The sequence below is a fragment of the Bacillus sp. ISO11 genome (genome assembly GCF_003458115.1).
GTDB lineage: Bacteria > Bacillota > Bacilli > Bacillales > Bacillaceae_G > Bacillus_A > Bacillus_A cereus.
Window position 1 is genome coordinate 1 of record NZ_QXCO01000037.1, and the last position, 48,474, is coordinate 48,474.

Below are 48,474 nucleotides of genomic sequence, written 5' to 3' on the forward strand. Positions count from 1 at the left end.
CCTTCATAGTTTGGTGATGATGGCAGAGAGGTCACACCCGTTCCCATACCGAACACGGAAGTTAAGCTCTCTAGCGCCGATGGTAGTTGGGACCTTGTCCCTGTGAGAGTAGGACGTCGCCAAGCAACTAAAAACACAAGTCATTTGACTTGTGTTTTTTTTGTATTGTTAAAAAGAATGGGAAAGAAGTAAGGGTGATACAAACACGTTGCCTAAGAGTTAATCATATTATATAAAAGATGGGTGTATATTTTTCTGTAAATTGTTAAGGATTAGAAGTATAAAATAGGTTCACTGAAATAGGGAGGGAAGGCTATGAAATTACAAAGTGAAGTTTGTATTGTTTGTGAGACAAAAAGAAAAGAAGGTATATATGTTTATAATAATTTAATATGCTATGAATGTGAAAAGGATATGGTGAATACAGAGACAGATGATCCGAAATATATACATTATTTAAAGCAGCTTCGAAAACTAGAAGTATCATATTTTTAAATAGGCATATGCCTATTATTTTTTTTGTTCTGTATAATAGATAGAGAATGAATAATAAGGAAGAGATGTAGATGAATCAAAATCGTATGCCTTTATATGAGGCGTTAATAGAGTTTAAAGAAAGAGGGCCGTTATCCTTTCATGTTCCAGGTCATAAGAATGGTTTAAACTTCCCTCAGGAGGCAATAAGAGAGTTTAAAGATATTCTATCTATTGATGTAACTGAGTTAGCAGGACTAGATGATTTGCATAGTCCGTTTGAATGTATAGATGAGGCACAACAATTATTGGCTGAAGTTTATAATACAAAGAGGAGCTATTTTTTAATTAATGGTTCAACAGTCGGGAACTTAGCAATGATTTTGTCTTGTTGCGGGGAACATGATATTGTTCTTGTACAAAGAAATTGCCATAAATCAATTATTAATGCTTTAAAACTTGCGGGAGCAAATCCCATTTTTTTAGATCCATGGATTGATGAAGCTTATAACGTACCGGTGGGAGTTCGTAACGAAATTATTAAGAAAGCAATTGAAAAGTATCCAAATGCGAAAGCACTCATTTTAACGCATCCTAATTATTATGGTATGGGTATGGATCTAGAGGCAAGCATCGCTTTTGCACATGCACATAAAATCCCTGTTTTGGTAGATGAGGCACATGGGGCACATCTGTGCTTGGGAGAACCATTCCCGAAGTCAGCATTAACATATGGTGCAGATATTGTAGTTCATTCTGCACATAAAACATTACCCGCAATGACAATGGGTTCCTATTTACATATAAATAGTCACTTAGTAGACGAAGAGAAGGTTACTACTTATTTAAGTATGCTACAATCTAGTAGTCCATCGTATCCAATTATGGCTTCCTTGGATATAGCACGCTTTACAATGGCGCGTATAAAAGAAGAAGGTCACAGTGAAATTGTTGAGTTTTTACGAAGATTTAAGGAACAATTACGTTCTATTCCCCAAATCGCCATTTTAGAATATCCGTTGCAAGATGAGTTAAAGGTCACCGTACAAACTCGTTGTCAGTTATCAGGGTACGAATTACAGTCTGTATTTGAAAAGGTCGGTATATATACAGAGATGGCTGATCCGTACAATGTCCTATTTATTTTACCCTTACAAGTAAATGAGGGATATATGAAGGTTATAGAGATGATCCGAGTAGCATTGCAACATTATGAGGTGAAAGACAAGAGGGAATCTATTCGTTATACTTATAAAGGTGAATTCTCTCTTTTACCGTATACGTATAAACAACTAGACGGATATGAAACAAAGATAGTATCTATAAAAGAGGCTGTTGGAATGATAGCGGCGGAAATGGTGATTCCGTATCCACCTGGAATTCCATTGATTATGTATGGAGAGAGAATTACTTCAGAGCATAAAGAGCAAATTATGTATTTAGAGAGAGCAGGAGCTCGTTTTCAAGGTAATACGAAATATATGAAAGTGTATGATATAGAAAGTAGGTTTTAGGATGAAGGGATTATTTGTAACAATTGAGGGCCCAGAAGGTTCAGGTAAAACAACGTTAATTAAAAGCTTATTGCCATATTTTGAAAAAAAAGCACAAAAGGTAATGGCGACAAGGGAACCAGGCGGTATTGCAATTTCTGAGGACATTAGGACGATTTTACATAAACAAGAATATACGATGATGGAAGCACGTACAGAAGCGCTTCTTTATGCTGCTGCGCGCAGACAACATTTAGTAGAAAAAGTTATGCCAGCACTTAATGAGAACTACCTCGTGTTATGTGATCGTTTTATAGATAGCTCTTTAGCATACCAAGGCTATGCAAGAGGATTGGGTATGGATAAGGTATTTGAAATAAATCGTTTCGCAACAGAGGACTGTATGCCTAGTTTAACAATTTATCTAGACATTGAGCCTGAGGTTGGTTTGGCTCGGATTGAAAAAGATGCAGGACGTGAAGTAAATCGACTAGATATGGAAGATATCTCTTTCCATAAACGTGTGCGCGAAGGGTATTTACAAGTTGTAGAACGTTTCTCGGATCGTATTGTATTGGTAAATGCTGATCAGCCGATGGAAAAACTTATAGAAGAAGTTGTTCAGATTATAGAAGATAAATTGTTATAATAGAAGGAAAGAATGAAATAAGTGAGGTATGCATTATGACGAAGACGTGGGAGCAGCTTTCTGCTATACAACCCATCGGTGTAAAAATGTTGATGAATAGCATTGCAAAAGAGCGTATATCCCACGCTTACTTGTTAGAGGGAGGGAAAGGGACAGGAAAGTTTGCGACAGCAATTCAAATGGCAAAGAGTTTCCTCTGTTCTGAGCGGAATGGGGTAGAGCCCTGCCATGTATGTACAAACTGTAAGCGAATTGATTCAGGTAACCACCCTAACTTACATATTGTAAAACCAGACGGATTATCTATTAAAAAGCAGCAAATTCATGATTTACAAGAAGAGTTTTCAAAAACAGGATTAGAGGCAAATAAAAAATTATATATTATTGAGCACGCAGATCGTATGACAGCAAATGCGGCAAATACACTTTTGAAATTTTTAGAAGAACCAAGTAGTGATACAACTGCTATTTTACTTACTGAACAAAGTCATCAAATTTTAAATACGATTTTATCTCGTTGCCAAGTTGTTACGTTTAGACCGTTACCTACGGAATCTTTAATTAGAAGATTACAGGATGAAGGGATTACAGCATCTTTATCGACACTTGCTGCTCAACTTACAAATAGTTTTGATGAAGCTTTAGCTTTATGTAGTGATGAATGGTTTGCACAAGCACGAGCTTTAGTGATAAAATTATGTGAAGCGCTCGAAAAAGATAAAACCTCTATTTTTTTTGTACAAGAAAAATGGGGAAAACACTTTGGAGAGAAAGAACAATTACAGCAAGGTTTAGATATGTTACTCCTTATTTATAAGGATTTATTATATGTTCAACTTGGAGAAGAAGATCGTCTTGTTTTTCATGATCAGAAAGAGATGTTTGAATCGTTTTCCTATGCTCAGAAGCGCATTGTATCAGCTCTCTTTAATATATTAGAGGCAAAAAATAGAATCAACGCTAATGTAAATGCGCAGCTTGTGTTCGAACAGTTAGTGTTGCGGTTGCAGGAGGGATGACCGTTTTGTATGATGTAGTAGGTGTTCGCTTTAAGAAGGCCGGAAAGGTATATTACTTTGATCCAAACCAGTTCGATATCTCTGAAAATGAGTTTGTCATTGTAGAAACGGTAAGAGGTATTGAATACGGAAAAGTAGTTATTACCAAAAAACAAGTTGATGAAAACGACGTTGTATTACCGCTAAAAAAGGTTATTCGTATTGCAAATGAAAATGATCGTACCATTGTTGAAGAGAACAAACATGCTGCCAAAGAAGCATATCAAGTCTGTCAACAAAAGGTAGTAGAGCATAATCTTGATATGAAACTTGTAGATGTAGAGTATACATTCGATCGTAATAAGATTATTTTCTATTTTACTGCGGATGGTCGGATCGATTTCCGCGAACTAGTGAAGGACTTAGCCGCAATTTTTAGAACAAGAATTGAACTAAGACAAATTGGTGTTCGTGATGAAGCGAAGATGCTAGGTGGTATTGGTCCATGTGGTCGTATGCTTTGTTGTTCTACTTTTTTAGGGGATTTTGAACCTGTATCCATTAAAATGGCAAAGGATCAAAATTTATCATTAAATCCTGCAAAAATCTCTGGTTTATGTGGTCGCTTAATGTGTTGCTTAAAATATGAGAATGATGAATATGAGGCAGCAAAGGAACAACTTCCTGATTTAGATCAACGTATACAAACCCCGCATGGTACTGGCCGTGTTATCGGATTAAATATTTTAGAAAGATTAATTCAAGTGGAACTAGTAGACAAGGAACGGATAGTAGAATATACGTTAGATGAGTTAGTGAATAAAGGGGTCGTTTCGAGTCAAACCACAGATTAATGAGGTGGGTGCTTGTGGAGAAAAAAGATATTTTTGAATCGGTTTCTAGTATGGAAGAGCAAATTGGACATTTATATAAACAGTTGGGAGAGTTAAAACAGCATCTTGCAGAGTTGTTGGAAGAAAACCAGCATATAAAAATGGAAAATAACAATTTGCGACACCGTTTTGAAGAAGTGCAGAATAAAGAAAAACAAAAAACTCAAAAACGTAAAGAAGTGAAGCCGAAAACAGATATTGGTGAAGGCTATGACAATTTAGCGAGACTGTATCAAGAAGGTTTTCATATTTGCAATCTACATTATGGAAGTGTACGTAAAGAGGGAGATTGTTTATTCTGTCTGTCATTCTTAAATAAAAAGTGAAATTACCTTTCCAATTATAATTGGAAAGGTAATTTTTTATACATGAAATAGGGTAGGTTAAGGGTAAGAAAAGGAGCAGTATATGAATTTATATGAAGATGAACGTTTAGATTACTTATTAGCACAAGACATGAAGATTATACAAAGCCCATCAGTATTTAATTTTTCTTTAGATGCCGTTTTACTTGCAGATTTTGCATGGGTACCAATTCAAAAGGGGAATTTACTTGATTTGTGTACAGGTAACGCGGTTGTTCCCCTTCTATTAAGTACAAGAACAAAAGGAAATATTACTGGGGTGGAAATTCAAGAACGCTTATATGATATGGGAGTAAGAAGTGTTCAATACAATGGGTTGGAGGAAAGAATTCACCTCATACATGGAGATTTGAAAGATATGCCAGAGAAACTTGGGCGTCATCAATATGATGTTGTTACATGTAATCCACCATATTTTCAAACACCTCAAACTTCAGAGAAAAATATGAATGAACATTTAGCGATAGCTCGTCATGAAATTATGTGTACATTAGAAGATGTTGTATCTGTAAGTAGTCAGTTAGTAAAACAAGGTGGGAAAGTAGCGTTTGTACATCGTCCAGGGCGATTACTAGACATTGTCACATTAATGCGTAAATATAAAATTGAACCAAAGCGCGTGCAATTTGTTTATCCTAAGGTTGGAAAAGAAGCAAATACATTGTTAATTGAAGGAATTAAGGATGGAAATGCAGATTTGAAAATTTTACCGCCTCTCGTTGTATATGAGAACAATAACGAATATACAAAGGAGCTACGTTCGATTTTATATGGAGAAGAATAAGCACTTTTTTTATGTGGTAGAGTGCTCTGATGGAAGTTATTATGCTGGATATACAAACCATATAGAAAAGAGAATTCAGACTCATAATAGCGGCAAAGGGGCTAAGTATACACGCGTCAGGCTTCCTGTTGTTTTAAAATATGTAGAGACCCACGATGATAAGCGTACAGCTATGCAAGCGGAGTATTACTTTAAGCAATTAACGAGAAAACAAAAAGAGGCATATATGCAAAAAGGAGAACGCTATGTGGCAACAAAAAAGCTTTCAACAAAATGAAAAGGGAGTTTTATATTTAGTACCAACTCCTATTGGAAATCTAGAAGATATGACATTTCGTGCAATCCGAATTTTAAAAGAAGTTGATTTAATTGCTGCTGAAGATACGAGACAAACGAAAAAACTTTGTAATTATTTTGAAATTGAAACACCTGTTACGAGTTATCATGAGCACAATAAAGAAGTAAGTGGGAAGAAACTATTAGAGAAATTAGAGGATGGAAAGAATGTAGCACTTGTTAGCGACGCTGGTATGCCGTGTATTTCTGATCCAGGTTACGATATTGTCGTTGAGGCAGTAGCTGAGCAATATCATGTAATTCCGCTTCCTGGAGCAAATGCAGCCCTTACAGCATTAATTGCATCCGGTCTTGAAACAAAGCAGTTTTATTTCTATGGTTTCTTGCAGAGAAACAAAAAGGAACGAAAGATGGAGTTAGAAAAGCTTCGTTATGTACAAACTACAATGATGTTTTATGAAGCGCCTCATCGTTTAGACGATACTTTAATTTCGATGCAGGAAGTGTTGGGAAATAGAGAGATTGTATTATGTCGAGAGTTAACTAAAAAATTTGAGGAATTTATTCGAGGGACAATCGAAGAAGCAATTGAGTGGACGAAGCAAAATGAAGTACGTGGTGAGTTTTGTATTTTAGTAGCTGGTTCAACAGAAGAACCTGCTCCAGAAGAACAATGGTGGGAATCTCTTTCGGTATATGATCATATTGAATATTATATAAATGAAAAAAGTATGAATTCAAAAGAAGCGATTAAAACAGTCGCTAAAGATCGAGATTTGTCGAAAAGAGATGTATATCAAATCTATCATGTCGATAAAAAATAAGCTTCTCATAATTGAGAAGCTTATTTTGCTGTTTCGATATAATCTTGAAGTTCGTTTAAGATTTGCTCAGCGCCTTCTTTGCTTAAGATGATTTTACCTTCAGCTAAAGAAAGGTTACCGTCAGATACTTCACCAGTTACTTGGCAAGTCATGTTTGGTTTATATTTCTTTAAGATGATTTTTTCGTCATCAACATAGATTTCAAGAGCGTCCTTTTCTGCAATACCTAAAGTACGGCGTAATTCGATTGGAATTACTACACGACCTAATTCATCAACTTTACGAACAATACCAGTAGATTTCATAATTTTTTTCCTCCTAAATAAATAGTTTATAAGTTTCGAGTCTATTTTTAGATTCGTCATTTTTCGACAAAATACCCTATGGACATATGATACCAATCATTTACATTTCCGTCAATTCTTAAATTCTATATTTTTTAAAAAGATTTATAGATTTCTTATTTCTTATATATAATAGATTGAGAGGAAATTCCACAATTATTTACATTATTTTCTGAAAAAATAATAAATTAAAAGTGGAGATTGTATATTTTTGTGAAATATGAGCAATAGATGATAAAGATATCGAGCATTAAGACCTAAATTTAAAATTAGGTTGGCGTAAAGAAGATAAGTTAGATTTGGGCTGCTCGTAAAAGCCCAATTAATGTGGGCTAATAATTAGTGGGGAGGAACAAAAGCCCTACTGATTAAAGTTTCACTTTATATATGAGTTTTTGATATACTGTTTATAAATACATATGAGGTTATTCGGGAGGTCCAAAACAATGACAGAGGAAAATAAGTCCTTTTATATTACTACCCCAATTTATTATCCAAGTGGAAAATTACACATTGGACATGCTTATACGACAGTAGCAGGAGATGCGATGGCACGATATAAGCGTATGCAAGGTTATAATGTGCATTATTTAACAGGAACTGATGAGCATGGACAGAAGATCCAAAAGAAAGCAGAAGAGTTAAATATTACGCCACAGGCATATGTTGATAACATTGTTGCAGGAATTAAAGAGCTTTGGGAGAAGATGGATATTTCTTATGATGATTTTATTCGTACAACTGAAGATCGTCATAAAGATGTTGTCGAAAAAATCTTTAAGCAATTAGTAGATCAAGGTGACATTTATCTTGATGAATATGAAGGTTGGTATTCTGTACAAGATGAGACGTTCTATACAGAGCATCAATTAGTAGATCCAATTATGGAAGGCGACAAAGTAGTTGGAGGAAAAAGCCCAGATAGTGGTCATGATGTAGAACTTGTTCGTGAAGAATCTTATTTCTTTAGAATGGGTAAATATGTCGACAGACTATTAAAGTTCTATGAAGATAATCCACATTTCATTCAGCCGGAGTCTCGTAAAAATGAAATGATTAATAATTTTATTAAACCAGGATTAGAAGATTTAGCGGTTTCTCGTACTTCATTTGACTGGGGAGTTCGTGTTCCTGGTAACCCAAAACATGTTATTTACGTATGGGTTGACGCATTATCTAACTATATTACGGCGTTAGGTTATGGAACAGCAAATGAAGAGAAATATAAAAAATTCTGGCCTGCAGATGTGCATTTAGTTGGGAAAGAAATTGTTCGTTTCCATACAATTTATTGGCCGATAATTTTAATGGCATTAGATTTACCTCTTCCGAAGAAAGTCTTTGCTCATGGCTGGATTTTAATGAAGGATGGAAAGATGAGTAAGTCAAAAGGAAACGTAGTAGATCCAGTTACATTAATCGATCGTTACGGATTAGATGCATTACGTTATTACCTACTTCGTGAAGTTCCATTTGGATCTGATGGTGTATTCACACCAGAAGGATTTGTGGAGCGTATTAATTTCGACTTAGCAAATGACTTAGGTAATTTATTAAATCGTACAGTAGCTATGATTGATAAGTATTTTAACGGAGAAATCCCTGCATTTAAAGAAAATGTGACGGAATTTGATGAAACGTTAGTAGCGTTTGCACAAGATACTTTGAAAAAAGTAGAAGAAGCAATGGAGAATATGGAGTTCTCTGTAGCGTTAGGATCTATTTGGCAACTAGTTAGTCGTACGAATAAATATATTGATGAAACACAACCATGGGTATTAGCAAAAGATGAGAATGATCGTGAAAAGTTAGCTTCTGTAATGGCTCATTTAGCAGAAGTACTTCGTCAAACAGGTATTATGCTTATGCCATTCTTAACAGTAGCACCAAGCAAGATGTTTGCTCAGCTTGGCCTTACTGATGAAGCTCATAAATCTTGGGAAAGTCTATCTACAATTGGCTGCATTCCAGCTGGAACAAAAGTAGAAAAAGGAAACCCAATTTTCCCTCGTTTAGAAATGGAAGTGGAAGTAGAGTACATTAAAGAACAAATGAAAAGCTCTGCTCCTAAAGTAGAAGAGAAAAAAGAAGAAGAACCGAAGGCAGAAGAAATTACAATTGATGATTTCTTTAAAGTAGAATTACGCGTAGCTGAAGTACTATCTGCTGAACCTGTGAAAAAAGCAGACAAGTTGTTAAAAATTCAACTAGACTTAGGCACAGAAAAGCGTCAAGTTGTTTCTGGAATTGCAAAATTCTATTCGCCGGAAGACTTAAAAGGTAAAAAGGTTATTTGTGTAACAAACTTAAAACCTGTAAAATTACGCGGTGAATTATCGCAAGGTATGATTTTAGCGGGTGAAGAGAATGGCGTATTGTCATTAGCATCAATTGACCAAAATCTACCAAATGGTACAAAAATCAAGTAATTAAGACAAGAAAAGAGATGTTTCACGTGTAACATGTGTGAAGCGTCTTTTTTCTTTTTTACACTCTCTATTTTTGCATTAAGATTGTAGTATTGTTATCGTTAAGTTATTAAAGAACTTATTTTTGTAGAATAAACTTGATTTCAATATAAAAGGAGTTATGTATTATGTTGTTTGATACACATTCACATTTGAATGCAGAGCAATTCGAAGAAGATTTGCAAGAGGTTATTGCCCGAATGAAAGAAGCGGGAGTTACTTATACAGTTGTTGTTGGTTTTGATGAAGTAACGATAAAAAAGGCGATGGAATTAGCTGAAGCCTATGATTTTATTTACGCTGCGGTTGGCTGGCATCCAGTTGATGCAATCGACATGACAGAAGAACATTTAGCTTGGTTAGAAGAACTTGCTTCTCATCCTAAAGTCGTTGCACTTGGAGAAATGGGCTTAGATTATCACTGGGATAAGTCTCCAAAAGAAATACAGAAAGAAGTATTTCGTAAACAAATTGCATTAGCGAAAAAAGTAAATTTGCCGATTATTATACATAACCGCGATGCAACTCAAGATATTGTTGATATTCTAGAAGAAGAGAATGCAGCTGAAGTAGGAGGCATTATGCATTGCTTTAGCGGTAGCGTAGAAGTAGCAGAGCGATGTGTTGATATGAACTTTTTAATTTCGTTAGGTGGACCAGTTACATTTAAAAACGCTAAGAAACCGAAAGAAGTTGCTACGGAGATTCCATTAGAGAAATTGTTAATAGAGACGGATTGTCCCTATTTAACGCCGCATCCATTTCGCGGGAAACGAAATGAACCGAGTTATGTAAAACTCGTAGCAGAAGAAATTGCGAATTTAAAAGGAATTTCTTATGAGGAAGTAGCAGAAATGACAACTAAAAATGCAAAAGTTTTATTTGGAGTTGAATAAAAAGAACGGGTGAAACCTGTTCTTTTTTATTTTGAGAAAAACTAGTAGAAGTAATCAAGAAAATAAATGTGAATGATGAAGTGTTACAATAAGGACAGAGGACAAAGATTTTTCTATTCTATTTTTTAAAATATAAGAATGGGGAAAATAATAATGGAAAAGTCGTCATTTTTTTGTTTTACTAAGTAGAGACGAAATGAGTGTGGAGGCAAGCATGAAAATAAAAGAGATTATCGTTGTAGAAGGTAAAGATGATACAGTTGCGATTAAGCGTGCTGTTGATGCGGATACAATTGAAACGAACGGTTCAGCAATCGGTGATCATGTTATTGAGCAAGTTAAATTAGCGCAGCAAAAAAGGGGCGTTATTATTTTCACAGATCCGGATTATCCTGGAGAGCGTATTCGAAAAATTATTTCTGACAAGGTTCCTGGCTGTAAGCATGCTTTTTTACCGAAGGAAGAAGCGCTTGCTAAAAGGAAAAAGGGTGTTGGGATTGAACATGCTTCTAATGAGTCGATTCGCCGTGCTCTAGAGAATATACATGAAGAAATGGAAGCTTACACAAGTGAAATTAGTTGGAGTGATTTAGTCGATGCAGGCTTAGTGGGCGGAGAAATGGCAAAGAGCCGCAGAGAAAGAATGGGTAAGCTATTAAAGATTGGTTATACAAATGCAAAACAGTTACATAAACGATTACAGATGTTTCAAGTTTCAAAGGAATCATTTGCAGAAGCTTATAAGCAAGTAATACAGGAGGAAAAAAAATGAAGGATATCGCAACGCCAAATCGTACAAAAGACATTGTTGAAAAGTATGGATTTTCATTCAAAAAAAGTTTAGGACAAAACTTTTTAATTGATACAAATGTATTAAATCGTATTGTCGATCATGCAGAAATTGGTTCAGAAAGTGGTGCAATTGAAATTGGACCAGGTATTGGTGCATTAACAGAGCAATTAGCGAAGCGTGCTAAAAAAGTAGTGGCTTTTGAAATTGATCAAAGACTATTACCAATTTTAGATGAGACGTTAGCGCCATATGGTAATGTTACAGTTATTAATAAAGACGTACTAAAAGCGGATGTACATGAAGTATTTAATGAGCAATTTGAAGAAGGGCAAGATGTAATGGTAGTAGCTAACTTACCATACTATATTACAACGCCAATTTTATTTAAATTGCTTGAAGAAAAGTTACCAGTTCGCGGATTTGTTGTTATGATGCAAAAAGAAGTTGGAGATCGTTTAGCTGCTAAACCTGGAACAAAAGAGTATGGTTCTTTATCGATTGCCATTCAGTACTATACAGAGGTTGAAACAGTTATGACTGTACCGCGTACAGTGTTTGTACCACAGCCAAACGTTGATTCTGCAATTATCCGCCTTCTAAAGCGTCCTAAACCGGTTGTAGAGGTGACAGATGAAACGTTCTTCTTTGAAGTAGTACGAGCAAGTTTCGCACAGCGCCGTAAAACTTTAATGAATAATTTATCAAATAATTTAAATGGTTTCCCGAAAGATAAGGAGTTATTGGATCGAATTTTAACAGAAGTAGGAATTGATCCAAAGCGAAGAGGCGAAACGCTATCTATTGAAGAGTTTGCAACATTAAGTAATGCATTAGTTCTTCATAAATTATCATAAGAATATGAAAGGGACAGTTCAAGTTGAACTGTCCCTTTTGTCACCTTTCTCTCTCTAAATTCATACTTTAAAAACAGGTAAGATGGCCTAATGAGTTTGGAGGTAGGAGAATGGTTTTACATGTTGGAGAATTAGTGGAACGATATTCTCATAAGAGGGATATTCTTTTTCGTATTATAGAAATAAAAGGCGAGATAGCTATATTGTTTGGAGAGGAAATTAGACTGGTGGCGGATGCGCCACTTGAAGATTTAATTAGTATAGATCAAAGAGAACATAAAAAAAGGGTGAAGCGTGAGAAAGAAACAATGGAGCGCACGTATCGTTTGTTTCAACAAGATTATGTACTGATGAAACAAAGGCATGAACATACTTCAACTGGTGGATACACAAGTGAGGTAAATTATTTTCAAATGCCGGGACGTGTATTGCATATAGATGGAGACCCTTTATATTTGCGCAAGTGCTTAGATTTATATAATAAAATTGGCGTTCCTGTTCAAGGTATTCATTGTAAAGAAACGGAGATGCATGAAAAAGTAGTAGACTTAATAGATCACTTTCGCCCAGACATTCTCGTTATTACAGGGCATGATGCATATACAAAATCAAAAGGAGTGAAGGGAGATTTAGCGGCATATAGGCATTCAAGGCATTTTGTACAGGCTGTTCGTGAAGTGCGAAAAAAATATCCATCATTGGATCAACTTGTTATTTTTGCTGGGGCATGTCAATCACATTTTGAGGCACTAATTCGTGCAGGGGCCAATTTCGCTAGTTCACCATCTAGAATTAATATTCATGCACTAGATCCTGTATATGTAGTTGGTAAAATTAGTTTTACTTCATTTATGGAGAGAGTCAATGTATGGGATGTCGTACGTAATACAATTACTGGTGAAAAGGGACTAGGTGGAATTGAAACGAGAGGGATTTTACGAACGGGATTACCTTTTCAACATTACGAAGAGTAAGCAGGGTACATATGTATCTTGCTTTTTTGTATGGAAGGATTTAAATGAATTTGGATAAAAAGAGGTAAGAACGTAAAGACTACGTAATGATACTTTTACAATATAGTATTTCTTCTATCTATTCAAACGCAGGATGATATTAGCTGTGAATCGCGGTTAATAATTAGGATAGATATATCGTGCTTTAAGTGTTCAATCTAAATTACAGCGAGGTGTAGCGAAGTATATGTCAAAACGTTTAGATGAAATTAAAAGCGAATTAGATCACCATCTTGGACAGCGACTTATGTTAAAAGCAAATAGTGGAAGAAGAAAAACTGTGGAGCAATCAGGTGTACTAGCAGAAACATACCGTTCCGTTTTTGTTGTACAATTGGATCAACAAGAAGATGCGTTGCAACGTGTATCTTATAGTTATGCAGATGTTTTAACAGAGACAGTAGAGTTAACATTTTATGGAGACCCTCATAATGAGGTCATTTTATAATCCATATATCATTACATATATTCCCATAAATGAAAAGCTATATTATTTTGCATACTAACTATACCGTAGCAAAATAAGGAGGGACTCTGCATTGAGTAGACGAAGAGGTGTCATGTCAAACCAATTTAAAGAAGAGCTAGCAAAAGAGCTTGGCTTTTATGATGTTGTTCAGAAAGAAGGATGGGGCGGAATTCGTGCGAAAGATGCTGGTAACATGGTGAAACGTGCTATAGAAATTGCAGAACAGCAATTAATGAAACGAAACCAGTAGTTGTAAGATACTTTCTGTGCTACGGTAGCCGAGGAGACATTCCTCGGCTTTTTGTACTCTAAAAGGTGCCATCATTTTACATAAGTAGTTTCATTCTGAATGCTTTTCGTTATAATTAGGGAAGTGTCATCGTCTTACTATAAATTTATGGTAAAATAAACGATAAAAGATTGAGTACATAGAGTGGGTGAATAGATTGAAGCTACTAGTGAAAGCACCAGCAAAGATTAATCTGTCGTTAGATGTACTGGGAAAAAGACAAGACGGATATCATGAAGTGAAAATGATTATGACAACCATTGATTTAGCAGATCGTCTAGAACTAACGGAATTAGCAGAAGACCGTATTGAAATTTTATCCCATAATCGGTATGTCCCAGACGACCAACGAAATTTAGCTTATCAGGCAGCGAAATTATTAAAAGAGAAGTTTAATGTAAAAAAAGGTGTATCTATTACTATTGAAAAAACGATTCCAGTAGCAGCTGGATTAGCAGGTGGAAGTAGTGATGCAGCAGCGACATTACGTGGTCTTAATAAATTATGGAATTTAGGGCTTACAATTGATGAGTTAGCAGAGCTTGGTGCAGAAATTGGATCAGATGTATCGTTCTGTGTATACGGAGGCACAGCAATTGCCACTGGAAGAGGAGAGAAAATTGAGCATATAAAGACTCCGCCTTCTTGTTGGGTTATTTTAGCGAAACCACATATAGGTGTATCTACTGCTGATGTGTATGGAAATTTAAAGTTAAATCGAGTTACACATCCAAATGTAGATAAAATGGTTGATGTCATAAATTCTGGTGATTATAAAGGAATTTGTGATACTGTTGGTAACGTTTTAGAAGATGTAACATTTGGAATGCATCCTGAAGTTGCCCGTATTAAATCACAGATGAAGCGATTTGGAGCGGATGCTGTATTAATGAGTGGAAGTGGTCCAACTGTATTTGGACTTGTACACCATGATTCACGAATGCATCGCATTTATAACGGATTAAAAGGATTTTGTGAACAAGTCTATGCGGTACGTTTATTAGGAGAGCGAGAAACGCTTGAATAAAGACGTATAATACGTTATGATTTGTTTAGAATATTCGTGATTTGAGGTGAGAGTATGAAAATTAGAAGAAGTACAAGATTAGTCGATATGACTTATTACTTGCTACAAAACCCTCGTCAGCTAGTATCTCTCACTTTTTTTGCTGAAAGGTATCAATCGGCTAAGTCTTCCATTAGTGAAGATTTAGTTATTATTAAGCAAACGTTTGAACAACAAGGGGTCGGCACATTGCAAACGATACCAGGAGCAGCAGGAGGAGTGAAATATATACCGTATATAAGTGAAGAAGAGGCAGATCTAATTATTGATGAGCTTTGTGGCTTATTTGAAAACCCAGATCGTATTTTGCCTGGCGGTTACTTATACATGACAGATTTATTGAGTAATCCTCGCCATATTAATGGCGCAGGTCGTTTGTTTGCTTCTGTTTTTGCTAGGCAACCAATTGATGCAGTTATGACGGTGGCAACGAAGGGGATTCCACTTGCTTATGCAGTGGCAAATTACTTAGATGTACCAGTTGTAATTGCAAGGAAAGATAATAAGGTAACAGAAGGTCCGACTGTTAGTATTAACTATGTGTCGGGTTCTTCTAAACGAATTCAAACAATGACGTTAGCAAAACGCAGTCTTCCAGAAGGGTCGAATGTTTTAATTATTGATGACTTCATGAAAGCTGGCGGAACAATTCAAGGTATGATGAGTATGCTAGAAGAATTCAAGGCTAATGTTGTTGGTATTGGTGTATTAGTAGAATCCACAGATATTGAAGAACGACTAATTAATAATTTTGTATCATTAATTCGTCTATCGGAAGTTGATGTGAAAGAAAAAACGATTCAAGTGGAAAAAGGGAATTATTCTCTTGCACCATTTGATGAAGGGCTTGTAGAGGCGGAATAAAAGATAGAGCAGATAGCTCTATCTTTTTTATTTTATTTATAGATTATAAAATAGATGGACAAACTGCCTTTCGTACACTATTTTTAAAGAGTAAAATAAATAATAAAAGGGTGAAAAGTATGAAAGTTGTTCAAACAAGCAAGGCACCACAAGCAATTGGACCTTATTCACAGGGGATTATTGTAAATAACATGTTCTATAGCTCAGGACAAATTCCATTGATGGCAAATGGGGAGCTTGTAACAGGAGATGTAACAGTACAAACAGAACAGGTATTTCAAAATTTACAAGCGGTATTAGAGGAAGCAGGTGCTTCATTTGATACAGTCGTAAAAACAACAGTATTTTTAAAGGACATGGATGATTTTAATGCTGTGAATGAAGTGTATAGCTCTTATTTCTCTACTCATAAACCAGCTCGATCTTGTGTGCAAGTAGCAAAATTACCGAAAGATGTTTCCGTTGAAATTGAAGTAATCGCCCTAGTTAAGTAACCTTTTGTAAGCGATAACCTCCACTAATCTCTATATTCAACTACTTTAAAAATTTTTATCTTAAAAATTTTTAAAAAATTAAAGGGAAAATAGAAAATTTGTGGAATTTATACAAATATATCGCTTATTTAGAAAAGGGTGGTGAACACAAGATGGAAGTGACTGACGTAAGATTACGCCGCGTAAACACAGAAGGCCGCATGAGAGCAATTGCCTCTATTACTCTAGACCATGAATTTGTTGTTCATGATATTCGTGTAATTGATGGTAATAATGGATTATTTGTAGCAATGCCAAGTAAACGTACTCCAGATGGAGAGTTCCGTGACATTGCACATCCAATTAATTCTGGTACACGCTCTAAAATTCAAGATGCGGTTTTAACAGAGTATCATCGTTTAGGCGAGTTAGAAGAGGTTGAGTTTGAAGAAGCAGGTGCTTCGTAAAATTCGAATGAAAAGGGCTTTTGACAAAAAGCCTTATAATTTTGTAGCAAACTCCTGTAAGCATTTACAGGGGTTTGTTTTTTTTGCTTTATATTTGGAAACTGTATAATTTATTAACATAAAAAGAAGAAACTACTAATTTTTTCAAAATCATTTTAAATAGTATAGCTTATTTCTTAAAAAAGATACTAAAGAGTAAAACATCTTATAAGAATTATGGTAAAATTTAATAGTTAAAATGTGTTTCTTGAAATATATGATGATTTAGGATAATATCTTTAATGGATAAATAGGTTGCGATGGAGGGTCTATATGTCAAACAGATTTGCAGTGATTCTAGCTGCAGGTAAAGGCACACGTATGAAGTCTAAGCTATACAAAGTGCTGCATCCTGTATGTGGAAAACCTATGGTACAACACGTAGTCGATCAAGTATCTCAATTAGGATTGCAGAAACTTGTAACGGTTGTTGGACATGGTGCTGAAATGGTACAAGAACAGCTAGGGAACGTAAGTGAATTTGCATTACAAGCAGAACAACTTGGTACAGCACATGCTGTAGATCAAGCTGCAAGTGTACTTGCAAATGAAGAAGGAACAACTTTAGTTATTTGTGGTGATACGCCTCTAATAACTGCTGAAACAATGGAAGCATTACTTCAGCAACATAAAGAAGCAGGAGCAATGGCGACGGTGCTAACAGCATACATAGAAGAGCCTGCTGGATATGGCCGTATTGTTCGTAATGAGAATGGTCATGTTGAAAAGATTGTTGAGCATAAAGATGCAAATGAGAAAGAATTAGCTATTAAAGAAATCAATACAGGTACGTATTGTTTTGATAATAAGGCTTTATTTGCTTCACTTTCTAAAGTTTCAAATGATAACGTGCAAGGTGAATATTACCTTCCAGATGTTATTGAGATTTTAAAAAATGAAGGTCATATCGTATCAGCTTATCAAACAGAGCAGTTCGATGAAACGTTAGGTGTTAACGACAGAGTCGCTCTATCGCAAGCGGAAATTATTATGAAAAACCGTATCAACCGAAAGAACATGGTAAATGGTGTTACAATTATTGATCCAAGTAACACTTATATTTCTGCTGATGCAATTATCGGTAGCGATACAGTTCTTCATCCAGGAACAATTATTGAGGGGAACACTGTAATTGGTTCTGATTGTGAAATTGGACCGCATACAGTAATTCGCGATAGTGAAATTGGAGATCGTACGACAATTCGACAATCTACTGTACATGATAGTAAGCTTGGTACAGAAGTATCGGTTGGTCCATTTGCACATATTCGCCCAGATTCAGTTATTGGAGACGAAGTACGCGTTGGAAACTTCGTGGAAATCAAAAAAACTGTCTTTGGTAATAGAAGTAAAGCTTCACACTTGAGTTATATCGGGGATGCACAAGTTGGAGAAGACGTGAATCTTGGTTGTGGTTCAATTACGGTGAACTATGACGGTAAGAATAAATTCAAAACTGTGATTGGTAATGGGGTATTTATTGGATGTAATTCAAACCTTGTTGCTCCAGTAACAGTTGAAGATGGTGCTTATGTGGCGGCAGGCTCTACAATTACAGAGAATGTTCCATCAAAAGCATTATCGGTAGCACGTGCACGTCAAGTTAACAAAGAAGACTATGTTGATCAATTGCTGAATAAGAAAAAATCATAATAATGTGGAGGGTTAATCTAGATGTCGACTCAATATCTAAATTCTAATTTGAAAGTATTCTCTTTAAACTCTAATAAGGAACTTGCTGAGCAGATTGCAAAGCATATTGGAGTAGGACTAGGAAAATGTTCTGTTGATCGTTTTAGTGATGGAGAAGTTCAAATTAACATTGAAGAAAGTATCCGTGGTTGCGATGTATTCATTATTCAATCTACAAGCTTCCCAGTAAACGAACATATCATGGAATTACTTATTATGATCGATGCATTAAAACGTGCATCTGCGAAAACAATTAATATTGTTATTCCTTACTATGGTTATGCGCGTCAAGACCGTAAAGCGCGTTCTCGTGAACCAATTACATCGAAACTTGTAGCAAACTTGCTTGAAACAGCAGGTGCAACTCGTGTAATCACTCTAGATTTACATGCTCCACAAATTCAAGGGTTCTTTGATATCCCAATCGACCACTTAATGGGTGTACCGATTCTTTCTGATTACTTTGAAACAAAAGGTCTTAAAGATATCGTAATCGTGTCTCCTGATCATGGTGGTGTAACTCGTGCGAGAAAAATGGCAGATCGTCTAAAAGCGCCAATCGCTATTATTGATAAGCGTCGTCCTCGCCCGAACGTTTCAGAGGTAATGAACATTATCGGTAATATTGAAGGCAAAACAGCGATTTTAATTGATGACATCATTGATACAGCTGGTACAATTACATTAGCAGCAAACGCTCTTGTTGAGAACGGTGCTTCTGAAGTATATGCTTGCTGTACACACCCAGTATTATCTGGTCCAGCAATTGAGCGTATTCAAAATTCAAACATTAAAGAGTTAGTTGTAACGAACTCTATCGTATTACCAGAAGAGAAGAAAATCGACAAAGTACATGAACTTTCAGTTGCTCCATTAATCGGAGAAGCAATCATTCGTGTATACGAAGAAGAATCTGTGAGTGTATTATTCAATTAATTGGATAGAATGAGACGTAACCAAAATTGGTTACGTCTTTTCGTATCGAAAAAAGAAAGTAGTGGTACAAGAATGAAATTGATAGTAGGACTTGGGAACCCAGGTAGAGAATATGAATTAACAAGGCATAATATTGGATTTATGGCCATTGATGAACTTGCGAAGCGTTGGAACATTTCTTTGAATGAACAAAAATTTAAAGGTGTATTTGGTGCAGGGTTTGTTAATGGAGAAAAGGTAATCTTATTAAAGCCGCTAACATACATGAATTTATCTGGGGAAAGTATTCGTCCACTTATGGATTATTATAAAATTGATGTTGAGGACTTCGTTGTTATGTACGACGATTTAGACATTCCTGTAGGTAAATTGCGTCTTCGCATGAAAGGTAGTGCTGGTGGACATAATGGTGTAAAGTCAACGATTTCGCACTTAGGAACACAAGAATTTCAACGTATCCGTATGGGAATTGATCGCCCGAAAAATGGAATGAAGGTAGTCGATTATGTATTAGGACGCTTTACATCTGAAGAGATTCCGGATGTTAACCATTCTATTGAAAAAGCAGCGGATGCATGTGAAGAGTGGCTAAATAAGCCTTTTCTTCAAATCATGAATACTTTCAATAGTTAAAAATGAGATTGGGAATATTTCTCTTTTGTTTTACCCATACTAGTAGTAATTGAATTTTTAGGAGGCTAGTATGGAAGGGTATTATTATTGCAGACACTGCGGAGGTAATGTAGGCTCCATTAACGCAGAAAAAGTATATAGCGACGTTTTATTTCAACTAACGGAGCAAGAAGTAGTAGAAATGATTCATTTTCATGAGAATGGAAATATATATATAAAAACGATTTGTGAATCGTGTCAAGAAACGCTCGCATCTTATCCTGAGTATTATGAGTATGAAAAATTTCTGCAATAAAATGTTGTCGCTTTGGCATGTCCAAAGCATTTTTCTGTTTTCCTTTTCCAAAATATTTGCATAAAATAGAATGACTTGCTCTTTATGTTGAGAGGAGTTTTAAAAATGATAGGTTTATTAGAGCAATTTTATAAAAATGAAGAGATACAATCGGTTATTAATGGGTTAGAAGATGGGTTAAAAGAACAACTTATATCAGGGATGGCAACGTCTTCTCGTTCATTATTAATGGCGGCTTTATATAAAAAAACAAAAAAATCACAATTAATCGTGACACATAACTTATACCAAGCACAAAAAGTACATGAAGATTTAGTGGCGTTACTTGGTGAAAAAGATGTGTGGTTATATCCAGTGAATGAACTGATAGCATCGGAAATTGGAGTTGCAAGTCCAGAATTGAAGGCGCAACGTATAGAAGTGTTAAATCGCTTGGCTGCGGGAGAGAATGGAATCATTGTAGCGCCAGTGGCAGGATTGCGTAGATTTTTACCAATAAAAGAATTGTGGAAGCAAAAGCAAGTTGAAATCAATCTAGGGCAAGAGATTGATTTAGATGCGCTCTTGCATACTTTACATCATATTGGCTATGAACGTAAGTCGATGGTAGAAGCTCCAGGGGAGTTCAGTTTGCGTGGGGGAATATTAGATATTTATCCTTTAACTGAAGAACTACCATTTCGTATTGAATTCTTTGATACAGAAGTCGATTCTATTCGATTATTTGATGTGGATGAACAGCGTTCTCAAGGTAAAAAAGAAAACGTTAGGTTTGGTCCGGCAACAGAGTTTTTATTTTCACAGGAAGAATTAAAATCAGGAATTCAGCATCTTGAAGAAGGCTTGACTAAGACGATGCAAAAACTTTCTGATGATAAACTAAAGACTAAAGTGCTTGAGACGGTAAGTCATGAAATTGAGATGTTGAAAAACGGGCAAAGTATAGAACAGATGTTTAAATACTTATCTATTTTCTATAAAGAACCTGCTAGTCTGATAGATTATTTACCAGAAGATGGTGTTGTAATTTTAGATGAGATTTCCCGTATTCAAGAAACAGCATCACATCTTGAAACAGAAGAGGCGGAATGGTATATATCACTTCTTGGTGAAGGAACAATTATTCAAGATTTATCTTTCTCTCACCCATTCGAGGGGTTTCTTCATCATAAAAAAAGAAGTTTTGTATATTTAACGTTATTCTTGCGTCATATCGCACACACACATCCGCAAAATATTGTTAATGTAACATGTAAAACAATGCAAGATTTCCATGGACAGATGAATTTGTTAAAAACAGAAATTGATAGATGGAATGAAGGGCATTTTACGACTGTTGTACTCGGAACAGATGATGAACGTGTGAAAAAATTACAACATATTTTAAGTGATTATGATATTGAGGCAGATATTGTAGAAGGTACAGATATTTTATTGCCTGGAAGGTTACAAATTGCTGTAGGTGATTTACATGCAGGATTTGAAATGCCGATGCAAAAGCTTGTTGTCATTACTGAAAAGGAGCTTTTTCATAAGAAAGTTAAAAAATCACAACGTAAACAAAAGCTATCGAATGCTGAACGCATTAAAAGTTATTCGGAATTAAAAGTTGGAGATTATGTAGTTCATGTAAATCATGGTATAGGTAAATTTTTAGGTATTGAGACATTAGAGATTAATGGTGTTCATAAAGATTATTTAAATATTAAATATCAAGGTAATGATAAGCTATACGTTCCAATTGAACAAATTGATCAAGTTCAAAAATATGTAGGATCTGAAGGTAAGGATCCGAAAGTTTACAAATTAGGTGGGAATGATTGGAAAAAGGTTAAAACGAAAGTTGAAAAATCTGTACAAGACATTGCGGATGACCTAATTAAACTATATGCTGAGCGCGAAGCTTCAAAAGGCTATGCATATACGCCAGATACGGCAGAACAACAAGAGTTCGAATCATCTTTCCCATACCAAGAGACAGAGGATCAGTTACGTTCTATTGACGAGATTAAAAAAGATATGGAACGCGGACGCCCGATGGATAGGCTCCTTTGTGGTGATGTAGGGTATGGAAAGACTGAAGTGGCTATTCGTGCGGCATTTAAAGCGATTATGGATGAAAAACAAGTTGCAATTTTAGTACCGACAACGATTCTTGCGCAGCAACACTATGAAACAATTCGAGAGCGTTTTCAAGATTATCCAATCAATATAGGCTTATTAAGTAGATTCCGTACGAGGAAACAACAAAATGAAACAATTAAGGGCTTAAAGGATGGAACAGTAGATATTGTAATCGGAACACATCGTATTTTATCTAAAGATGTTACTTATAAAGATTTAGGGCTTCTTATTATTGATGAAGAACAAAGATTTGGTGTGACACATAAAGAAAAAATTAAACAATTGAAGGCGAATGTTGACGTATTAACATTAACGGCAACTCCGATTCCGCGGACGCTTCATATGTCTATGCTTGGTGTGCGCGACTTATCTGTTATTGAGACACCACCAGAAAATCGTTTCCCAGTCCAAACGTATGTAGTCGAGTATAATCCAGCGTTAATGCGAGAGGCGATAGAGCGAGAGCTTGCAAGAGGTGGTCAAGTTTACTTCCTATATAACCGTGTAGAGGATATTGAAAGAAAAGCAGATGAAATTTCGATGTTAGTTCCAGATGCCCGCGTAACGTACGCACATGGGAAAATGAACGAAAGCGAATTAGAGTCTGTTATGCTATCATTTTTAGAAGGACAGCATGATGTTCTTGTAAGTACAACAATTATTGAGACGGGTGTAGATATTCCGAATGTAAATACGTTAATTGTATTTGATGCAGATCGTATGGGATTATCACAATTGTATCAGCTTCGTGGGCGTGTTGGACGTTCTAATCGTGTTGCATATGCATACTTTGCATATAAACGTGACAAAGTGCTGTCAGAGGTTGCAGAGAAGCGTCTACAAGCAATTAAAGAGTTCACGGAACTTGGATCTGGTTTCAAAATTGCGATGAGAGATTTATCTATTCGTGGAGCAGGTAATTTGTTAGGGGCAGAACAGCATGGATTTATTGATTCTGTCGGATTTGATCTATATTCTCAAATGTTAAAAGATGCAATTGAACAGCGTAGAGGAACAGATGGGGCTGAAAATATAGTTAATGTTGAAATTGACTTAGAGGTAGATGCATACTTACCAGATGCTTATATTTCAGATAGTAAGCAAAAAATTATGATGTATAAACAATTTAGAGGTGTTTCTGCAATTGAGGATATTGAAGAATTGCAGGAAGAAATGATCGATAGATTTGGCGATTATCCACAAGAAGTTGGTTATTTATTACAAATTGCAAATATTAAAGTGTTGGCAATGAAAGAACAAATTGAATTAATTAAGCAGAATAAATTTGAAGTAACATTCCTGTTTTCTGAACAAGCAAGTCAAAATATTGATGGTGGAAAATTATTCATGCTCGGAAATAGTTTTGGACGTATGATTGGTTTAGGAATGGAAGGATCACAATTGAAAATTGTTATGAAAACAAATGGCTTAGAGACATCGAAGTGGTTAACGATTGCTGAAAATTTATTAAAAGGCTTACCAGATGTAAAAAAAGAAGTAATAAATGCCTAAAATAAGATAAAAAAATACAATTCGACGTGCATAGAAGAACTAATGTGTAAAATACTATATCTAACAGTTGGTGATTTTTACATGAACAGGTAAATTCACCACTTTGATCATCAGTAGAAAGTGAGGCAGCATTAGAATGAAAGCAACTGGAATCGTACGTCGAATTGATGATTTAGGCAGGGTCGTAATCCCGAAGGAAATTCGTAGAACTTTACGTATTCGAGAAGGAGACCCACTAGAAATATTTGTTGATCGCGATGGAGAGGTAATTTTAAAGAAGTATTCTCCAATTAGTGAGCTAGGTGATTTTGCAAAAGAATATGCTGATGCTTTATATGACAGCTTAGGACATAATGTGCTTGTGTGTGATCGAGATTCTATCATCGCAGTATCAGGCGTATCGAAAAAAGAATACTTAAATAAAAGTGTTGGCGATTTAATTGAAAAAACGATGGAAGAACGAAAGTCTGTTATTATGACGGATGAAAGTGATATTTCCATTATTGATGGTGTAACAGAAAAGGTTCATTCTTATACAGTTGGACCAATTGTTGCAAACGGAGATCCGATTGGAGCCGTCATTATTTTTTCAAAAGAAGCTATTATAAGCGAGATCGAGCATAAAGCGGTTAATACTGCTGCCAGTTTCTTAGCGAAACAAATGGAACAGTAAGGGTATATTGATTTTAGAAGTAGCAATCTTTCCTAATTATGATCTTTCTTTTTGAGAAATCAATTATTTGGAGATATATGTATATTGAATGAAGGTAGCACTTTGCTACCTTTTTTCGTTGAATATTTTTAACGTGTAGGAACTCATTATTACCCGTGTTGGGAAGGGAGTTTGTTCTTTTCTTTATGATATAATACGAGAGGTGAGAATAGAAAAAGGAGTTTTCTTGTATGGAAGCGAAGAAGTATCAAGCCTTTTGGCGTGGGGCTATTATATTAACGATTGCAAGTTTCGTTACAAAAGTATTAAGCGCTTTTTACCGTATTCCATATCAAAATATAGCGGGGGATATTGGGTTTTATATTTACCAACAAATTTACCCGTTTTATGGATTTTGTTTAATTTTAGCTACTTATGGATTTCCTGTTATCATTTCGAAAATGGTTGCAGAACGATTAGAGCGGGGAAAACAAAAAGAAGCAGAAGAAATTATTTGTGTATCTTTTTGGTTCTTATTAGGAATTGGTTTTATAGGCTTCTTTACATTGTTTTTTGGGGCCGAAACAATTGCGGTAGCTATGGGCGATATACACTTAGATAAGTTACTACGTGTTATTTCATTTTCATTCTTATTGATGCCATTTTTGTCTGTAGCAAGAGGGTATTTTCAAGGATTTAATAATATGATGCCAACGGCTGTTTCGCAAGTAATAGAACAAACAATTCGAGTTTCTATTATTGTATTTTTATCGCTATTCCTAATTGCTCACGGATTTGATTTATATACAGTTGGTGCAGGGGCTATGTTAGGCTCAATTGCGGGTGGTCTTATTGGAATTATTGTACTTATATTGTATATGCGTCAAGATTTTCGTTCTATATTCTTCAAAAGTGCAGCGAGAATTAAGGGTAAAAGGAAAATAGTTAAAATCCTTTTTTGGCAGGGGTTAGCGATTTGTGTTAGTAATTTAGTGCTTATTTTTATACAGATGGCTGATTCAGTGTCCTTTTACAGCTTACTTATTGGTGCGGGAGAACAGGCTGAAAATGCAAAGGTATTAAAGGGTGTTTATGATAGAAGTATTCCGCTAATGCAATTAGGTACTGTTGTGACGACTTCTTTCTCGTTGTCACTTATTCCGATTATTACAGCGGCGAAGGAAAGAGGAGATCTTTCCTTTATTCAAGAAAAGGTAAAGTTAGCAGTGAAAATAACATGTGTTATTGGACTTGCAGCAGCTATTGGACTAACTTGTATTATTCAACCTACGAATATTATGTTGTTTGAAAACAGTGATGGATCAGATGTTTTATCTATTTTATCGTTATCTATTTTATTTAGTTCATTGTCAATTACGACAGCTTCTATTTTACAAGGATTGGGGCAAACGTTTAAGCCAGCATTATTTGTTGTATTTGGAGGTTGCTTAAAGTTAGCGTTAAATTATATATTCATGCCTTATTTTGGTGTGAAAGGTGCAGCCTTTGCGACTTTATGTGCGTTAATTATAATCTCTGGACTAAATACTTTGTTGCTTACGAGAGCTGTATCAGGGTCACTTATCAATAAGCGAAATATGTTAGGGATAGTAATTAGTGGTATCTGTATGGGATTTGTATTAATGATATTCACACGTGTGTTACAGATGTCTGGATTAGTAATTGATACGGAACATAGAGGAAGCGCGACACTTGAAGCGTTGTTAGGTGTAGCCATTGGCGGATTGACATATATGTTTTTTATTTTGAAATTACGTGTATTTACAAAAAAAGAATTAGGAACCGTTATGAAACAAGAGAAAAAAGAAGGTTCATTGAAGAAGAGTGGATAGAGGTGACTGGTTGTGAGTGGAATCATTACTATTTTAGGTTTAGGAGCTGGTGAATTAGATCAGCTAACGATGGGTGTATATCGAAAAATAAAAGAAGCAGACCATCTGTTTGTTAGAACGAAAGAACATCCAGTTATAGAAGAATTGGAGAAAGAAGGCGTACAATATACGTCTTTTGATGCTGTATATGAAGCACATGATACGTTTGAAATTGTATATGAAACAATTGCGAATAAATTGCTAGAACAAGCTGAAGGTACAGAAATTATCTATGCTGTTCCCGGGCATCCACTTGTAGCAGAAAGAACAGTTCAGCTACTGTTGGAAAAAGGAGAAGTTTCAAATGTTGAAGTGCGAATTGAGGGTGGACAAAGTTTCCTTGATCCTATGTTTGCAAGTCTAAAGATTGATCCGATTGAAGGATTCCAATTACTTGATGCTACATCATTTGAAAGAGGGCAATTAGAACTGCGTCAACATTTAATCTTTTGCCAAGTATATGATGCATTCGTTGCATCTGATGTGAAATTAACATTAATGGAGATGTTACCAGATGATTATGAAGTGTATATCGTAACAGCTGCAGGAACTTCATTTGAACAAGTAAAGAAGGTACCGTTGTACATGTTAGATCATGAAACGGAATTGAATAATTTAACGAGTGTGTACGTGCCGCCAGTTCAGGAGCGTGCGTCCTTGTATCAACAGTTTGATGTTCTTAGAGAAATTATTGCGGAACTTCGTGGTCCAAATGGTTGTCCGTGGGATAAAAAGCAAACACATCAATCATTAAAGAAATATTTAATTGAGGAAGCTTATGAAGTGTTGGAAGCAATCGATGAAGAGGATGATGATCACTTAGTAGAAGAATTAGGTGATATATTATTACAAGTTATGCTTCATGCTCAAATCGGAGAAGATGAAGGTTGGTTCTCTATAGATGATATCATTCGAACTCTATCTGAGAAAATGGTTCGTCGCCATCCGCATGTGTTTGGAAATACGGATGTAAACAGCGCTGATGAAGTGATTGCAAATTGGGAAGAAATTAAAAAACAAGAAAAAGGATTCGTGAAAGAATCTGTTTTAAATGGCGTTCCCAAAAGTTTGCCGCAGTTACTACGCGCCTATGAAATTCAGAAGAAAGCTGGTAAGGTTGGATTTGATTGGGTTGATGTGCAACCGATGATAGAGAAAGCTTTGGAAGAATGGCAAGAGTTCCAACAAGAGGTTACAAATATGGATGAGAAAAAGATGCTGGGTGAGTTTGGTGATTTACTATTTGCATTTGTTAATATAGCTCGTCATTACAAAATAGATCCAGAAGAGGCGTTACGTTCAACTAATGAGAAATTTACTGGTCGTTTTTTATACATGGAGGCAAAAGTAGCTGAAATGAATAAAGAGATGAAAGATTTATCATTAGAACAGTTAGATGTTTTATGGGAAGAAGCGAAACAGACAGAGCGTTAATAGGGGGATTTGATATGCGTCTAGATAAGTTTTTAAAAGTATCACGTTTAATTAAAAGAAGAACATTAGCGAAAGAAGTAGCTGATCAAGGAAGAATATCTATTAATGGTCAAGTGGCAAAAGCAAGTTCTGATGTGAAAGTAGCTGACGAATTAACAATTCGTTTTGGTCAAAAAATAGTGACTGTGAAAATAAATGAATTAAAAGAAACAACTAAAAAAGAAGATGCAGCAAATATGTATAGCTTAGTTCGTGAAGAAAAAGTAAAAGCGGAAGAAGGCTTGTTCTAAAATCATTTATCCCCTCATACATTACTATTAGCTAGTAAAAACCTATGGGGGGATTTACGTGAATAATGGTTACTCACCTACGTCTTCTAATCAACAAAATGTTTCTGTAGAGCATGACATTATTATGCGTGGCAGGCGTATAATTGATATTACCGGTGTGAAGCAGGTAGAGAGTTTTGATAGCGAAGAGTTTTTACTAGAGACCGTAATGGGTTTTTTAACAATTCGTGGTCAAAATTTACAAATGAAAAATTTAGATGTGGAAAAAGGTATTGTGTCGATTAAAGGGAAAGTTAATGAGATGCTGTATATTGATGAAAATCAAGGGGAAAAAACTAAAGGTTTCTTTAGTAAGTTGTTTAAATGAGCTTAACAATTCAGTTGTATACAATGCTTTCAATGATTGGAATGGGTGCTTGGATTGGAGCGTCTTTAGATACATATCAACGTTTTTTAAAGCGCCAAGAACGTAAACGTTGGCTTGTATTTATACATGATATATTATTTTGGATTGTCCAAGCATTATCCGTCTTTTATGTATTGCTTCTCGTAAATGAAGCTGAGCTACGTATATATGTGTTTTTGGCATTATTATGTGGTTTTGCGGCATATCAAAGCTTACTGAAGGCACTATACATGAAGCTGTTAAATTTTCTCATCTATATTTTTATGCAAACAACATATTTTTTTGTTCGAATTATACAGCTACTCATGATAAAACCTGTTATTATTATAGCGCAGCTATTTATTGCATTTATATTATTCTTATTTCGTATACTGCTTTCAATTGGACATGTGTTATGGAAAATGGTGATTTGGATATTACTTTTCATATGGAAAGTTTTTTTCTGGCCTGTTCGATTTATTGCTTCGCTCATATGGAAACTTCTCCCTAATCGTGTTAAACTTTTTATAGTGAAACATATAGGGTTCCTGCAATATATAGCAAAATTGAAGGGACATATCTTCCAACTATGGGAGCATATAAAAAAGAAGTTAGGGGGACCTCGGAAATGAGGGAACTGAGACAAAGAACAATCGAAAAACAGAGTCCAAATCCTGTTAAAGAGCATATAATACAAACGGATGAGAACAGGAAGCGACTTTATCGCCGTTTAGCGGTTTTTCTTGTCTTTACTTTTACAATTATTGCGAGTATTAGTGTAACGTTTTATCAACAAAACAGTTCCATTAAAGCAAAAGAAGCAAAAGTTAAGGACATGAAAAAAGAACTGGATTCATTAACGAATAAAGAAAAAAGTCTAAAAGACGAAGTTCAAAAGTTAAATGATGAAGAGTACGTATTAAAGATTGCTAGAAGGGATTATTTCTTCTCTGGTAAAGGGGAGATAATTTTTCCTGTTTCTAAGTAGAGTATGTCTTATTGACACTATATTTTAGGATTATATATAATAAAGTAAAATTTGACTTTTTAACCACTAAGGAGGAGCATTTTTTTTATGTCAATCGAGGTAGGCAGCAAGTTACAGGGTAAAGTAACAGGTATTACAAATTTTGGGGCTTTTGTGGAGCTGCCAGAGGGCTTAACGGGTCTTGTTCATATTAGTGAAGTTGCTGATAACTATGTAAAAGATATTAACGATCACTTAAAAGTGGGCGACCAAGTAGAAGTAAAAGTTATTAATGTTGAAAAAGATGGAAAGATTGGTTTATCTATCAAAAAAGCGAAAGAACGTGAAAAAACAGAAGGAGATCGTCCACGCGGTGAATACCAACGCGGTGGTGATCAACAACGTTCTGGACGTCCACAACGTAATAATCGCTCTTTCAACAGAGATAATCGCGGTGGTGGTAACGACCGAGCTCCGAAAGAAACATTTGAGCAAAAGATGGCACGCTTCTTAAAAGATAGCGAAGATCGTTTAACTTCTTTAAAGCGTAACACAGAGTCTAAACGTGGTGGCCGTGGCGCGCGTCGCGGATAATAAGGACGTTTAGTTTTTAACATATAGAGAGGTACCCAGAGTGATGGCTCAGGGTGCTTTTTTATATGTTAAAAATATTTTTAAAAAAGTTTTTGAGATGTGTTGACTTTAATTAGTATCTGATGTAAGATACTAATTGTCCGTTAAATAAGACGACATGGCGGTGTAGCTCAGCTGGCTAGAGCGTACGGTTCATACCCGTGAGGTCGGGGGTTCGATCCCCTCCGCCGCTATATTTAATTTAACGGCCCGTTGGTCAAGTGGTTAAGACACCGCCCTTTCACGGCGGTAACACGGGTTCGAATCCCGTACGGGTCATCTAAAAAGATCATGCAAATTTGCATGATCTTTTTTTGTTAAATAAATTAAGATATACAACACTTCTACAAAATCACCCTATATTTTCTGAATATTTAATTAAAATCTCAAAAATAACTTACATACCGTGTATATCTGTAGAGTTATTTCGAATAAAAAGTCGAACGATTATAAAAGTGAAAACTGTTGTTTTGACAAAAAAACCAACAATCATCTTTTATAATGACAGTAATTAAACTATGCAGGTGGTGTTAAAAATATGCCTAAAGCAGGAAGGAATACTATGAATACAAGTGCATTGGCAATGAATGAGAGTCAGCTTGGAGGAATAAAGTGGACGAGTAAGTTGCGAATGAAATTTGAGCAAGTTTTCTTTAGATGGGGATTTATTATTGTTGTTATTGGTTTTCTTTTGGGACGAGCATATATATTAACAAATATTTTACCGTTTGCACTGCCATTTTTTGCTGCTGTTTATGTTATGAAGCGGGATAAGATGCCGCTAGCATTTTTAGCTCTAATGGGAGGAGCTCTTTCGGTATCGATAGATAATTTGTTTTTTACCTTTGCATCTATCTTTACCTTCTTCATTTATAATATCTTCTTTAGTCGATTTACACGTAAAACTGTTGGACTTGTTCCATTTCAAGTATTTATCTCCGCATTAACCGCACACTTAGTTGTTGTATATTTTGCGCAACAAACTGTCACCATGTACGATTTACTCGTTAGTACCATTGAGGCTGGGCTTAGTTTCGTATTAACTATGATATTTTTACAAAGCGTCCCGCTTTTAGTGGAAAGGAAAGGAAAACAACAGGCATTAGAGACGGAAGAAATTGTTTGTTTGATTATATTACTAGCATCTGTTTTAACGGGTACAACAGATTGGTTTGTATATGATGCTTCTATTCAACATATTTTTACAAGGTATTTAGTGCTAGTATTTGCATTTATTGCAGGTGCTGCCACAGGATCCACAGTAGGGGTTGTAACAGGACTAATATTAAGTTTAGCAAATGTGTCTAGCTTGTCTCAGCTTAGCCTTCTTGCTTTCTCTGGATTGCTTGGTGGATTGTTAAAAGAAGGGAAGCGTTTAGGTGTTAGTTTAGGTTTATTAATTGGGACAAGCTTAATTACATTATATGTGGACAAACAGACAAATATTGTAACAACTTTAATTGAGTCAGGTGTAGCGATTGTTATCTTCTTATTAACACCGAAGCTTGTTTTGGATCGTATTGCTAAATTTATGCCAGGTACACAAGAGCATTCGCAAGACCAACAACAATATTTAAGAAGGATGCGTGATGTTACAGCAAATAAAATCAACCAATTTGCAAATGTATTTGCTGCTTTATCTAATAGCTTTTCTGTATATGGGTATGTAGAGGAAGAAGATAAAGAGACAGAAGCAGATTTGTTTTTGAGTACAATTACTGCGAAAACATGTCAAACATGCTTTAAAAAGGATCAATGCTGGGTAGTGAATTTTGATAAAACGTACGATTATATGAAACAAATAATGAATGAAACGGAAGAAGGAACCCTGCAACATAATCGTAAATTAGTTCGTGAGTGGGACAAGCATTGTGTGAGAGGGAAAAAAGTGACGGATTTAGTAGCGGGTGAATTAGATCACTTCTATGAGGGACAAAAATTACGAAAACAAATGAAGGAAAATCGTAGAATAGTAGCGGAGCAACTATTAGGTGTATCAAAGGTTATGGAGGATTTTGCTAAGGAGATACAACGAGAGCGTGAAAATCATCAAGTGCAGGAAGAACAGATTATGCAAGCATTCCGTGATTTTGGTGTCGAAGTAGAGCATGTTGATATTTATTGTTTAGATAGAGGAAGTATTGATATTGAAATGTTAATTCCAGTTGCATCTAATGAACATGGTGAATGTGAAAAGTTAGTTGCACCGATGCTTTCGGATATCCTTAAAGAAAATATTGTCGTTAAACATGAAGAAAAGTCTTCTTATCCAAATGGCCATAGTTTAATATCATTTGGTTCGGCGAAGACGTATTCTCTTGATACAGGATTGGCTACAGCTGCAAAAGGCGGTGGATTTGTTTCGGGTGACTCTTATGCGATGATGGATTTAAGTGTTGGTAAATATGCACTTGCAATTAGTGATGGTATGGGGAATGGGCAAAGGGCTCATATGGAAAGTAAGGAAACGGTGAAATTATTACAAAAAATACTCCAATCGGGCATTGATGAAGAAATAGCAATTAAGTCTATCAATTCAATTCTTTCTTTGAGAACGACAGAAGAGATGTTTACGACGTTAGATTTAGCTATGGTAGATTTGCGGGATGCGAGTGCAAGGTTTTTAAAGATTGGATCGACGCCGAGTTTTGTTAAACGCGCAAATAATATTTTGAAAATTGAAGCAAGTAATTTGCCGATGGGAATCATTGAAGATGTTGAAGTTGATGTGGTGGGTGAACAATTAAAAACGGGCGATATTCTTATTATGATGAGCGATGGGATTTTTGAGGGAGCGCAGCATGTGGAGAATCATGAATTGTGGATGAAACGAAAAATTAAAGAATTGCAAACCGAAGACCCGCAAGAAATTGCTGATATCATTATGGAAGAAGTGATTCGCTCTTGTGATGGTTATATAAATGATGATATGACTATTGTAGTGGCAAAAGTGAAGAAAAATATGCCGAAGTGGGCTACGATTCCGATTGTAGGAATGCAGGCGCAGTAAAATGTAAGTGGAATGTTTATCTATAATTTGATTTTAAAAACCTAGGTGAATACCTAGGTTTTTTTTGTGGAAAAAGGTAATGTTATTAATTTTGTGAATATACACGGAGGATGTAAGATAAAAATGTAATTTTTGTATATCTTTTTTTTGCACAATGTTTGTAAAAGTTGTACCATTGTAGACAAGGCAACTAACGTTGCTGTTCTTGTTTAATGAAAGGTGATTACGAAGTTGAAAGATACATTTGTTGAAAAAGTAGATGACTTTGTAAAGCAGCATGATGTATTAAAAAATGATTCAACAATTGTTGTGGGAGTTTCTGGTGGTCCTGACTCGTTAGCGCTTTTATATTATTTATTAGAAAAAAGAGCGGAAAAACAGTTGGAAATTGTAGTAGCTCATGTGGATCATATGTTTAGAGGTGATGAATCTCATGAGGATTTACGGTTTGTGCAGGGCCTTTGTGAAGAACTGGGAATTATTTGTGAAACGATAAGGATTAATGTATCACAATATCAACAGCAATACGGAATGAATGCACAGGTTGCTGCTAGAGAATGCAGATATGCATTTTTGGAAAGAATAATGAAGAAATATGATGCAAGATATGTTGCTCTTGGACATCATGGAGATGATCAAGTCGAGACAATTTTAATGCGTCTTGTAAGAGGGAGTACTCCGAAAGGATATGCAGGAATTGCAGTGAAGCGTCCTTTTCATAATGGGTATTTAATTAGGCCGTTACTTGGGGTAACGAAGGAAGAAATTGTTGATTACTGTAATAAGCTAAATTTAATGCCACGTATAGATCCGAGTAATAAAAAGGAAGTATATACAAGGAATCGATTACGTAAATATGTCCTTCCTCATTTGAAAGAAGAAAATCCACAAGTGCATGAGAAATTCCAAAAATTTAGCGTGCAGATGCAAGAGGATGAGGCTTATTTGCAGGAATTAGCTTTTGAGAAAATGAATAAAGTAATTACAAAAAAAAGTGATAAACAAATTAGCTTATCAATTCCTGCCTTTGAATCCATGTCTATGCCTTTACAAAGAAGAGGGATTCAACTAATATTAAACTATCTTTATGAATATAAGATTCCATCTTCTCTTTCTTCCATACATATTGACAAGGTGATTGAGTTTTTTAAGCGGACACAACCTTCAGGTTCACTTGATTTTCCAGGTGATTTGAAAATTGTTCGTACATACGAGGAGTGTAGCTTTAGATTTAAACAAGAAATTGTTTCTCCTTTTTTACAAGATTTATCAGTACCCGGGACCATTACGCTATTGAACGGGGATGAATTTGTAACAGAGGTGAGCGAAGATATACCAAGTAACATGAATGAAACAGTATTTGTTGCTAAGTATAATGATATATCATATCCACTTCGTATTCGTTCTAGGGAAAATGGAGATCGCATGTCAATACAAGGTATGAATGGCACGAAAAAGATAAAAGCTATTTTTATCGAAGCAAAAGTACCGAAAGAAAAAAGAGAAGAATGGCCGGTCGTTTGTGATGCAAGTGGGACCATTATTTGGGTACCCTTGTTGAAGCGATCTGCATTTGCAATTTCGAAAGAGATGGCAAAGAAGGATAAATATATGATTATTCACTACAAAAGCAAGGAGTCTTCCGGGAGGATAATGAAATGATGAATCAAGATATCGAAAAAGTATTAATTTCTGAAGGGCAAATACAAGAAAAGGTGCGCGAACTAGGTGCAATTGTTGCAGAGGATTATAAAAACACAGTACCTCTTGCAATTGGTGTATTAAAAGGCGCAATGCCATTCATGGCAGATTTATTAAAGAGAACAGATACATATCTTGAAATGGATTTTATGGCTGTATCTAGTTACGGTCACTCTACAGTTTCAACAGGCGAAGTGAAAATTTTAAAAGATCTTGATACTTCTGTAGAAGGTCGCGATATTTTAATCGTCGAAGATATTATTGATAGTGGTCTTACACTAAGCTACTTAGTAGACTTATTCAAATATCGTAAAGCGAAGTCTGTAAAAATTGTTACATTATTAGATAAGCCAACAGGCCGTAAGGTTGATCTGAAAGCGGATTATGTTGGATTTACTGTTCCACATGAATTTGTAGTAGGATATGGATTAGATTATAAAGAGCAGTACCGTAATCTTCCTTATGTAGGCGTATTAAAACCAAGCGTTTACTCAAATTAATTAAATATAGGCTTCACAATTGTATAGGAAAGTTTTTCTATGTTACGATTTACTATAGTGTTTATGCCGTGAGAGGAGGTTAGGAATGAATCGTATCTTCCGTAATACCATCTTTTATTTACTGATATTCTTAGTAGTAATTGGAATCGTGAGCTATTTTAATGGTTCGACACAAAAAACGACATCAGTTAGCTACGACAAATTCATTACTAAACTAGAAAGCGGTGAAGTGCGTAATGTGCAACTTCAACCGAAAAATGGTGTATTTGAGGTAAAAGGACAATTTAATAACTCTAGCCAAGGAGAACAATTTGTTACTTATGCACCAAATACTGAGGAATTACAAAAGAAAATTAATGATAAAGCGAAAGGTGCCGAAGTTAAGTATCAACCAGCAGAAGAAACAAGTGCCTGGGTAACATTCTTTACTTCAATCATTCCATTTGTCATCATCTTCATTTTATTCTTCTTCTTATTAAACCAAGCTCAAGGCGGCGGTAGCCGTGTTATGAACTTCGGGAAAAGTAAGGCGAAGTTATATAATGATGAAAAGAAAAAAGTTCGTTTCAGAGATGTTGCTGGTGCGGATGAAGAGAAACAAGAACTTGTTGAGGTAGTTGAATTCTTGAAAGACCCTCGTAAGTTCTCTGAAGTTGGTGCTCGTATTCCAAAGGGTGTCCTATTAGTTGGACCTCCAGGTACAGGTAAAACTTTATTAGCACGTGCTGTTGCAGGTGAGGCTGGCGTTCCATTCTTCTCTATCAGTGGTTCTGACTTCGTAGAGATGTTTGTGGGTGTCGGTGCATCACGTGTACGTGATTTATTTGAAAATGCAAAGAAAAATGCTCCTTGTATCATTTTCATTGATGAAATTGATGCAGTAGGGCGTCAACGTGGCGCAGGTCTTGGTGGTGGCCATGATGAGCGTGAGCAAACGTTGAACCAATTACTTGTTGAAATGGATGGATTCGGTGCAAACGAAGGTATTATTATCATCGCTGCTACAAACCGTCCTGATATTCTTGATCCAGCATTATTACGTCCAGGTCGTTTTGACCGTCAAATTACAGTAGATCGTCCAGATGTAAATGGCCGTGAAGCTGTACTGAAGGTGCATGCTCGTAATAAACCGCTTGATGAGAATATCAACTTAAGAGCAATTGCAACTCGTACGCCAGGATTCTCTGGTGCTGATCTTGAAAACTTATTAAACGAAGCTGCTTTAGTAGCTGCGCGTCAAGATAAGAAGAAAATTGATATGAGTGACATTGATGAAGCAACGGATCGCGTTATTGCAGGTCCGGCTAAGAAAAGTCGTGTTATCTCTGAAAAAGAACGTAATATCGTTGCTTTCCATGAAGCGGGTCATACTGTAATTGGTGTTGTTCTTGATGAAGCTGATGTCGTTCATAAAGTAACAATTGTCCCTCGTGGTCAAGCTGGTGGATATGCAGTAATGCTTCCGAAAGAAGATCGTTACTTCATGACAAAGCCAGAGTTACTTGATAAAATCACTGGTTTACTTGGTGGTCGAGTAGCTGAGGAGATTGTATTTGGTGAAGTGAGTACAGGTGCTCACAACGACTTCCAACGTGCGACGGGCATTGCAAGACGCATGGTTACAGAATTCGGTATGAGTGATAAGCTTGGACCAATGCAATTTGGTAGTTCGCAAGGTGGTCAAGTGTTCTTAGGAAGAGACTTCCATTCAGAGCAAAACTACAGTGATGCAATTGCACACGATATCGATGTAGAAATGCAAACGATTATGAAAGAATGTTATGCTCGTGCAAAAGACATTCTTACTGAAAATCGTGATAAGCTAGATCTTATTGCAAAAACGTTACTTGAAGTAGAAACGTTAGATGCTGAGCAAATCAATCATTTATGTGATTACGGCAGATTGCCAGAACGTCCAACATCTTCAGATGATGTGAAAGTAAACATCAACATGAAGAAAGACGATGAAGATAAAGAAGATAAGTAAGAAACGAAGGAGTGACTATCGTCACTCCTTTTTTGTTTGTTAAAACCTTTGTTAATTACTATTGAGAACTTAGTGGATAAAGTAATTTAAGTAAAACTAGTATTAAAAATTGAAATAGAGAGCAATCTTTTTGTAAAATGATGAGGATAGGAAAGCTGATTATATAAGTATGTGTGATATGATGTTTTTATAAGTTTTATACATACTGCACAAATATAGATTAAATAAGATAAGTGGTGAGAATATGATTTTTGTATTGGATGTAGGGAACACAAATGCTGTACTAGGTGTGTTTGAAGAGGGGGAACTTCGTCAGCATTGGCGCATGGAAACAGATCGTCATAAGACAGAAGATGAATATGGAATGCTTGTAAAGCAATTGCTTGAGCATGAAGGTCTTTCGTTTGAAGATGTGAAAGGTATTATTGTGTCTTCAGTCGTACCACCAATTATGTTTGCTTTAGAGCGCATGTGTGAAAAATATTTTAAAATTAAACCGCTTGTAGTAGGGCCTGGGATAAAAACAGGGCTAAATATTAAATATGAAAATCCGCGTGAAGTAGGCGCAGACCGAATTGTAAATGCAGTAGCAGGAATCCACTTATATGGAAGTCCGCTTATTATTGTTGATTTTGGTACGGCTACTACATATTGTTATATTAACGAAGAAAAGCATTATATGGGTGGAGTTATTACGCCAGGAATTATGATTTCAGCAGAGGCTTTATATAGCAGAGCAGCAAAACTTCCTCGTATCGAAATTACAAAACCAAGCAGTGTAGTTGGGAAAAATACAGTAAGTGCGATGCAATCGGGTATTCTTTATGGTTATGTTGGACAAGTGGAAGGTATTGTTAAGCGTATGAAAGAGGAAGCTAGACAAGAACCTAAAGTTATTGCAACAGGTGGATTAGCAAAATTAATTTCCGAAGAATCGAATGTAATTGATATTGTAGATCCATTTTTAACGTTAAAAGGTTTATACATGTTATATGAACGTAATGCAAATTTACAGCATGAGAAAGGTGAATAAATACGTATGAAAGATTATTTAGTAAAAGCGTTAGCGTTTGATGGAGAAGTGCGTGCGTATAGTGTACGTACAACAAATACAGTAAGTGAGGCGCAAAGACGTCATGATACATGGAGAACAGCTTCAGCGGCACTAGGGCGTTCTTTAACTGCGGGTACAATGATGGGCGCAATGTTAAAAGGTGAGCAAAAGTTAACGATTAAGGTAGAAGGTAACGGTCCGATTGGTCCTATCTTAGTAGATGCTCATGCAAATGGAGATGTACGTGGTTATGTAACGAATCCGCATGTTGATTTTGAAGGAACAGAACAAGGGAAGTTACGTGTATATCAAGCGGTAGGTACAGAGGGGTTTGTAACTGTAATTAAAGATATTGGAATGCGTGAGCCGTTTATTGGTCAATCTCCAATCGTTTCAGGAGAATTAGGAGAAGACTTTACGTATTATTTTGCAGTTTCTGAACAAACGCCTTCTTCTGTAGGTGTTGGTGTTCTTGTAAATGGAGATGATAGCATATTAGCGGCAGGTGGATTCATCCTTCAAATTATGCCGGGTGCGCAAGATGAAACGATTTCATTTATTGAAGACCGTTTACAAAAGATTCCACCTGTATCAACGTTGATTGAACAAGGACTTTCTCCGGAAGAGCTACTATATGCAGTTCTTGGAGAAGATAAAGTAAAAGTATTAGAAACAATGGATGTTCAATTTAATTGCACATGCTCACGCGAGCGTATTGAGAGTGTATTAATTAGTTTAGGTAAAACAGAGTTAGAGCAAGTTCGTGAAGAAGAGGAAGAGACAGAAGTTCACTGTCATTTCTGTAATGAACGATACAAGTTCTCTAAAGAAGATATTACAAATTTAATCGAGAATTTGTAATAAGGGAATTAAGAGGAGCAATCCTCCAAATGAATTGACAAACAGGGAATTTTCTGACAAAATCTAAATATAGATAAAACCAATAAAAATACTCGGTGTTAGGAGTGACAGGAATGCGAGTGGCACAATCAGTTTCAGAATTAATCGGGAAAACGCCGATCGTTAAGTTGAACCGCATCGTAGAATCAGACAGCGCAGATATATACTTAAAATTAGAATTTATGAATCCGGGGAGTAGCGTTAAAGATCGTATCGCATTAGCTATGATTGAAGATGCTGAAAAAAATGGATTATTAAAAGAGGGCGATACAATCATTGAGCCGACAAGTGGTAACACAGGAATTGGTTTAGCGATGGTAGCGGCTGCTAAAGGATATAATGCAATCTTAGTAATGCCAGAAACAATGAGTATTGAGCGTCGTAATTTATTACGTGCTTACGGTGCGGAATTAGTATTGACTCCAGGGCCTGAAGGAATGGGTGGAGCAATTCGTAAAGCGACTGAATTAGCAAAAGAGCATGGCTACTTTATACCACAACAGTTCAAAAACCAATCGAATCCAGAAATTCACCGTTTAACAACAGGTCCAGAAATTATTGAACAAATGGGTGACCAATTAGATGCGTTTATTGCAGGTATTGGTACAGGTGGAACGATTACTGGTGCTGGTGAAGTACTGAAGGAAGCGTATAAAGATATTAAAATTTATGCAGTAGAACCTGCAGATTCACCAGTATTATCTGGTGGGAAACCAGGTCCACATAAAATCCAAGGAATTGGGGCGGGATTTGTTCCGGAGACGTTGGATGTAGAAGTATATGATGAAATTATTCAAGTGAAAACAGAGCAAGCATTTGAATATGCGAGAAGAGTGGCTAAAGAGGAAGGTATTTTAGTTGGTATCTCTTCAGGCGCAGTTATTTATGCAGCAACAGAAGTTGCGAAAAAGTTAGGTAAAGGGAAAAAGGTACTTGTTATTATCCCGAGTAACGGTGAACGTTATTTAAGTACACCACTTTATCAATTTGAATCATAATTAAACGCGATTGAAAAAGCATCCTTGAAAAAGGGTGCTTTTTCTTTTGGGATTGGAAATAGGAAAAGAGTGAATGACTAGAAAACTTCATGTAAAATAAGAGGTAGTATAATTAAATTATTTTCACTAGCCTTCGAGTATAATCAATCTCTATATAAATAACTTATGTAGTTTGAGCTGGTTAATCTAAGAGGGTGGGATAAAAGAAGACGGGGTGTTGATATGCAACGAAGAAAATCTTTAGCGCTTTCTATTCCATATCAGTTAGATTTCTTTAAGCAATATAAATTTCTTTCTCAGGGTAAATCGCAACATATTTTGTTAGAAAGCGGCCGTGGCGGTCGTTATAACATTGTAGGGCTGAACCCAGTAGCGGTAATCCGAGGGAAGGATGAAACGTTACATATAAGTGAAAGTGGTAAGGAAACAATAAAACGAGGGAATCCGTTAGATTTAATGCAAGAATATATGGAACAATGGAAGACGGACTATAACCCAGAGTATCCGCCTTTTCAAGGTGGTGCAATTGGCTATTTCAGTTATGACTGTATCCGTTATATTGAAAAGCTGCCTTTTCTTGCGGAAGATGATATTAATATACCTGACATCTTCTTTTTATTATTTGATGACGTATTTGTCTATGATCAAAAAGAACAAGTGTTATGGGTTATTACGCATTATGTAGATAAATATGAAGAGGCAAAAGAACGGCTAAATGAGTGGAAGAGTCTTTGGATGACAGAAGCGCCTGAAGTGACTGTGCCCTTTGAAAGTCCTGAAAAGAAAAGTGAAGCAGTTGCTTTTACTGAAGCCAGCTTTATGAAGGCAGTTGAATGTATTCAAGAATATATTGGGGCGGGTGATGTGTTCCAAGTAAACTTGTCGACGAGACAAGAAAGAACGTTACAGACACACCCACTAGAAATTTATACAAGTCTTCGTGAAATTAATCCATCTCCATATATGGGTTACCTGGAGCTTGGGGATTTTCAAATTGTTAGTGGATCGCCAGAGTTGTTAATTAAGAAACAAGGAACTGAAGTAAGTACAAGACCAATTGCTGGAACGAGATCTAGAGGCGCGGATGAGCAAGAGGATGAAGAATTAGCAAGAGAATTAATTGAGAACGAAAAAGAAAGAGCAGAGCATGTAATGCTTGTGGATTTAGAAAGAAATGATTTAGGACGTGTTTGTAAATATGGCACTGTAGAAGTAGATGAATTTATGGTAATTGAGAAATACTCACATGTTATGCATATTGTTTCTAATGTGCGTGGTGAGGTGGAAGAAGATAAAGATGCTTTTGATTTAGTGAAGGCTGTATTCCCTGGGGGAACAATTACTGGTGCCCCGAAAATACGTACGATGGAAATTATTGAGGAATTAGAACCTGTTCGAAGAGGGATTTATACAGGTTCAATCGGTTGGATTGGTTATTCTGGAGATACAGAATTGAATATTGTAATTAGAACACTTCTTGCTAAAGATGGAAAAGCTCATGTACAAGCAGGGGCGGGAATTGTAATTGATTCAAATCCAGAAAATGAATATAAAGAGTCGTTAAAAAAGGCGATTGCTTTATGGCGTGCAAAAGAACGTAGCGAAGAAACGGTTAGGTGAGAGAAATGATATTAATGATTGATAATTATGATTCTTTTACATTTAATTTAGTGCAGTTTCTTGGAGAACTTGGACAAGAGCTCGTTGTTAAACGTAACGATGAAGTGACCATTTCAGATATTGAGAATATGAAACCAGATTTTCTAATGATTTCTCCAGGTCCATGTAGTCCTAATGAAGCGGGGATTAGTATGGAAGTTATTAAATACTTTGCTGGAAAGATTCCGATTTTTGGAGTTTGTCTAGGGCATCAATCCATTGCACAAGTGTTTGGTGGAGAGGTTGTCCGTGCAGAACGATTAATGCATGGGAAAACGTCGCTTATGCATCATGATGGAAAGACGATTTTTTCGGATATTCCTAATCCGTTTACTGCGACGCGCTATCATTCCCTTATTGTTAAGAAAGAGACGTTACCCGATTGCTTAGAGGTAACATCTTGGACAGAGGAAGGAGAAATTATGGCACTTCGTCATAAGACATTGCCGATAGAGGGTGTGCAATTCCATCCGGAGTCTATTATGACTTCTCATGGGAAAGAGTTGTTACAGAATTTCATTTGTAAATACAGTCCAAGTGCAACATTATGTTAATTTACGTAAATGGTCAGTATGTAGAAGCAAGTGAAGCGAAAATTTCTCCTTATGATCATGGTTATTTATATGGTCTTGGAGTTTTTGAAACGTTTCGTATTTATAATGGCCATCCTTTCTTATTGGATGATCATTATGACCGTTTAATAGAAGCGCTGGATACATTGCAAATTAAATGGACAATGACAAAAAATGACGTGATGCTTATTTTGAAAGATTTACTCGCTAAGAATGAATTGAAGCATGCATATGTACGTTTTAATGTATCAGCGGGTATAGATGAAATAGGATTACAAACGGAAATGTATGAAGAGCCTTCGGTTATTGTTTTTATAAAACCTTTAACAGCTCCAGGAGATGTAGTGGAAAAAGAAGGTGTTATTCTAAAACAAGTGCGAAATACACCGGAAGGAACATTTCGTCTGAAGTCTCATCATTATTTAAATAATATTTTAGGGAAGCGTGAAATTGGAAATGTTGTGAGTAAGGAAGGTATTTTTCTTACTGAAGCAGGTTATGTTGCAGAGGGTATTGTTTCCAATCTATTTTTTGTGAAAGGTGATGTTTTATATACACCTTCGTTAGAGACAGGGATTTTAAATGGTATCACTCGTGCGTTTATTATAAAGAGTGCTGAAGAATTAAATATAGAAGTAAAGGAAGGTTTCTTTACAAAAGATGAGCTACTTTCAGCGGATGAAGTCTTCGTAACAAACTCCATTCAAGAAATTGTTCCGCTTTATCGTATAGAAGCGCAGGATTTCCCGGGTAAAGTAGGAGTGGTTACAAAAAGTTTAATGTACCTTTATGGAATGCAAAGAGAGAAATTATGGAGCAGAAATGAATTACGAAGAGGAGATGTGTAGTTTGAAGTGGGATTATGATTTACGCTGCGGCGAATATACATTGAATTTAAATGAAAAGACATTAATTATGGGGATTTTAAATGTAACACCAGATTCGTTTTCTGATGGTGGGAGTTACAACGAGGTAGATGCTGCGGTACGTCACGCAAAAGAAATGCAAGGTGAAGGTGCTCATATTATTGATATTGGTGGCGAATCTACTCGCCCGGGTTTTGCTAAAGTATCAGTAGAAGAAGAAATAAAGCGAGTTGGCCCGATGATTCAAGCGGTTTCAAAAGAAGTAAAATTGCCTATATCTATCGATACATATAAAGCTGAAGTTGCAAAACAAGCAATTGAGGCTGGTGCTCATATTATTAATGATATTTGGGGAGCGAAGGCGGAGCCGAAAATTGCTGAAGTCGCAGCTCATTACGATGTACCCATCATTTTAATGCATAACCGCGATAACATGAATTATCGTAATTTAATGGCGGATATGATTGCTGATTTGTATGACAGTATTAAAATTGCTAAAAATGCTGGTGTGCGAGATGAGAATATTATTTTAGATCCAGGTATCGGTTTTGCTAAAACACCTGAGCAGAACTTAGAGGCGATGCGTAATTTAGAACAGTTAAATGTGCTAGGTTATCCGGTTCTCTTAGGTACTTCGAGAAAGTCCTTTATTGGGCACGTATTAGATTTGCCAGTAGAGGAACGCCTTGAGGGAACGGGAGCTACTGTTTGTCTTGGTATTGAAAAGGGCTGTGAGTTTGTTCGTGTCCATGATGTGAAAGAAATGGCGCGTATGGCTAAAATGATGGATGCGATGATTGGTAAGGGGGTAAGGTAATTGGATAAAATTTATATCCATGATATGGAGTTTTATGGTTATCATGGCGTGTTCCCAGAGGAGAATAAATTAGGTCAGAGATTTAAAGTTGACTTAACGGTGGAGTTGGATTTAAAGCGTGCAGGGGAAAGTGATGACTTAGAGCATTCGGTCAATTATGGAGAGCTTTTCGAATTATGTAGAAAAGTTGTTGAGGATAGAAAGTATAAGCTTGTGGAGAGTATCGCTGAAAATATTGCTGCAGATATATTAAAACAATATGAAAGTATTTCGCGCTGTACAATTAAGGTAATTAAGCCGGATCCACCGATACCGGGTCATTATCGTGCTGTAGCAGTAGAAATTACGAGAGAACGTCCATGAACAATATAGCTTACATTGCATTAGGGTCAAATATTGGAGAGCGTTATACGTATCTAACCGAAGCGATTCAGTTTTTAAATAAAAATCCTTATATTCAGGTTGATGATATTTCATCTGTATATGAAACTGAGCCAGTTGGCTATACTGACCAAAGTTGCTTTTTAAATTTAGTTATAAAAATTTCTACCAATTTATCACCACAAGAATTATTGAAAGTAACACAAAAAGTAGAAAATGACCTAGGAAGAAAAAGGGAAATTAGGTGGGGGCCGAGGACTATCGACCTTGACATTTTACTTTATAATCAAGAGAATATTGAAGCAGAGAATCTTATTGTTCCGCATCCGCGGATGTTTGAAAGAGCTTTTGTTATCGTTCCGTTGTTAGAAATTAATCAAGACATAAAACAAAACATTTCATGTTCACAAGTAGAAGAAATGAAAAGGCGAGAGGGAGTAACGGTATGGAAGCAGAAAAATGGGGAAGACGCATTCGTGCTTTTCGAAAGCTAAAAGGTTACACACAAGAAGGTTTTGCTAAAGCACTAGGGGTATCTGTATCTGTTTTAGGTGAGGTTGAGAGAGGGAATAGATCGCCTTCTCAAGATTTTGTAGTAGAAGTTGCTAAGGCATTAAATGTTTCGATAGAGGAATTAATGCCAAAGTGATTGTACAGGAAGGAGTAGATTGATTGTTAAAGATTGCAAATATCGAGATGAAAAATCCGGTTGTACTAGCACCGATGGCGGGAGTGTGTAACTCTGCATTCCGTTTAACAGTAAAAGAATTTGGTGCCGGATTAGTTTGTGCTGAAATGGTAAGTGATAAGGCAATATTACTTAATAATAAAAGAACATTAGATATGTTATATATCGACGAGAGAGAAAAGCCATTAAGTTTACAAATTTTTGGTGGAGAGAAAGAAACTCTTGTAGATGCTGCGAAATATGTAGATAAATATACGACAGCAGACATAATTGATATTAATATGGGTTGTCCAGTGCCGAAAATCGTTAAATGTGATGCTGGAGCAAGGTGGCTTTTAGACCCGAATAAAATATATGAAATGGTAGCAGCGGTTGTAGATGCTGTTGAAAAGCCGGTTACAGTTAAAATGCGTATCGGTTGGGATGAAGAACATATTTTCGCAATAGAAAATGCTAGGGCTGTTGAGCGTGCTGGTGGCCAAGCTGTGGCGGTTCACGGACGTACACGAGTGCAAATGTATGAAGGAAAAGCGGATTGGGATATTATTAAACAAGTAAAACAATCTGTAAATATCCCGGTTATCGGAAATGGTGATGTCGCAACGCCGCAAGATGCAAAGCGTATGCTTGATGAAATTGGTGTAGATGGTGTTATGATTGGTCGTGCTGCTCTTGGAGATCCGTGGATGATTTATCGTACGGTAAAGTATTTGGAGACAGGTGAATTAATGCCGGAACCAACAGTGCGCGAGAAAATTGATGTATGTATGTTGCATCTAGATCGTCTTATCGACTTAAAGAATGAAAGTGTCGCTGTAAGAGAGATGAGAAAACATGCAGCTTGGTATTTAAAAGGTGTTCGTGGTAATGCGAGTGTACGTAATGGTATTAATGCTTGTAACACACGGGAAGACCTTGCGAATGTGTTAGGTACATTTGTAGAAGAAGTGGAAGCGAAACAACAAACAATTTACGTTGGTTAATAATGGACATAGGAGATTGACATTCTTCTATACACTTCCTATAATTACGTGAAAGAAAGAAGAGCTGCCAGTTAGTTGCTGGCAGTTTTTCTAGTTGAGTAGAAAATGCTATACTGTATATATTGTAAAATTAAATAGAGCTGGAGTGATATCAATATCATGGATAACATGAACCACGAAGAATTAAACGACCAATTGATTGTTCGTCGTGAAAAGCTACATAATTTACGTGAACAAGGAATTGACCCGTTCGGTAAAAGATTTGAACGCACAAATTCAACAACTGACTTAGTGAGTCTATATGGAGAGTTCTCTAAAGAGGAATTAGAGGAGAAGGAAATCGCTGTTTCTATCGCTGGTCGTATTATGACAAAACGCGGAAAAGGGAAAGCTGGATTTGCACATGTTCAAGATTTACATGGACAAGTTCAAATTTATGTTCGTAAAGATGCTGTTGGAGATGACGAGTACGAATTATTTAAAACAGCAGATTTAGGTGATTTAGTAGGTATTGAAGGTAAAGTGTTCAAAACAAACGTTGGAGAACTTTCAGTAAAAGCAACAGGCTTTACGCTATTAACGAAATCTCTTCGTCCATTACCAGATAAATACCATGGATTAAAAGATGTTGAACAACGCTACCGTCAACGTTACTTAGACTTAATTACAAGTATGGAAAGTCGTGAAACGTTCGTTACTCGTAGTAAAATCATTCGTGAGATGAGAAGATACCTAGATGACAACGGTTATCTTGAAGTGGAAACACCTATGATGCATGCAATTGCAGGTGGAGCTTCTGCGCGTCCTTTCACTACACACCATAATGCGTTAGATATGGAATTATATATGCGTATCGCAATTGAGCTACATTTAAAGCGTCTTATTGTGGGTGGTTTAGAAAAAGTATATGAGATCGGCCGTGTATTCCGTAATGAGGGTGTATCAACTCGTCATAACCCTGAGTTTACGATGATTGAATTATATGAAGCATACGCTGATTATAAAGATATTATGAAGTTAACAGAAGATATGGTTGCTCATATCGCGAAAAAAGTACTGGGTACAACAACAATCCAGTATGGTGATTATGAAATTAATCTAGAACCAGAATGGACACGTCTTCATATGGTAGATGCGATTAAGCAATACTCTGGAGCTGATTTCTGGAATCCGATGAGTGTAGAAGAAGCGCGTGAACTTGCAAAAGAACATAATGTAGAAATTAAAGATACAATGGAAGTTGGTCATATTATAAATGAATTCTTCGAACAAAAAGTAGAAGATAAATTAATCCAACCAACATTTATTTACGGTCATCCGGTAGAAATCTCGCCGCTTGCGAAAAAGAATGATGAAGATCCAAGATTTACAGATCGTTTCGAATTATTTATCGTTGCGCGTGAACATGCAAATGCATTCACTGAGTTAAATGATCCAATCGATCAAAAAGAACGTTTTGAAGCGCAATTAAAAGAGCGCGAACAAGGTAATGACGAAGCTCACATGATGGATGACGATTATATTGAAGCTCTTGAGTACGGTATGCCTCCTACGGGTGGATTAGGAATCGGTATTGATCGTCTAGTTATGTTATTAACAAATGCACCATCTATTCGTGATGTATTATTATTCCCTGCTATGCGCCATAAACAAGACTAAGCTTTGGAGATTTCTCCAAAGCTTTTTTTATTTGAGCATGAGTTGCGTGGGTATAGTAAATCTTGATAGTGCGAGAAATTATATTTATATAGAAGAAATGTGCTGTTTTTATACTTTTTTACTAAGTTAAAAATTTTATTAGAAAAACTATTGCATTTTAATAATCAAACTGGTATATTTATATTCGTTGCCACGAAAGGTAACAAACAAAACAAACGAAAAACAACTTATTGAAAAAAGTTGTTGACGAAAATATAACGAAATGTTATATTGATAAAGTCGCTTCTGAGCGACAAAGTAGTTCTTTGAAAACTGAACGAAACAAACAACGTGAAACGTCAATTTTTATTTTAGATGCTAGACAAACTAACTTTATTGGAGAGTTTGATCCTGGCTCAGGATGAACGCTGGCGGCGTGCCTAATACATGCAAGTCGAGCGAA

General features: G+C 36.0%; 50 protein-coding genes, 2 tRNA genes and 2 rRNA genes. 53 read left to right on the forward strand and 1 reads right to left on the reverse strand.

All coding sequences use genetic code 11. The features are described from left to right. Positions 1–9 precede the first annotated feature (9 nt). From rrf to rsmI, 10 genes are all read left to right on the forward strand, one after another. Positions 10–125: ribosomal RNA gene (gene rrf, locus D1166_RS26380) — 5S ribosomal RNA — on the forward strand. Between the two features lie 190 nt (positions 126–315). Further along, complete coding sequence (locus tag D1166_RS26385) at positions 316–495, forward strand: sigma factor G inhibitor Gin (RefSeq protein WP_000776279.1); 180 nt, start codon at positions 316–318, stop codon at positions 493–495. A 71-nt stretch (positions 496–566) separates the two neighbouring features. Further along, positions 567–1,988 carry an aminotransferase class I/II-fold pyridoxal phosphate-dependent enzyme gene (locus D1166_RS26390; protein ID WP_001075297.1) on the forward strand — a complete coding sequence of 474 codons (1,422 nt, stop codon included), beginning with the start codon at positions 567–569 and terminating at the stop codon, positions 1,986–1,988. A gap of 1 nt (position 1,989) precedes the next feature. Next, complete coding sequence (gene tmk / locus D1166_RS26395; protein ID WP_000677214.1) at positions 1,990–2,616, forward strand: dTMP kinase; 627 nt, start codon at positions 1,990–1,992, stop codon at positions 2,614–2,616. A gap of 35 nt (positions 2,617–2,651) precedes the next feature. Beyond that, positions 2,652–3,635 (forward strand): DNA polymerase III subunit delta', encoded by a 984-nt coding sequence (gene holB, locus D1166_RS26400; RefSeq protein ID WP_000169563.1) that lies wholly within the window; start codon positions 2,652–2,654, stop codon positions 3,633–3,635. Positions 3,636–3,640: 5 nt separating this feature from the next. Further along, complete coding sequence (locus tag D1166_RS26405) at positions 3,641–4,468, forward strand: PSP1 domain-containing protein (protein ID WP_000272429.1); 828 nt, start codon at positions 3,641–3,643, stop codon at positions 4,466–4,468. 14 nt (positions 4,469–4,482) lie between these two features. After that, positions 4,483–4,833 (forward strand): DNA replication initiation control protein YabA, encoded by a 351-nt coding sequence (gene yabA / locus D1166_RS26410; RefSeq protein WP_000412063.1) that lies wholly within the window; start codon positions 4,483–4,485, stop codon positions 4,831–4,833. 82 nt (positions 4,834–4,915) lie between these two features. After that, positions 4,916–5,656: a tRNA1(Val) (adenine(37)-N6)-methyltransferase gene (locus D1166_RS26415; RefSeq protein WP_001055367.1), complete on the forward strand. Its 741-nt coding sequence runs from the start codon at positions 4,916–4,918 to the stop codon at positions 5,654–5,656. After that, entirely contained in the window at positions 5,643–5,933 is a 291-nt protein-coding gene (locus D1166_RS26420) for a GIY-YIG nuclease family protein (RefSeq protein ID WP_000414350.1), read from the forward strand. The genes D1166_RS26415 and D1166_RS26420 overlap by 14 nt, the downstream gene beginning before the upstream one ends. Then, on the forward strand, positions 5,902–6,777 hold the full coding sequence (gene rsmI / locus D1166_RS26425) for a 16S rRNA (cytidine(1402)-2'-O)-methyltransferase (protein ID WP_000267821.1): 876 nt from the start codon (positions 5,902–5,904) through the stop codon (positions 6,775–6,777). The genes D1166_RS26420 and rsmI overlap by 32 nt, the downstream gene beginning before the upstream one ends. A 20-nt stretch (positions 6,778–6,797) precedes the next feature. Here the strand turns inward: rsmI and D1166_RS26430 are convergent, their stop codons facing one another. Then, positions 6,798–7,082, reverse strand: a complete 285-nt coding sequence (locus D1166_RS26430) for an AbrB/MazE/SpoVT family DNA-binding domain-containing protein (RefSeq protein ID WP_000843036.1) — start codon at positions 7,080–7,082, stop codon at positions 6,798–6,800. A gap of 485 nt (positions 7,083–7,567) precedes the next feature. Here D1166_RS26430 and metG point away from each other — a divergent pair, with 485 nt between their 5' ends. The 43 genes from metG to D1166_RS26645 all read left to right on the forward strand — a co-directional run. After that, positions 7,568–9,550: a methionine--tRNA ligase gene (gene metG / locus D1166_RS26435; RefSeq protein ID WP_000134135.1), complete on the forward strand. Its 1,983-nt coding sequence runs from the start codon at positions 7,568–7,570 to the stop codon at positions 9,548–9,550. Between the two features lie 167 nt (positions 9,551–9,717). Then, positions 9,718–10,485, forward strand: coding sequence for a TatD family hydrolase (locus D1166_RS26440; protein WP_000895843.1), 768 nt, complete (start codon positions 9,718–9,720; stop codon positions 10,483–10,485). Positions 10,486–10,699: 214 nt separating this feature from the next. Then, complete coding sequence (rnmV, locus tag D1166_RS26445) at positions 10,700–11,257, forward strand: ribonuclease M5 (RefSeq protein ID WP_000692835.1); 558 nt, start codon at positions 10,700–10,702, stop codon at positions 11,255–11,257. Then, entirely contained in the window at positions 11,254–12,132 is an 879-nt protein-coding gene (gene rsmA, locus D1166_RS26450) for a 16S rRNA (adenine(1518)-N(6)/adenine(1519)-N(6))-dimethyltransferase RsmA (RefSeq protein ID WP_000651548.1), read from the forward strand. The genes rnmV and rsmA overlap by 4 nt, the downstream gene beginning before the upstream one ends. 110 nt (positions 12,133–12,242) lie before the next feature. Then, the gene (yabG, locus tag D1166_RS26455) at positions 12,243–13,106 is read left to right on the forward strand and encodes a sporulation peptidase YabG (protein WP_000242868.1); all 864 of its coding nucleotides are present in this window, start codon (positions 12,243–12,245) and stop codon (positions 13,104–13,106) included. Between the two features lie 226 nt (positions 13,107–13,332). Beyond that, the gene (gene veg, locus D1166_RS26460) at positions 13,333–13,593 is read left to right on the forward strand and encodes a biofilm formation stimulator Veg (protein WP_000044347.1); all 261 of its coding nucleotides are present in this window, start codon (positions 13,333–13,335) and stop codon (positions 13,591–13,593) included. A gap of 91 nt (positions 13,594–13,684) precedes the next feature. Further along, positions 13,685–13,864: an acid-soluble spore protein SspF gene (sspF, locus tag D1166_RS26465; RefSeq protein WP_002094215.1), complete on the forward strand. Its 180-nt coding sequence runs from the start codon at positions 13,685–13,687 to the stop codon at positions 13,862–13,864. A 196-nt stretch (positions 13,865–14,060) separates the two neighbouring features. Beyond that, a complete protein-coding gene (ispE, locus tag D1166_RS26470; protein ID WP_000772104.1) occupies positions 14,061–14,930 on the forward strand; it encodes a 4-(cytidine 5'-diphospho)-2-C-methyl-D-erythritol kinase in 870 nt (289 codons plus the stop codon). 54 nt (positions 14,931–14,984) lie between these two features. Next, the gene (gene purR, locus D1166_RS26475) at positions 14,985–15,833 is read left to right on the forward strand and encodes a pur operon repressor (protein WP_000702466.1); all 849 of its coding nucleotides are present in this window, start codon (positions 14,985–14,987) and stop codon (positions 15,831–15,833) included. A gap of 119 nt (positions 15,834–15,952) precedes the next feature. Continuing rightward, a complete protein-coding gene (locus tag D1166_RS26480) occupies positions 15,953–16,327 on the forward strand; it encodes a RidA family protein (RefSeq protein WP_000869811.1) in 375 nt (124 codons plus the stop codon). Positions 16,328–16,479: 152 nt separating this feature from the next. Further along, positions 16,480–16,773 (forward strand): septation regulator SpoVG, encoded by a 294-nt coding sequence (spoVG, locus tag D1166_RS26485; protein ID WP_000454041.1) that lies wholly within the window; start codon positions 16,480–16,482, stop codon positions 16,771–16,773. A gap of 312 nt (positions 16,774–17,085) precedes the next feature. Beyond that, on the forward strand, positions 17,086–18,465 hold the full coding sequence (gene glmU / locus D1166_RS26490; RefSeq protein WP_000071039.1) for a bifunctional UDP-N-acetylglucosamine diphosphorylase/glucosamine-1-phosphate N-acetyltransferase GlmU: 1,380 nt from the start codon (positions 17,086–17,088) through the stop codon (positions 18,463–18,465). Positions 18,466–18,486: 21 nt separating this feature from the next. Then, entirely contained in the window at positions 18,487–19,440 is a 954-nt protein-coding gene (locus D1166_RS26495; protein WP_000107420.1) for a ribose-phosphate diphosphokinase, read from the forward strand. Positions 19,441–19,512: 72 nt separating this feature from the next. Next, positions 19,513–20,073, forward strand: coding sequence for an aminoacyl-tRNA hydrolase (pth, locus tag D1166_RS26500; RefSeq protein WP_000767702.1), 561 nt, complete (start codon positions 19,513–19,515; stop codon positions 20,071–20,073). Positions 20,074–20,143: 70 nt separating this feature from the next. Further along, positions 20,144–20,368, forward strand: coding sequence for an anti-sigma-F factor Fin family protein (locus D1166_RS26505; RefSeq protein ID WP_000399438.1), 225 nt, complete (start codon positions 20,144–20,146; stop codon positions 20,366–20,368). Between the two features lie 105 nt (positions 20,369–20,473). After that, complete coding sequence (gene mfd, locus D1166_RS26510; RefSeq protein ID WP_000579678.1) at positions 20,474–24,004, forward strand: transcription-repair coupling factor; 3,531 nt, start codon at positions 20,474–20,476, stop codon at positions 24,002–24,004. A gap of 136 nt (positions 24,005–24,140) precedes the next feature. After that, positions 24,141–24,677, forward strand: a complete 537-nt coding sequence (spoVT, locus tag D1166_RS26515) for a stage V sporulation protein T (RefSeq protein WP_000648302.1) — start codon at positions 24,141–24,143, stop codon at positions 24,675–24,677. A gap of 230 nt (positions 24,678–24,907) precedes the next feature. Next, entirely contained in the window at positions 24,908–26,509 is a 1,602-nt protein-coding gene (locus D1166_RS26520; RefSeq protein ID WP_000387588.1) for a putative polysaccharide biosynthesis protein, read from the forward strand. Between the two features lie 12 nt (positions 26,510–26,521). Further along, complete coding sequence (gene yabN / locus D1166_RS26525) at positions 26,522–27,982, forward strand: bifunctional methyltransferase/pyrophosphohydrolase YabN (protein WP_000014241.1); 1,461 nt, start codon at positions 26,522–26,524, stop codon at positions 27,980–27,982. A 14-nt stretch (positions 27,983–27,996) separates the two neighbouring features. Beyond that, positions 27,997–28,272, forward strand: a complete 276-nt coding sequence (locus tag D1166_RS26530) for an RNA-binding S4 domain-containing protein (RefSeq protein ID WP_001234876.1) — start codon at positions 27,997–27,999, stop codon at positions 28,270–28,272. A 58-nt stretch (positions 28,273–28,330) separates the two neighbouring features. Then, positions 28,331–28,639 carry a sporulation protein YabP gene (gene yabP / locus D1166_RS26535; RefSeq protein ID WP_001059104.1) on the forward strand — a complete coding sequence of 103 codons (309 nt, stop codon included), beginning with the start codon at positions 28,331–28,333 and terminating at the stop codon, positions 28,637–28,639. Continuing rightward, complete coding sequence (yabQ, locus tag D1166_RS26540; protein WP_000059777.1) at positions 28,636–29,289, forward strand: spore cortex biosynthesis protein YabQ; 654 nt, start codon at positions 28,636–28,638, stop codon at positions 29,287–29,289. Before yabP ends, yabQ begins: the two co-directional genes overlap by 4 nt. Next, positions 29,286–29,645 (forward strand): cell division protein DivIC, encoded by a 360-nt coding sequence (divIC, locus tag D1166_RS26545; protein ID WP_001208739.1) that lies wholly within the window; start codon positions 29,286–29,288, stop codon positions 29,643–29,645. The genes yabQ and divIC overlap by 4 nt, the downstream gene beginning before the upstream one ends. A gap of 87 nt (positions 29,646–29,732) precedes the next feature. Beyond that, entirely contained in the window at positions 29,733–30,218 is a 486-nt protein-coding gene (locus D1166_RS26550; protein WP_000021451.1) for a S1 domain-containing RNA-binding protein, read from the forward strand. A 159-nt stretch (positions 30,219–30,377) separates the two neighbouring features. Next, positions 30,378–30,451 (forward strand) — tRNA-Met (locus tag D1166_RS26555). Between the two features lie 13 nt (positions 30,452–30,464). Further along, positions 30,465–30,536, forward strand: a tRNA-Glu gene (locus tag D1166_RS26560). A gap of 259 nt (positions 30,537–30,795) precedes the next feature. Next, complete coding sequence (gene spoIIE, locus D1166_RS26565; RefSeq protein ID WP_001123552.1) at positions 30,796–33,267, forward strand: stage II sporulation protein E; 2,472 nt, start codon at positions 30,796–30,798, stop codon at positions 33,265–33,267. A 231-nt stretch (positions 33,268–33,498) separates the two neighbouring features. Next, a complete protein-coding gene (gene tilS / locus D1166_RS26570; RefSeq protein ID WP_000655458.1) occupies positions 33,499–34,929 on the forward strand; it encodes a tRNA lysidine(34) synthetase TilS in 1,431 nt (476 codons plus the stop codon). Continuing rightward, positions 34,926–35,468, forward strand: coding sequence for a hypoxanthine phosphoribosyltransferase (gene hpt, locus D1166_RS26575; RefSeq protein WP_097855945.1), 543 nt, complete (start codon positions 34,926–34,928; stop codon positions 35,466–35,468). Before tilS ends, hpt begins: the two co-directional genes overlap by 4 nt. Positions 35,469–35,553: 85 nt before the next feature. Then, complete coding sequence (ftsH, locus tag D1166_RS26580; protein ID WP_001079672.1) at positions 35,554–37,455, forward strand: ATP-dependent zinc metalloprotease FtsH; 1,902 nt, start codon at positions 35,554–35,556, stop codon at positions 37,453–37,455. Between the two features lie 244 nt (positions 37,456–37,699). Continuing rightward, positions 37,700–38,488 (forward strand): type III pantothenate kinase, encoded by a 789-nt coding sequence (locus D1166_RS26585; RefSeq protein ID WP_000578368.1) that lies wholly within the window; start codon positions 37,700–37,702, stop codon positions 38,486–38,488. A gap of 6 nt (positions 38,489–38,494) precedes the next feature. Beyond that, entirely contained in the window at positions 38,495–39,370 is an 876-nt protein-coding gene (gene hslO / locus D1166_RS26590; protein WP_000656372.1) for a redox-regulated molecular chaperone HslO, read from the forward strand. Between the two features lie 113 nt (positions 39,371–39,483). Beyond that, a complete protein-coding gene (gene cysK / locus D1166_RS26595) occupies positions 39,484–40,407 on the forward strand; it encodes a cysteine synthase A (RefSeq protein WP_001261719.1) in 924 nt (307 codons plus the stop codon). Between the two features lie 222 nt (positions 40,408–40,629). After that, positions 40,630–42,027, forward strand: coding sequence for an aminodeoxychorismate synthase component I (gene pabB, locus D1166_RS26600; RefSeq protein ID WP_097855946.1), 1,398 nt, complete (start codon positions 40,630–40,632; stop codon positions 42,025–42,027). A 5-nt stretch (positions 42,028–42,032) separates the two neighbouring features. After that, complete coding sequence (gene pabA, locus D1166_RS26605) at positions 42,033–42,620, forward strand: aminodeoxychorismate/anthranilate synthase component II (RefSeq protein ID WP_000602296.1); 588 nt, start codon at positions 42,033–42,035, stop codon at positions 42,618–42,620. Beyond that, on the forward strand, positions 42,614–43,486 hold the full coding sequence (pabC, locus tag D1166_RS26610; protein ID WP_000909873.1) for an aminodeoxychorismate lyase: 873 nt from the start codon (positions 42,614–42,616) through the stop codon (positions 43,484–43,486). The genes pabA and pabC overlap by 7 nt, the downstream gene beginning before the upstream one ends. Further along, positions 43,461–44,321 carry a dihydropteroate synthase gene (gene folP / locus D1166_RS26615; protein ID WP_118043487.1) on the forward strand — a complete coding sequence of 287 codons (861 nt, stop codon included), beginning with the start codon at positions 43,461–43,463 and terminating at the stop codon, positions 44,319–44,321. Before pabC ends, folP begins: the two co-directional genes overlap by 26 nt. After that, positions 44,322–44,684 carry a dihydroneopterin aldolase gene (gene folB / locus D1166_RS26620; protein WP_000358062.1) on the forward strand — a complete coding sequence of 121 codons (363 nt, stop codon included), beginning with the start codon at positions 44,322–44,324 and terminating at the stop codon, positions 44,682–44,684. Next, positions 44,681–45,196, forward strand: a complete 516-nt coding sequence (folK, locus tag D1166_RS26625) for a 2-amino-4-hydroxy-6-hydroxymethyldihydropteridine diphosphokinase (protein WP_001059447.1) — start codon at positions 44,681–44,683, stop codon at positions 45,194–45,196. The genes folB and folK overlap by 4 nt, the downstream gene beginning before the upstream one ends. Then, on the forward strand, positions 45,148–45,351 hold the full coding sequence (locus D1166_RS26630; protein WP_000387024.1) for a helix-turn-helix domain-containing protein: 204 nt from the start codon (positions 45,148–45,150) through the stop codon (positions 45,349–45,351). The genes folK and D1166_RS26630 overlap by 49 nt, the downstream gene beginning before the upstream one ends. Positions 45,352–45,374: 23 nt before the next feature. After that, on the forward strand, positions 45,375–46,373 hold the full coding sequence (gene dusB, locus D1166_RS26635) for a tRNA dihydrouridine synthase DusB (protein WP_000912251.1): 999 nt from the start codon (positions 45,375–45,377) through the stop codon (positions 46,371–46,373). Between the two features lie 159 nt (positions 46,374–46,532). After that, positions 46,533–48,032, forward strand: a complete 1,500-nt coding sequence (gene lysS, locus D1166_RS26640) for a lysine--tRNA ligase (RefSeq protein WP_000369668.1) — start codon at positions 46,533–46,535, stop codon at positions 48,030–48,032. A gap of 372 nt (positions 48,033–48,404) precedes the next feature. Further along, positions 48,405–48,474 (forward strand): 16S ribosomal RNA (locus D1166_RS26645); the annotation flags it as partial.

What these genes read in the sequence shown, in the direction of transcription:
- D1166_RS26385 (WP_000776279.1), top strand. Translation starts at nt 316, where the DNA reads ATGAAATTACAAAGTGAAGTTTGTATTGTTTGTGAGACAAAAAGAAAA.
- D1166_RS26390 (WP_001075297.1), top strand. Translation starts at nt 567, where the DNA reads ATGAATCAAAATCGTATGCCTTTATATGAGGCGTTAATAGAGTTTAAA.
- tmk (WP_000677214.1), top strand. Translation starts at nt 1,990, where the DNA reads ATGAAGGGATTATTTGTAACAATTGAGGGCCCAGAAGGTTCAGGTAAA.
- holB (WP_000169563.1), top strand. Translation starts at nt 2,652, where the DNA reads ATGACGAAGACGTGGGAGCAGCTTTCTGCTATACAACCCATCGGTGTA.
- D1166_RS26415 (WP_001055367.1), top strand. Translation starts at nt 4,916, where the DNA reads ATGAATTTATATGAAGATGAACGTTTAGATTACTTATTAGCACAAGAC.
- D1166_RS26420 (WP_000414350.1), top strand. Translation starts at nt 5,643, where the DNA reads ATGGAGAAGAATAAGCACTTTTTTTATGTGGTAGAGTGCTCTGATGGA.
- rsmI (WP_000267821.1), top strand. Translation starts at nt 5,902, where the DNA reads ATGTGGCAACAAAAAAGCTTTCAACAAAATGAAAAGGGAGTTTTATAT.
- D1166_RS26430 (WP_000843036.1), bottom strand. Translation starts at nt 7,082, where the DNA reads ATGAAATCTACTGGTATTGTTCGTAAAGTTGATGAATTAGGTCGTGTA.
- metG (WP_000134135.1), top strand. Translation starts at nt 7,568, where the DNA reads ATGACAGAGGAAAATAAGTCCTTTTATATTACTACCCCAATTTATTAT.
- D1166_RS26440 (WP_000895843.1), top strand. Translation starts at nt 9,718, where the DNA reads ATGTTGTTTGATACACATTCACATTTGAATGCAGAGCAATTCGAAGAA.
- rnmV (WP_000692835.1), top strand. Translation starts at nt 10,700, where the DNA reads ATGAAAATAAAAGAGATTATCGTTGTAGAAGGTAAAGATGATACAGTT.
- rsmA (WP_000651548.1), top strand. Translation starts at nt 11,254, where the DNA reads ATGAAGGATATCGCAACGCCAAATCGTACAAAAGACATTGTTGAAAAG.
- yabG (WP_000242868.1), top strand. Translation starts at nt 12,243, where the DNA reads ATGGTTTTACATGTTGGAGAATTAGTGGAACGATATTCTCATAAGAGG.
- veg (WP_000044347.1), top strand. Translation starts at nt 13,333, where the DNA reads ATGTCAAAACGTTTAGATGAAATTAAAAGCGAATTAGATCACCATCTT.
- purR (WP_000702466.1), top strand. Translation starts at nt 14,985, where the DNA reads ATGAAAATTAGAAGAAGTACAAGATTAGTCGATATGACTTATTACTTG.
- D1166_RS26480 (WP_000869811.1), top strand. Translation starts at nt 15,953, where the DNA reads ATGAAAGTTGTTCAAACAAGCAAGGCACCACAAGCAATTGGACCTTAT.
- spoVG (WP_000454041.1), top strand. Translation starts at nt 16,480, where the DNA reads ATGGAAGTGACTGACGTAAGATTACGCCGCGTAAACACAGAAGGCCGC.
- glmU (WP_000071039.1), top strand. Translation starts at nt 17,086, where the DNA reads ATGTCAAACAGATTTGCAGTGATTCTAGCTGCAGGTAAAGGCACACGT.
- D1166_RS26495 (WP_000107420.1), top strand. Translation starts at nt 18,487, where the DNA reads ATGTCGACTCAATATCTAAATTCTAATTTGAAAGTATTCTCTTTAAAC.
- pth (WP_000767702.1), top strand. Translation starts at nt 19,513, where the DNA reads ATGAAATTGATAGTAGGACTTGGGAACCCAGGTAGAGAATATGAATTA.
- D1166_RS26505 (WP_000399438.1), top strand. Translation starts at nt 20,144, where the DNA reads ATGGAAGGGTATTATTATTGCAGACACTGCGGAGGTAATGTAGGCTCC.
- mfd (WP_000579678.1), top strand. Translation starts at nt 20,474, where the DNA reads ATGATAGGTTTATTAGAGCAATTTTATAAAAATGAAGAGATACAATCG.
- spoVT (WP_000648302.1), top strand. Translation starts at nt 24,141, where the DNA reads ATGAAAGCAACTGGAATCGTACGTCGAATTGATGATTTAGGCAGGGTC.
- D1166_RS26520 (WP_000387588.1), top strand. Translation starts at nt 24,908, where the DNA reads ATGGAAGCGAAGAAGTATCAAGCCTTTTGGCGTGGGGCTATTATATTA.
- D1166_RS26530 (WP_001234876.1), top strand. Translation starts at nt 27,997, where the DNA reads ATGCGTCTAGATAAGTTTTTAAAAGTATCACGTTTAATTAAAAGAAGA.
- yabQ (WP_000059777.1), top strand. Translation starts at nt 28,636, where the DNA reads ATGAGCTTAACAATTCAGTTGTATACAATGCTTTCAATGATTGGAATG.
- divIC (WP_001208739.1), top strand. Translation starts at nt 29,286, where the DNA reads ATGAGGGAACTGAGACAAAGAACAATCGAAAAACAGAGTCCAAATCCT.
- D1166_RS26550 (WP_000021451.1), top strand. Translation starts at nt 29,733, where the DNA reads ATGTCAATCGAGGTAGGCAGCAAGTTACAGGGTAAAGTAACAGGTATT.
- spoIIE (WP_001123552.1), top strand. Translation starts at nt 30,796, where the DNA reads ATGCCTAAAGCAGGAAGGAATACTATGAATACAAGTGCATTGGCAATG.
- hpt (WP_097855945.1), top strand. Translation starts at nt 34,926, where the DNA reads ATGATGAATCAAGATATCGAAAAAGTATTAATTTCTGAAGGGCAAATA.
- ftsH (WP_001079672.1), top strand. Translation starts at nt 35,554, where the DNA reads ATGAATCGTATCTTCCGTAATACCATCTTTTATTTACTGATATTCTTA.
- D1166_RS26585 (WP_000578368.1), top strand. Translation starts at nt 37,700, where the DNA reads ATGATTTTTGTATTGGATGTAGGGAACACAAATGCTGTACTAGGTGTG.
- hslO (WP_000656372.1), top strand. Translation starts at nt 38,495, where the DNA reads ATGAAAGATTATTTAGTAAAAGCGTTAGCGTTTGATGGAGAAGTGCGT.
- cysK (WP_001261719.1), top strand. Translation starts at nt 39,484, where the DNA reads ATGCGAGTGGCACAATCAGTTTCAGAATTAATCGGGAAAACGCCGATC.
- pabB (WP_097855946.1), top strand. Translation starts at nt 40,630, where the DNA reads ATGCAACGAAGAAAATCTTTAGCGCTTTCTATTCCATATCAGTTAGAT.
- pabA (WP_000602296.1), top strand. Translation starts at nt 42,033, where the DNA reads ATGATATTAATGATTGATAATTATGATTCTTTTACATTTAATTTAGTG.
- pabC (WP_000909873.1), top strand. Translation starts at nt 42,614, where the DNA reads ATGTTAATTTACGTAAATGGTCAGTATGTAGAAGCAAGTGAAGCGAAA.
- folP (WP_118043487.1), top strand. Translation starts at nt 43,461, where the DNA reads ATGAATTACGAAGAGGAGATGTGTAGTTTGAAGTGGGATTATGATTTA.
- folK (WP_001059447.1), top strand. Translation starts at nt 44,681, where the DNA reads ATGAACAATATAGCTTACATTGCATTAGGGTCAAATATTGGAGAGCGT.
- D1166_RS26630 (WP_000387024.1), top strand. Translation starts at nt 45,148, where the DNA reads ATGGAAGCAGAAAAATGGGGAAGACGCATTCGTGCTTTTCGAAAGCTA.
- lysS (WP_000369668.1), top strand. Translation starts at nt 46,533, where the DNA reads ATGGATAACATGAACCACGAAGAATTAAACGACCAATTGATTGTTCGT.